Raw genomic sequence first — 56,082 nt, forward strand, 5'->3', positions numbered from 1 at the left:
CCAGGCCTATCCGCAGTCGGCTCTCTTCTATCCCGGGACCTGGCTGACCTTGCTGCTCTCCATGGCATCCGGAACCTCTCATGCCTCCCTCGATGGATTTCATCTGGAATCCCTGATCCATCTGTGGATCGCGGGGGCAATGGCCTATCTCCTGTTCACGCGCGAAACCGGAAGCCGGTGGGGCGGCCTGATGGGGGCGATCGCGTTCGCCTTCGGCGGCTACATGACCGGTTACCCGATCTTACAGGTCTCGATCGTCCAGACGTCCGCCTGGACCCCCCTGTTCCTGCTGGGGCTGCGGGAGCTGGCGGAGGGCCGAAGGATCGCCGGCGCCCTTGCGGCCGGTGGGGCTGGCCTTTTCATCCTGCTGATCGGCCATCCCCAGATGATGCTCTATAGCGTCCTGTTGGGCATCGCCTATTTCACCTTTTGCCTCTCATCCGCCGAGCGTTCCCCGCGCTGGAAGCCTGCTCTGCAGGCTGTCTGGATCGGGGCGCTGACGCTCGGCACCGCGGCGATCCAGCTTTTCCCCACCCTGGAATACTACCAGCACTCGAACCGGGTGCGCCTCCCTTTCCCGGAGTCAGGCAGCGGCTTTCCCATCCAGGATATCCTTCAGTTCTTCCAGCCCGGCATGGTGAGCCACTGGCAGCCCCTCTACGCGGGCCTGCTCCCTCTGACTTTGGTTCTTCCCGCCCTGGCGCGGGGTGGACGGCGCGCGCGCTTCTGGGCCGGGATCGCGCTGATCGGCCTTTTCCTCTCCTTCGGGGCGAACTTCCCCCTCTATGAGGCCTTCTTCCAGCTGGTGCCCTTCTACGCCACGACCCGCAGCCAGGAACGGCACGCCCTCTGGGTCTCTCTGGCCCTCGCCGCTCTGAGCGCCCATGGACTGGCGGCCCTGCTGCGAGGCCTTCCCCGCCGCCATCGCTGGATCCTCTCCATCGGGGTCCGCCTGAGCGGGGCGATGGCGCTGGCCTTCGCCCTCAGCCTGCCGGTGGTCACTTTCCTGGCCCGCCAGGGCATCGATCCCAGCGATCACCGGCGTCTGCCCCAGGAGGTGGGCCTGAGCCTCCTGTTCGCCCTGGGGACATGGGGGTGGTGGCAGGCCCGGGCCCGAGGCTGGCGGAGCCGGCATGGGCTGGCCCTGACCGCTCTAGGGCTGGTCAGCATGAACCTTGCTGCCTTCAACCGCTATCTGGATGCCGTGCCTCCGGCCCCAATCTATCCGGATCATCCGGCCGCCGTCTGGATGGCCCAGGATCCCCATCGTCCGTTTCGGTTCTTCGACGAATATCGGCTGCCAGACCACTACGGATGCTGGGTGGGGGAAGAGGATATCCGGGGGGCGACCTCCATCCATCCAGAACCGTATTTCAGTTTTCTGAAGCAAACCCCAGAACCGATGCAGTGGTGGCTCCTGGGCGTGCGGTATGTGATCACCTGGGGACGGGAGCTGCCAGACATGCGAGCCCTGGGGCGCACCGCCACATTGCTTCAGGAGATCCCTCAAGGGAACGAGGTCACCCGGATCTACCGGCTGGATCCCCCTCTTCCCTGGGGCTGGGTCGTGCGCTCGGTTCGTCCGGCGAAAACCGTGGAGGAGATGCTGGCCGTGCTCCGGGATCCCACGTTTCGTCCGGCGGAGGAAGCGGTGATCCTGGGCTCTATCGAGCCGCAGGGGAAGGCGGAGGCGGAAGAGGCGTCAGGGCCCGATGACATCCGTCTCCTGCAGCGCACCGCGACGGAGGTGCGCTATCAGGTGCGCCTGAGCCGCGCAGGGTGGTTGATCACCCGCGACCCCTGGTATCCGGGATGGACGGTGGTTGTCAATGGCCGCCCATCCCCGCTGCTCCGCGCGGACGGGGTGTTGATGGCCGTGCGCCTCCCCGCCGGCGAAAGCGAGGTGATCTTCCGATTCCGGCCGGTCTCTTTCTACATCGGGGCGGCGATCAGCAGCCTCACATTGCTCCTGCTGTGGCCGCTCACGTTGTGGTGGATCTCCCGCCAGGCCGGGTAAGCTGTCCCCGGCCAGTCGGAGAAGCCATCCATGCAGGGTTTCCCTTGGCGGATCGCCTGTGTCCTCCTCCTGATCGCCTGGGTCAACGTCCTGATCCTGTGGCGGCCTGCCCCGGCCCACAACGACGAGGCCTATGAGATCTGGGCTATCCGCACCCACGATCTCCCCGGGCTCATCGCGACCGGGCTCCGCCTGGATGGCCAGCCTCCGCTTTACCCCCTCCTCCTCTGGGGGATCCGCCAGCTCCCGCTCTTCCGCCCGGTCCCCATGCTCTACCTGGCCAGCCTTCTCGTTGCTTTCCCTGTCTATCCGTTGATGTTTCGGCTGACCCGATCGCTTGGGGGATATCGCGCAGGGGTGCTGGTCCTGGCCCTCCTGGCCTTCAATCCCCTCGTGGCCGGCATGATGATGTTCCTGCGCGCCTACTCCCTGACGCTGATGCTCAGCGCCCTCGCCCTCTGGCTGGCGTGGCGCACGGATCGCCATCCCACCTGGGCCCGCGGGCTGACCTGGGGGCTGGCCAGCCTCGCGCTGGTCTTCGCGTTCTACTATGGGATCTTCCTGATCGCCGCCGCCTTCCTCTGGCTCCTGCGACAACCCCGGGAAGGTCCCCGCTGGCGTGCCGCTTTGCTCGGTGCCGCGCTGCCCGGGCTGGGCGGGGCCCTGTGGGCGCGGATCGCCCTCGCCCCGGCCATCGCCATCGTGAGCCGCCATCAGGGGAACCCCGGCATCCATCCCCATCCGCTGGAGATGGCGGCGAATCTCTGGCTCACCCTCTGGAGCGGATGGGCGGCGGATGTCCGCCTCGCCCTTGGGGCAGGCATCGGGATGGGGCTCATCCTCACGATGTTCTGGATCCACGCGCTCCGCCGGCGGTTCCCCGCGCCGGGCTTCCCTCTCGTGACCGGGGCGTTCCCCCTCTTCGGCTTCCTGGTGGTCGGATGGCGTTACAATTTCTTCGCCGCGCGCTACGCGGTGGTCGCCCTGCCTCCCCTCCTCCTGGCCATCGCCATGATCATCGCCCGCGCGCCCCGCCGAGGTCAGGCTGTGGCCATCGGATGGGCCGGCCTGATCGGACTGATCGGCCTCTCGCGGATCGCCATCGCTTATCGCATGTTGCCGGAGAACAACCCCTGGTATGCGGAGATCGCCGTGGCGCTTCTGGAGCGCGTCGCTCCCGGCGACGTGGTGATCGCCCAGGCGCCGTGGCACTATCAAGCCCTGCTGATGGCTGCGCCCGACGCGCCCTGGCAGCTCTTCGATCTCCATGAGGAGGATCGCTGGCGGAAGGCCATGCAGGACCGCCCCGTCGTCTGGTTCCTGGGGGTTCCCGCTTATCGCGGAAACTGGGAGCCTCTCGAGCGCGCCATGAAGGGCTGGATCCGGGAGGAGGTTCGGGCATGGCCGCTCCCAGCCGACGCCATCCTGATCCGGTATGTGCCGCCGGTGGAGGCTCCCGGATGGCAGCCCCTAAGAGCGGTCTTCGAGGAAGGATTCATCTTGGACGCGGTGGCCCTGGATGCTGGAGGCCCCCCCGGGATCCTGCGGGTGGGCTTGCGGGTGCGGGCCTCGCGCCCGATCCTGCGCTCTTATACGTTCTTTGTCCATTTGCTGGATCCCGGGGGACGCTGGATAACAGGCAGCGACGCGGAGCCGCCTGTCCCCACGAACGCGATGGAGCCGGGCGTTCCGGTGGTGTTCTGGCGCGCGCTGCAGGTTCCGGCATGGCTGCCGGCCGGAACTTACACGGTGACCGCCGGCGCCTATCCTACTGGGTCCGGGGGATGGCCGCGCCTGCGCACCCGGGAAGGAGCGGATACCGTTCACATCGGGACCGCGCGGGTGCGATCTCGTCCTGCCCTTCTGGAAGGCCATCCGGCCGTGCGATGCGGATCTATGACGCTGAGCCGCTTTACGGTGATCCGTCTGACGGATTATCGACAGGAAGGGCCGGATATCTTCCCGGAGCCTGGTCATCCGGATCGCCTGTGGGTTCAGGGGAGCTGGCGCGCGGAGGCCGATCATAGCGCGCCGCCGGAGCTGATGATGGATACCGATGGGCGTGTTCAGATCCTGAGGCCCAGGGAGCCGCTGGCGCGGGAGGTTCGATACCCGGCGGGCCAAATGGCAACCGGCTTCTGGGAGGGGGAGGTGGCTCCTGAACAGCGCACCCTTCGTCTGATCGTTGCGTGCCCAGGCGGCCGGGTGGAGTTTCCTGCGCTGACGCTATCCCGGCAGCGCTGGCGCTGGAATTACAGCTGGATCTTCTGGAACCGGATGCCCTGATCTTCATCGGCGGGGAAGTCAGGTTGCGGATACCCGAGCTACATGCGATGAAAGATCGAATCGCCTTCGTTGTCCTGCTGGCCATCTGGCTGACCTTCTGGGTGACGCTGGCCGTGATGCCACGGGATCTAACGCGATTCGATGAGCAGCACGTGCTCTGGCAGGTCAGCTCCTACGGCTGGGTGGAGGTGGCCCGCAACCTGATGCGGGACAGCCACCCCCCGCTCTATTACTGGCTGGTCAAGGGCTGGCGGGAGCTCGGCGGTTTCGATCACCCCTGGGCGTATCGGTTCTTCTCGATCTGCCTGGGATTGCCGGCCCTCCCCCTTGCTTTCCAGGTCGGGTGCCAGTGGGGAGGGCGCCGGCTGGGCCTGGCGCTGGTGGCCGGGTTAATGCTGAACCCTTTCTATCTGTTCCTGCTGGTCCTGATCCGGATGTATGGGCTGGTGGTGGCTCTGGGCGGGCTGTCGATGTTCCTGTGGGCTCGCCTGTTGCGGCAGCCCACGACTTCCCGATGGCTCGCCTGGGCTTTGGTCCAGGGCGCTTTAATGTTCACTCACTACTATGGGCTGCTCCTCATCGGCACGCAGTGGCTGATCCTCCTGATCCGTCGCCCCTCCGGATGGCGCATGGGCGGGTTGGCCGCGCTTCCCTTCATGGTCGCCTTCGGCGTCTGGATCGCCCAGGCCTATGCGGGAAGCCTGGAAAACACAGTGCGAAACCTTTCCGCCATCCCGGTCCGCCCCATGCCGTGGGAGGTGCTGGGGCATCTCTGGGCCAATCTTCTCGTCGGCCCGCTCGCCGATGGGAGGCTGGCGAGAATCCTCGCTGTAGGGGCTGGCGTGTTCATCGGGCTTCTTCTCCCCACCCTTCGCTCATGGAGGCGGATCCGGCTGGAGCTGGCCATCGTGGCGCTGCTCCCGCTGGGGGCGGGCGCCCTGATGGCCATGCGCTGGCCTTTCTTCGCCGCCCGCTACTTCGCCATGTCGGTGATCCCGACGCTCACGCTGGTTCTCTCCATCGGGCTGGGCTCCCGATGGAAAGGGGCGCTTCTGATCCTGATCCTGCCCGGCATAATTGGGATCGCCAGCTTCCCGGTGCTGAATCTTCCTTTGGGCTTGGAGTCGGAGCTGGAGTTCTGGACCGCTCCGGAGCCGGTGCTGGCCCAGGCGCGCTGGCACCTCCTCTGGTCGGCGGATTCAGGTTTCCCAAGCTATGAGTGGCCGGATCCGGCGCAGCGCGCTCAGGTGGTGGGCCGCTCCCCCTCTTTCTGGTTCGTGGGGGTTGCCCTTTACCGGGCGGACTGGGAGGGGTGGCTGCAGGAGCTCCAGGCCACTCATCTGATCGACTTCCAGGCGGAGTTCCCCCACGAAATCCCCGAATATCGAGCTGCCATGTTCCATCTGGTCCGTAGGGCCCCGGCCGCTCGATGGATCCATCGGGATGCCCGGTGGGCCAACGGGATCCGGCTGCACGATATCGGCTGGACCCAGGAGGTGGTGGAGCCGGGTCGTTCGGTGCAATGGCACCTGCGCTTCTCTACGGACCAGCCGCTGGATCGCCGGTGGACGCTCTTCGTGCACCTGATAGATCCGACCGGACAGCTCTGGGCCAACTGGGACGCGGAGCCGGAGCTCCCAACGGATCAGTGGACACCGGGTCGGATCTACGATGTGGGGCGCAGCCTGCTGATCCCTCGCTGGGTGCCCGCTGGACGTTATGAAGTCCGCATCGGCTGGTATGAGACGGGGACGGCGGGGTTCCCACGGCTTCCCTTGCGGGAGGGCCAGGGGGATACGCTTTCCATGGGTGAAGTGGAGGTCCTGCCTCAGCGGGAGCCTCCGCGATTCGGCACGCGAACCAGCCCCCATGTGGAGCTGAATCCCCCTCAAATCTCCACCCGATCCGGGCCGGATGGATACCGGGTCCGGGTTCGAATCCCGTGGCGGAGCCGGGATCCAGCCTCCCTCGCCGCATGGCAGCTGGTCCTGGAGACGCCGGAAGGGCCGATCCCGTTGCGGCGTCCGTATCCGGTTCCCGAAGCGGTCGTCCATAGCCCGGGGTGGCTGGTGGAAACCTGGGTCAGCCCGCCGCTCCGGGGAGGCCGCCCCGCCTTACGCTGGCTGGAGGTCCGCTATGCATGGCAGCTCCTGGCCCGTCACCCGATCTGGCTCTTCCCCCCGGATGTCCGGTGGAGCTATGACTGGCTCTTCCTGAACCGGACGGGCCTTCCATAGAGCCCCTGGATCTCCACATGGGGTTGCCCAGCCCGGATCCCTCGGGCGATTGGGATCCCTATATTCACGGGATAGAGCGTTCGACTTTCGAGCCCGCCTGGCCCTCCATCGGGAAGGCGATCCCTCCCCCTGCCCGGCGGCGCGATCCATGGTCGATCAGAAGGTCCCTTTGAGTTCCTCCAGACGGTCCATGAAGGCGGGGGGGGCGAAAAGCCAGCGATGGTAATCCGGGTCATAGTAGCGTCCCCGGAAGGGATGGGGATTGCGCACGACCCTCGGATCCAGCCCCTTGGAGCAGACGATGAAACTCCACCAGTTGCACGGATACGTGGAATAGGGCATGGGAATGGTCTCCACATACCGGAAGAGCTGGCCGAGCGCCTTCCGCACCATCGGCGCTTCATAGCCCAGGTATCCTTCCCGGAACAGGGACTCGGAAAGGTGCAGGGCCAGCATCCCCTCATCGGTCAGGTGCTCAGCGCACAACCGGAAGAAGGCGGGGTCGAACAGGCTGCGGGCCAGCTCCGCCAGGGGGTCATTGGAGTCCAGCAGGATCACATCGTAGGCATCCGGGTGTTCCTCCAGGAAGGTGCGCCCGTTGCCGATGATCAGGCGGACCCGGGGATCATCGAAAGAGGAGGCGAACTCCGGCATGTGCCGCCGACACAGCTCCACCACCTGGCCGTCCACTTCCACCACGATCACTTCTTCCACCGTGGGATGCCGCAGGGCCTCCCGGGCTACCCCGCCGTCCCCCCCACCGATCACCAGCACCCGGCGCGGGTTCGGATGGGCCATCATCGCCGGGTGGACCAGGGACTCGTGGTAGAAGAACTCGTCCCGTTGGGTGAACTGAATCACGCCATCCAGGACCAGCGCCTTGCCCCAGTTTTCGAGTTCCAGGATAGCGATTTCCTGCAGGGCGCTCCGCTCATGGGCCAGCACCCGCCGGACCTGATACACGGCCGTGATCGTGCTTTCCTCGGCGAAGGTCAATCGCATCCCTTCGAAGGGATCTTCAGCCAGCGCTCCCTGGGCCATTCTCCATCCTCCCGATCGGTGTTGGGATGGGTCTTGCGCCCCCCGGGTCATTTCCAGGGGATAGCCGGATGCTTTTTCAGGCCGGCCCTTCAGGTCCCCAATGTGTCCATCCGATGGTGGAAAAGCAAAAAGCCTTCCGCGATGAGCCCATCGCAGAAGGCTTCCTCAGGTGAGGCGGGTGGGACTCGAACCCACAACCGTCGGCTTAAAAGGCCGCTGCTCTGCCGGTTGAGCTACCGCCCCATGCCGCAATTTAATTCTAATCGGCGTGGCGGGGGGTTGTCAAACGCCCCCCAGGAGGATGGAAATGCCATCTACAGCAATTGTGACGGTGGAGAAAATGCTGGAGTCTTTGCCTGAGGAAATGCAGGAGCGTGTGGTGGAACATCTGCGAGAGTATATCCTGGATTTGCAAGACGAGCTTCAATGGGATGCGCTGTTCAAGCGCACCCAGGGTGAACTCGTTGCGGCGGCTCGTCGTGCCAGGGAGGAAATTGCCGCTGGCCAAGCAGAGCCTATGGACTTTGAACGACTATGAAATGGGTATCAGACTGTAGCGGAGGACGCCGGCAGGTCTGGAAGGCGGATCCGGATGGAAGCGGCGTGGGCGTGTAGCCCCTCCACCTCCGCCAGCGTGGTGATCACCGGGGCCAGATGGCGCAGACCCTCCTCGGTCAGGGCTTCCACCTCGATCTTCTTCACGAAGGTGTCCACGGAAATGGAAGAGGCCGCGCGGGCCCAGCCGCCGGTCGGCAGGGTGTTGTTGGTGCCGGTAGCGTAATCCCCCGCCGCCACGGCGGACCAGGGGCCCAGGAACACGGATCCCGCATGGCGAATGGCTGGGAGGATCGCCCAGGGATCCCGGGTGTAGATGGCCAGATGCTCTGGCGCGTAGGCGTTGCAGACCTCGATGGCCGTCTCCATATCTGCGGTCACGATCAGCCCCCCATAGGTTTCCAGCGCCTGGCGGGCGATGGCCCATCGCGGGAGTCGTGAGCCCTGCCGCTCGATCTCGCGCCGCACGGCATGGGCCAGGGCTTCCACCGGCGTCACCAGAAGACAGGAGGTATGGGGATCGTGCTCGGCCTGGGCCAGCAGCTCCGCCGCCACCCAGTCCGGGCGCGCCGTCTCATCGGCCAGGACGATCACTTCGGTGGGGCCGGCCAGCATATCGATGGCCACTTCCCCCATCACCAGGGCTTTGGCCGCCAGCACATACAGGTTACCGGGCCCTACGATCTTATCCACCCTGGGGATCGTCTCCGTGCCGTAGGCCATGGCGGCAATGGCGGCCACCCCGCCCACCAGGAAGAAATCGGTCACTCCGGCGGCGTGGGCGGCGGCCAGCACCGCAGGGTGGCGCCCGGCTGGGGGGGTGCAGGCGACGATCCGGCGCACGCCCGCCACCGAGGCCGGAATCCCCAGGGCATGGACGATGGTGGGATAGACGGCCCGGCCGCCCGGGATGTAGAGCCCGGCCGAATCCAGCGGGCGAACGATCTGCCCGGCGATCACCCCTGGAGCCATCTCCATCAGCCAGATGGGCCGTTCCCGCTGGGCTTCATGGAACCGCCGGACGGCCTCCGCTTCCCGGTGCAGCGCCTCCCGGACCTCCGGGGCAAGCTCCTTCCAGGCGGCGGCCATCGCCTCCGGGCTCACCCGCCAGCGCTCCGGCGGCCAGTCGATCCCATCGAAGCGCCGCAGGTAATCGACGACCGCGGCATCCCCCCGCCGTCGCACGTCCTCCAGGATGGCCTTTACGTCTGGAAGGACCTGCTGAAGATCCGCCCGGGCGCGCATCAGCAGGCGCTGTCGTGTTCCCGCGTCCAGGGCTTCCCAGCGATAGATCTCGATAGGCATCCTTCCTCCTCTTCAATGTAGGGCAACTGCTTGCAGTTGCCCTACTTCGGCTCCTCAAGGGCGCTCCCCGAGGATCGCCCCCATTCCCCGTCGTTCGGATAGGACTTCCAGCACGGCGTCCCAGCTCAGCCCCCGCGCCACCAGCCCCACGGTCAGCATATATAAAAGATCCGCAGCCTCCTCCAGGGACCGCGGGTCGGATTGATGCCGCAAGGCCAGGACAACCTCTATGGCCTCTTCGCCGATTTTCTTCACGATCTCATCCAGCCCCGCGGTCAGGAGTTGGGCGGTGTAAGAGCCCTCCACCGGGTGCCGTTGCCGATCCCGCACGATCTCCTCCAGCCGGTGGAGGATGTGTCCGGATGGAGGAGGAAGCTCCCCTTCACGGAGTTCCCGATGAAAGCAGCTGGGCCGGCCGGTGTGGCATGTGGGCCCGGCGGGGATCGCCTGAATCAGCAGCGCATCCTCATCGCAATCGAGGCGGATCTCCACCACACGGAGGACGTTCCCGGAGGTCTCCCCCTTTCGCCATAGCCGCCTGCGGGATCGACTCCAGAAGTGCACCATCCCGGTCTCGCGGGTGCGCTGGAGGGCTTCATCGTTCATCCAGCCCAGCATCAGCACCCGACCGGTTCGCGCATCCTGGACAATCGCGGGGCGCGCTGCTGTAGGAGGGGCTTCTGCCTCGACCTCCGCCGGTTCAGACGCGGAGCTCCAGTCGGAAGGGATTGAAGTCGGTGTCATAGTCGTAATAGTCCTCCTGTTCCAGGCGTTTCAGGGTGCCCACGATCAGATACGTCACCGGCGTCATCACCGCTTCCACGCCAACCTTGAACAAATAGTTGGTCAACACCAGGGTGGCGAACAGATTCCATGGGAAGACGCCGGTCAATGAGGCGATCCCCACAAAGACGGCCGTGTCCACCAGCTCACCGACCAGCGTGCTGCCGATGGTCCGGGTCCACAGGTAGCGACCACGGGTGAGGATCTTCATTTTAGCCAGGGTGAAGGAGTTCGCGAACTCGCCGGACCAGTAGCCCAGGAGACTGGCCAGGACGATGCCGCCGGTGCTCATGCCGCCCAGAATGGCCTCATACGCCCGCTGTCCGGCGGTTCGTTCCCATTCGGGATCCCCCGGCAGGATGCGGACAATCCAGAGGATCAGCGCGCTCAGCGTTAGGCATGCGAACCCGGTCCAGATGACCCGGCGGGAGCGACGATAACCGTAGACCTCGGTCAGGATGTCCCCAAAGATATAGCTCACGGGGAAAAGGATCGTGCCCGCATCGAAGGCGAGCCGCACACCGAAGAGGCTCGCCCTCCAGTCTACGATCTTGGCGGATGAGGCGATGTTGCTGACGATGAGGACGGTGACGAAGAGAGCCATCACCATGTCGAAGAAGCGATAGGGGCGCTCTCCCATCCGTGTCCTCCGCATGTCGCGCGCCTGTATTGCGATGAGGTTTTGATTCAGGGAAGGCGCACCGGGATCCCGCGTTCCGCCAGGTAAGCCTTCACTTCTGAGATGCGCAGCTGCCGGAAATGGAAAACCGAAGCGGCCAGAGCGGCGTCCGCTTTCCCCACCGTGAACACCTCATAAAAGTGCTCGAGGGCGCCGGCCCCGCCCGAGGCGATCACCGGGACGCCCACAGCTTCCGCCACGGTCCGGGTGAGCTCCAGATCATAGCCCTCCTGGGTGCCATCGGCATCGATGCTGGTGAGCAGGATCTCCCCCGCCCCGCGCCGTTCCGCCTCCTGGGCCCATGCCACGGCATCCAGGCCCGTCGGCGTGCGCCCCCCGTGGATGTAAACCTCCCACCGGGACGGCCCGACCCGTTTGGCGTCGATGGCCACGACCACGCACTGGGAGCCGAAGCGCCGCGCCGCCTCGGTGATCAGCTCGGGCTGGCGGACCGCCGCCGTGTTGATGCTGACCTTATCCGCCCCCGCCCGCAACAGAGCCCGAAAGTCCTCGACGGTCCGAATCCCCCCGCCGACTGTGAACGGGATGGAGAGAACCTCCGCCACGCGTCGGACCACATCGAGCAGGATGGCGCGATCCTCATAGGATGCGGTGATGTCCAGGAAGACCAGCTCATCGGCCCCTTCCTCCTCATACACGCGGGCATGCTCGACGGGATCCCCCGCATCCCGCAGATCAACGAACCGCACCCCTTTCACCACCCGCCCGGCGTGGATGTCCAGACAGGGAATGATCCGCTTCGCCAGCATGGTTGGAGCTTTCCCTTTCCCGCGGTCCTCTGAGTTGCATGAAGGGTTTCTCAATCCGGGGTGGGCTTCCGCTGGAGCCACGCCAGCAGCCGGCGCACCATCTCCCTCAGCGCGCCGGCTTCCTCCCGGGCCATCCGATAACCCTGGGCAGGTGTGACCTCTCGATACTCATGAATCATCTGTGTAGGCCTCGAGCTTCTCCAGACGTTCCAGAATCTCAGCGCTCAGCCGGGCCACTCGCTCGGGATCGGGTTTCACGGCAGCAGCTCCCTGAGGAACTGGGAAACGTAGGGCTCCCAGTGCATCCACTCCCACCCGGTTCGTTCGATGAGATCGGTGAAGCGCTCCGGGTCCCGGAGGATCAGCGGGCGGCCGTTCAGGATCTGAACCTGCAGCCCCAGGGGCGCGCGCTCGAACACCACCACATCCACCGGGTAACCCAGGGCGACCGTCCACTCCGCTGCTCGGTCCAGCTCGTAACGCTCCGGGTCCACCCCAGGCGCCAGCCCAAGACCCACGTCGATATCCGCGAAGGGCAGGTCCATCTCCAGGAAGGATCCAAAGAGGGTGGCGAATTGGATATCCGCGTCCGCCTCCATCAGCGCCTGCAGCTGTTCGATCAGGCGCTCTCGCTCATCCGGCGGAAGGAAAAGGCGCGGCCGCATGGTTCTCTCCTTCCAGATCCCGCAAGCGGGCGATCGCCTCTCGCAGGGTGAAATACCCCTCATGGAGCGCCCGTCCGAGGATCAGCCCGGCCAGGCCCGGGAAAGCCCGCCGTCCGGCTTCCTCGATGTGGGAAAGAGCCCCGATCCCTCCGGAGACGAGAACCTGGACGCCCGCGGCCCGGGCGACCCGGGCGGCCCCTTCCAGATCCGGGCCGGCCAGGGTTCCATCCCGCATCACGTTGGTGTAAAGGGCCCAGCGCACACCCCGGGCGGCCCATTCCCGAGCGAAGGCGATCGGGTCTCCGGCCTTTTCCCGCCAGCCGGCCACGGTGAGCTGTCCCTCCCGAACCTCCACCGCCAGGACCAGCCGGTCTGGCCCGAAGCGGGCCAGCGCCGCCTCCAGCGCGGCCGGATTCCGCACGGCCATCGTCCCGACCACAGCGCGCTGAACGCCCAGCTCGAAGGCGCGCTCCAGGTCTTCCAGCGTGCGCAGCCCGCCTCCCAGCTGCACCATGAGCGGCGTTTCGCGGACCAGCCGGGCGATCCATGTCATGCGGGTTCCCTCCGTTCCGAAGGCGCCATCCAGGTGGACCACGTGGAGCCAGCGGGCCCCTTCCTCCGCCCATCGGAGAGCCTGCTCGACCGGATCCGTGGCATACACGATGCGGCGCCGGGGATCGCCCTGGATCAGCCGGACGACCTGGCCCTGGAGGAGATCAATGGAAGGGATCAGCTCGATCTTCATAAGCTCGGATACGTCCAAAAGTGGGAACAGGGATTACGCCGCTGGCTCTGGATCTGGGGGCTGGGCGGGCCGTCGGAAGCGACCGACCCAGCCTGAGGGCGATTTTCTCCCAGGCCAAGGTGAGTTGGCCCCTCAAAGCCTCAGGAAGTTCCGCAGGATCTGTTCGCCTGCGCGATGGCTTTTCTCCGGGTGGAACTGCACCCCCATCACGGGCCCCCGGGCGACCATCGAGGCGTAGCGGATCCCATAAACGGTCGTGGCGATCACATCCGCCGGATCCTCCGGCTCGCAGTAATAGCCGTGAACGAAATACACGTAAGCGCCGTGAGGCACACGGTGGAGCAGGGGATGGCTCCCCGCGTGCTCCAGGCGGTTCCAGCCGATCTGGGGCACTTTGCCGGCCTCCGGGGGAAAACGGCGCACCCGGCCGCGCAGCAATCCCAGACCCCTGTGGTAGCCCATCTCCTCGCTTTCCTCAAAGAGCAGCTGCATCCCCAGGCAGATGCCCAGCAAGGGGATCCCGCTGGCGACTGCTTGCTTCAGCGGCTCGACCCACCCGCGCGCCGTCAGCCCGGCCATTCCATCCCCGAAGGCGCCCACTCCGGGCAGCACGATCTTCTCCGCCCAGTCCAGGTCCTCCGGGCGCTCGCTGAGGCGCACCTCCGCCCCCAGCCGCCGGAACGCCCGGACCACGTTTCCCAGGTTCCCGATCCCATAATCGATCACCAGCACCCGTGGCATGCGCGCTCCAGCCGGATCGTTTCCCCCTATTTTAGCGCAACCGATTGTTCACTCCCCATTGTGGGTGCATGACGAAGCATAAGTCGGGGGGCGACAGAGCCCTTCTCCTGGATCTTCAAGCCATGGGTGGGGAATTACGGTTTGGGAATCAGGCGAGAGATGGGTGAGAGAGCCCATCCCTTGCTGGGAGGAGGATTATATTCGTGCCCTCATTTGTAGCTGCCCCTGCTGCTTGGATCAGACCTCCGATGGGCCAGACCTTATCTCACCGGCTCTCCGACGCCCGTTCGACGACCTGCCGCGCTGCCTGCAGGTTGACCTCTGGCGCGTGGATCGGAACGACGCAGCCGGTGCCCAGGATGAACCGCCGCCCGCCGGTCCGGGCGATGGCCTCCCGGGCTTCCGCCTCCACGTCCTGAGGGGTCCCCAGCACCAGGGTCTGGATCCGGGAGAGCCCTCCCAGCACAGCCCCCCGCACTTTCTCCTTTCCCTCCTCCAGCGCGGGCGGCGTCTCCCGATCGTGCCAGTTCCAGACGGCAACCGGGTAATCCACGAAAAGATCGAACATCACCGCCTCCCCATGGAGGTGGAGGATGTTCAGCCAGGCGTCGATCGCCACCTCCAGGATCGCCAGATCATAGGGGCGACCGAAGGCCCGATATTCCTCCGGGGAAAGCAGGAGGTAAGAGGCATGCTGGACCGCGTAGAAGATCCCGTCCACCCCGAGTTCCAGGGCCGCGCGGATGAAACGGCGGGTGCTTTCCGTGATGGTCCGGAGACCCATCTCGAGCGCTTCGGGGTGACGTCTCAGATGCAGCAGCAGTCGCTCGGGACCTGCCAGGTTCTTCGCCTGGGCCAGGGGGCTGAACACGGTCACCACAACAGGAACCTCCGGGAGCGCCTGACGGATCCGCGCCACCGCTTCGAGATGTTCCCGCAGGGCTCCCCGCGTGGGATCAAGGACCGGCAGGGCGGCCCAATCCCGGGGTTCCTGCACCGGATGCCGGATGTAGCGCCGGGTCCCTTCGGTATCGCCCTCCCAGCGGTCCTCGACCCCCCAATCCCGGACGCAATAACTGGAGGCCGGGGTGATCTTCACGAAATCGAAGTCGAAGCGGCGCTGGAATCCGATCACCGCCTCGGCGAAGGCGCTCGGATCCTGATCCGCGACCGGGAAGTGCCGCCACAGGGCCACCGGCGGGCGATCCACCGCATCGCCCTGAATGGCGGCTTGAAGCCGCTCACGCTTCTCCATCGGAGCCTCGCAGGGTTTCCAGATGAGCCTGGGCAAGCCGGGAGAGGATTTGAGCTTTGGCCCGATCGTCCAGGGTGGGGGCCAGTTCGATCACCTTCTCGAAAGCCTGGATGGCCTGCTCCTTTTCTCCCTTCGCTTTGCAGGAGAGGCCAAGCCCGTAATAAGCGTCTACCGCATCCTCATCCATTTCAATGGCCTTGCGAAACTGCTCGATTGCCTGATCGTATTGCTTCTTCGCGTGGAACTCCCATCCGAGGTCGATATAAGTCCCCACATGCTCCGGCATGGGCGCTTCCCCCTTTTTGCATCTCGTTTTCCAGGCGAAGGGTGCATCGGCCGGAGGATCGGGAGCCGACGCCTGCATCCTTTCTGGGATCCAAACGTCTGGAGGGAGTCTCCTTGAGATTATATCGCATGTGGGGGGTATTCTGTTGAACCTCAGATTCAAGGCCGGGATTTTCCCTCCTTCGAGGATGCCATGCGTTCCAGTTTCATCGTTGGGTCCTGTCCAGATCCTGTCCGGTGATGCAAAATTAAAAAGGAGGAGGAAGAGATGGGGCAGAAAGGCCCGCTGCGCTGGCGGGGCGGTCATGGGTGGCTGGTGCTGTGTGGAGGAGAGGAAGCCGAAGAGGTGCACCGGATGGCGATGGCCCGGAGCGCCCCTGAAGGCCTGGTGGTGGTGGTCATGGCCGCCGCCGAGGATCCGGGGCGCGCTCAGCGATATGAACGGCAGTATCGAGAATGGGGGAGCCCTCCATGCCGGGTGCTCACCCTTCGCTCTCGAGAGGAAGCCTTCCAGACCGCCCATGCCCGCCTGCTCCTGGATGCCCGTCTGATCCTGATCGCCGATGGGGATGTGCGACGCCTGCTGGAAACTTTCTTCGACACGCCCGCCCTTCAGGCGATGATCACCGCCTATCATTCCGGCGCGGTGGTGCTGGGGATCGGGGCGGGGGCCGAGGCCATGGGAACCTGGGTGCTGCGCTCCGGATGGCAGGAAACGCTGGGCGCCTGGGGATGGTTGCCAGGCGCTTTCATCGTGAGCCACTACACGCCGGAGGCCGCGCGGGCTCTTCAGGCGGCCCTTCACCGGCGACCCTTCGCTTACGGGATCGGACTGGCGGAGGGAGCGGCCCTCGCCCTCGGCCCGGGCGATCGGATCGAGCGCTGGGGGGAGGGAGAGATCACCGTGATCTTCGGAGCCCGCTGGCTGGATCGCGAGGAGGCTCGATGAGGTCCGAAATCAAGGCCCCTCTCTGGGATCTGGGAGGCCGCCCGTTTCGACCGGAACGCCCCCCACGCCGGATTGTCTCCCTGGTGCCCAGTTTGACGGAGACCCTGTTCGATCTGGGGCTGGGGGATCGGGTGGTGGGGCGGACGGACTACTGTATCCATCCGGCGGAGGCGCGATCGGTTCCCTCAGTGGGGGGGACGAAGAACCCGGATCTCGACCGGATCCTTGCGCTGCGACCGGACGTGGTGTTCGTCAATGTGGAAGAGAACCGGGAGGCGGACGCGCGGGCCCTGGCGGCCCGGGGAATCCCGGTGGCGGTGTCTTTCCCCCGTTCCGTGGTGGAAGCCCTCGACCTCGTCCGGCATCTAACGGCGCTCTTCGGGATCCACCGTCCCCCGGTGCTCGAGGAGCTGGAGACCTTGTGGGTGGCCTGCCAGCGGATGAACCCCGAGCGGCGCCCGCGGGTGTTCTGCCCCATCTGGAAGGATCCCTGGATGACCTTCAACGCCGAGACATACGCCCACGACGTGCTGACCCGGTGCGGGGGCGATAACGTCTTCGCGAGCCGCCGTCGGCGGTATCCGCTGGCTGCGGATCTGAACCCCGGGATACCCGCTCGACCGGCTGCGCGGGATGACCGATACCCGCGCCTTTCGGAAGAGGAAATCCGGCGCGCAGCTCCCGAGCTGATCCTGCTCCCCAGCGAGCCGTATCCCTTCCGGCCGGAGGATGCGGAAACGGTCCGGGCATGCTTCGCGGATACGCCAGCAGGGCGGACCGGCCGCGTGCGCTGGATCGACGGGAGCCTGCTGTTCTGGCATGGAACCCGCCTGCGGCACGCCCTGCGGATCCTGCCTCCGATCCTTCAGGGTGCCTTCGCCTCCGAGGACCGCTCATCGCTCTGGTAGGGAACGCGTCTCCGTGGAGACCGGGCTCTTTGCCTAACTCCTGCATTGAGCCATTAAGGTGTGAATGAAATGAAACGACGTCTCATCGTGGGGATCAGTGGGGCCAGCGGAGTCATTTACGGGATCCGGCTGCTGGAAGTCCTGCGCCCGAACCCGGAGATCGAGACCCACCTGATCCTCAGCCCGGCGGCCCGCATGACCATTGTCCAGGAGACCGATTACACGGTCCGCCAGGTGATCGAGCTGGCGGATGTCGTTCACGCCTTTCACGACATCGGGGCGGCCATCGCCTCCGGATCCTTCCGGACGATGGGGATGGTGATCATCCCATGCTCGATCAAGACGCTGGGGGCGATCGTTAGTGGCTACACTTCGGATCTGATGAGCCGGGCGGCGGATGTGACCTTAAAAGAGGGGCGGCCGCTGGTGCTGGTGGTGCGGGAAACCCCTCTCCATATCGGCCATCTGGATCTGATGCGGAGGGCGGCGCGGATGGGAGCGATCATCATGCCGCCGGTTCCGGCTTTCTATGGCCGCCCCCGCACGATCCAGGACCTCATCGATCAAACGGTGGGGCGGGTGCTCCTGCGCCTGGGGATTGAGAACGATCTTTACGCGCGATGGAAGGAGGATTGAGAAGCGATGACGAGAACCATGGTGGTGGTTCCCACTTACAACGAAGCCGACAATCTGCCCCGCCTGGTGGAGGCGTTGCTCGGGCTGAACCTGCCGGATTTGCAGATCATGGTGGTGGATGATCGGTCCCCCGATGGGACGGGCGAGGTCGCGGAGGCCCTGGCCCGGGCCCACCCGGGCCGCCTGATGGTGGTGCACCGCGAGGGCCCGCGGGGCCTGGGCCCCGCCTATCTGGAGGGTTTCCGGCGCGCCTTGCAGATCGGCGCGGAAGCGATCGTCCAGATGGATGCGGATCTTTCCCATCCTCCCTCGGCGATCCCCCGGATGCTGGAGCGGATGGCCGATTATCATGTGGTGGTGGGGTCCCGTTATGCGCCGGGAGGACGGGTGGATCCCCGCTGGGGGCCTGGGCGCTACTGGCTGAGCCGCTGGGGAAACTTCTACGCGCGTGCCATCCTGGGGCTTCAGGTCCGGGATGCAACGGCCGGTTTCAAATGCTGGCGCTGGGATGCCCTGGCGCGTATGCCCCTGGATCGGGTGCGATCCACTGGCTATATCTTCCAGGTGGAGATGGCCTACATCGCGCAGCGGCTGGGCTATCGGGTGTGCGAGATCCCGATTTTCTTCGAGGATCGACGGGTGGGGCGTTCGAAGATGAACTGGCGGATTAAAATCGAGGCGGCCCTGCGGGTCTGGGAGCTCCGCTGGCGTTATCGGGACCTGAAGCCGATCTCCCTGGGTTGAAACCCGCACAGCGGGTGTCGCTGGCCTCCCTGTGACGGCTTCTGGAAATCGGGCGGGATGCCCTTGGGTGTTGCCCATTCCCTGAAACCCGCTGCGCGTCGCCGCTGGCGTTCCCCTTGATCGATCTCTGAAACCTAGAAAGGCCATGAGCGCAGATCCGGTTCGCTTCGCCCGAGCCCTGGCGGATGATCACCGTCAGCAGATCTTGCGGCTGTTGTGGGGCCGCGAGCTCTGCGTGCGGGATCTGGTCCAGGCCCTGGGTCTTTCCCAGCCTGCCGTCTCGCATCATCTCCGCGTCTTGCAGCAGGCGGGGCTCCTTCGCGCTCGAGAGGCAGGACGCCAGACGTTTTACACCCTGGATCCAGAGGCCCTGGAGCGCGGCTTGCGAGCGTTGCGGCTGGCCCTCCGCCCGATCCGTCGGAAGGGGCGACGGTGATGGGGGCTGCCAGCAGGACTGTGCTGTTCTCCCGAGCGCTTATGAGCTGGATCCCCTGCTGGATTGCGGGTCCTCCGCGGGCCAGATCACGACGTCCTCCGCCGGAACGGTGATGGAAAGCGGTTCTCCCGGGCGGGCCTCGATGGTGTTCGCCGGGAAAAGCCAGCGAAGGCGCTCTGTCCCGATCCGCATCCATATTTCCACATAAAGCCCCCGGAAGGAACGGGCAACCACTTCGCCGGCGAGGACATTGGCATGGTCCGACGGGTTCGATCGAGGGGTGTGGCGGATCAGGATCAGGGCCCGGGCATGCGGGGAAAGGGGTCCCCTGGGCCGGCCCCGCAGGATCCCGAGGGGTGTCCAGACCTGAGCGATTTCCCCGGGAGCGAGCACATGGCCCTCCAGGAAGGTGCCCAGATCCAGAAAACGCGCCACGAAGGGTGTGGCCGGATCCTGATATAACGCCTCCGGCGGGCCGATCTGCTCGATCCTTCCCTGGTGGAGGATCAGCACCCGATCGGCCACGGCCATCGCCTCGCTCTGATCGTGGGTGACATAGAGGGCGGTCATCCGTTCGGCCTTCAAGAGCTCCCGGATCTCCCTCATCAGCTGCTCCCGCAGTGCCCGATCCAGGGATCCCAGGGGTTCATCCAGTAGCAGGACCGCGGGCCGCGGGGCCAGACTGCGGGCCAGGGCGACCCGCTGCTTCTCCCCCCCGGAGAGGGTGTGGACCTCGCGCAGCTCATAGCCGGGTAGCCCGACCTGATTCAACAGGGCTCGCACGCGTTCCCGGATCTCCGGCTCTGGAAGCCGCTGCATGCGCAATCCGAAAGCGATGTTCTCAAAAACATTCAAATGGGGAAAGAGCGCGTATTCCTGGAACATCAGGCCGATTCGACGACGGTGTGGAGGGATACCCGCGAGGTCCTGGCCATCCAGGAGGATCTGCCCTTCATCAGGGGGCTCCAGGCCCGCGATCAGGCGCAGGAGCGTGCTCTTCCCGCTCCCGCTGGGGCCCAGGATCACCATGATCTCCTCATCGGGGACCTCGAAGGTGACATGATCGAGGGCCACCTGAGGACCGTAGCGACGGGTCAATCCGATGATCTTCAGGTGAGGCATCGACTCTTCGGAGTCTTCTCTTGTATGATCATCATCCGGCGGGCGACCGCCCGATTTCCCCTCCCCCAGCCCCTCCCCGTTTCGGGGAGGGGGGATTTTTAGGCTCCCCCTTCCCTACGAGGGAAGGGGGCCGGGGGGTTAGATCCGAGACCTCCCTCATCCCCCGGTTTTTAGGGACGCCGCGCGGTCCATCCACCTGGGGCCGATCGCCCTATCCGTTCCAGCAACGCGGTGACGTTGTCGCGCCATGCGGCCCGATCCTCCCGGCCCCTGCTCAGATCCTCGAGGATCCGGGCGAGGGCGTCGTGGACCGGTGTGGGAACCCCGGCTCGAGCCCCATGGCGCACCACCGCGCCGCAGTAAGCCTCGATCTCCAGCCGGGCCCCTCGTTGCAGATCCTGGTGCAGGGAGGGAGGTTTCTCTCCTCGCCCCCGCGCCCCCATGAAGGCCAGAAGCGTTCGGACGACGGAGGCAGGTCCCCAGCGCATCGCCCATGCCAGCAGCGGGATCGGATATCCGGGAAGCGAAACGGGCCGCAGGCCCAGCGCGCGCATGACCGCGAGGGCTTCCCGAAACGCCGCCCGCTCCACCGCGAAGGTCCGGGGATCCCGGAGCACCCGCTCCGCGGGCCAGTCCAGGATCGCACAGGTGGCGTTGGCGATGAGGTTGAGCAACAGCTTGGACCACTTCATGGCCTGGGGATCCGGGTAGAGACGGGTGGAGAAGCCCGTTAGCTGCAGGATCGCCTGCCATTCCCGCAGATCCTGAATCGGAGCCATGGGAGCCAGACCCAATCCACCGCGGGTCCGTTCCAGCCGGACGACCCCTGGCGCGACGGTGGAGACGGGCTGGGTGAGGGTCCCCGCCACGACCCGGTCGGCCCCGAACGCGGCGGCCAGCCGGCCTTCCCCGTCGACGCCGTTCTGCCAGCAGAACAGCATCGCGGAACGCCATCCCTGGCGCTGGATCGCGGCGATGGCCGCTTCCGTATCGTAAGCCTTCACCGTGAGAAAGATGGCGTCCACCTCCGAAGGGACGGCATCCAGATCCGGGATGGCGTGGGGCCGGGTAGTGAGCTGCAGTCCATCGGGACGTAGGAGGATCAGCCCATGGCGCCGGATGGCCTCGACCACAGCGGGGCGGCCGAGGAGGATCACCTCATGGCCGAAGGCGCTCAGCATCGCCCCCAGATATCCTCCGACCGCTCCTGCGCCGAAGACCAGGATCCGTCGAGCGGGAAGGGGTTTCACCGGCATGACGAGCTCAGGCCTTCACCCGGGCCGTCTCATGGATGATCCTTAGGAACGTCTCCGCTTTCAGGCTCGCTCCGCCCACCAGCGCTCCGTCGATGGTGGAGCGACCGACGAACTCCGCGATGTTCTCGGGGGTCACGCTCCCTCCATAAAGGACGCGCACCTGTTGCGCGACTTCCAACCCGAAGAGCTCTTCCAGGGTTCCCCGAACCCAACGCCGGATCACCTCCTCCGCATCCACTCCGGTGGCCGCCCGGCCGGTCCCGATGGCCCAGACGGGCTCATAGGCGATGACGAGGCTGGCGGCCTGCCCTGGCGAGAGCCCTTCCAGCGCGCGTCGGGTCTGGGTGGCCACCACGGTTCCGGTCTCCCCGGCTTCGCGCTGAGCCAGCGTCTCCCCCACACAGAGAATAGGGGTCAGGCCGTGGCGCAGGGCGGCGAGGACTTTGCGGCGGATCATCTCATCATCTTCATGGAAATACTGTCGGCGTTCCGAGTGGCCGATGATCACATACCGGCACCACTCCTTCAGCATCACCGGGGAGATCTCCCCGGTGAAGGCTCCGGCGTCCTCCCAGTGAACGTTCTGGGCTCCCACGAGGATCGAGGAGCCCTGCAACACGGCGTGGACGGCGGGGATCGCCGTGAAGGGGGGGCAGAGCACCACTTCCACCGTTTGGGTCTGGAGGCCTTCCCGGATCGCCCGGGCCAGCGCCTGCCCCTCTGCGGCCGTCTTGTTCATCTTCCAGTTCCCAGCGATCAGTGGTTGTCGCATCGTTCACCTCGCCCGAGGAGACAGCGAATGAAGAAGGCTCCTGTTTTCTTGCCCTGTCGCTGGAAGGCGGGTTTTGAAGGCTGCTCCCCTTTGCTGCCTCTATTTTATCGGGTCCTGGGTTTTTCCATCGCTCGGCATGGTTTCCAGGCCGGGCATGATGCCCTCGGCGCCCTGCACCGCGCGAATGCTCCCCCAGGAAGCTTATATCCGAGGGGGAACCACCCGCAGCGTGCCATCCCAGTGAAGGAAGCGAAGCCCCCCGCGATCATTGACGCGCTCCCGTTTCGGTGCTAATTTAGCGATGGGAAGGTGTTTTCATTACCTCACATCTTTTCGCACCTCAAAGGGCCGCAGCCAGGGAACGATCCGGTTTTCCGGATTCAAGATTCCGGTGAAGTTGTGAGGGGCGCAGGATGAAGCTGGAAGAGATGAAATGCGTTCCGTGTCGAGGCGATGAGCCGCCCCTGACCGAAGGGGAGATCCTGGCCTTGCTCCCCAGCGTCCCGGAATGGCAGGTGGTCGTCCGGGATGGGATCCCCCAGCTGGAAAGGACCTTCCGTTTTTCGAATTTCCGGGAGGCGCTGGAGTTCACGCGGGAGGTGGGGGAGCTGGCGGAGAGCGAGGGACACCATCCGGTGCTGGTGACCCGCTGGGGCCGGGTGACCGTGACCTGGTGGACGCATAAGATCCGCGGGTTGCATCGGAATGATTTCATCATGGCCGCGAAAACCGATGCCCTCTACCGGAAGAGGAGTCTTTCAGAACCAACATAAGCGATAAGCGGTTCTTCCCTGCCGTCCGGAGTCCAGGTTCTATGGGTGCCCCGTGAAAGCGTTGTGAGACGAGTCTCACCAATAGGGTGTTTATCGAATGGCGGAAACGATCCTGGTCGTCGATGATGATCTGCAGGCGGTGAAGCTGATCGGCCTGATCCTCCAGCGCAAGGGGTATCGGGTCACCCCGGCGACCAGCGGCGCGCAGGCGCTGGCCAGGGCGGAGACCGAGCAGCCCGATCTGATCATCCTGGATGTGATGATGCCGGATATGGATGGGCTGGAGGTTTGCCGGCGCCTGCGGGCGAACCCGAAAACCTCCGGGATCCCGATCCTGATGTTCACGGCGAAGACCGCCGTGGCGGATAAGATCGCCGGCTTCCAGGCAGGCGCGGACGATTACCTGACCAAGCCAGTGCATCCGGCGGAATTGATCTCCCGGGTGGAAGCCCTGTTGCAGCGCGCGGCCCGCCTGAAGGCCGAGGCCACCGCCAGGGTCCAGGCGGCCACGATCGGTTTCCTGGGCGTGAAGGGGGGAGTGGGAACTTCCACCGTGGCGCTGAACACAGCGGTCGTCCTCGCTCAGGGAGCTGGCCACCTCCCTCCAGCGGTCCGAACGCCCCCTCCGGATTTCCGCTATCCTCGAGTGGTCCTGGCCGATCTGGCCCCGCATGGGGGGTTGGCCTGCCTGCTTCGACTCTCCCAGGCCCTGGGGCTGCCGAATGTCCTGGCCTATCCGCCCCAGGAGCTGGATCCCCCCACGATCGAGAAATATCTCACGCGCCATGTCAGCGGGCTGCGGATGTTGCTCGCCCCCTATACGCCACGGCCGGTAGTGCTCTCCGCCGCCCACATTCGCACCCTGGCCCGCCATCTGGCGTCGCTGGGCGATTATGTGCTCTTTGAGATGGGACATACGCTGGATGATGGGGCCCGGGCGTTGCTGGGGGAACTGCGTTATCTCGTGCTGGTCATGGAGCCGACCTCTCTGGCTTTAGTCCATGCTCGTGAGCTCATCTCCGTGTTATCCCAACTCGGGTGGGTTGCCCAGCAACTCGGTCTGGTGGTGGTGAACCGCGCGGTCTCCGGGATCGCCCCGACCCGACGGCAGATCGAGGAGGCGCTTTCCATTGAGCCGATCGGCTTCATCTCCCCAGCTCCCGAGCTGGCCCATCAGGCCGCCGACCAAGGGGTCCCCATCGTCATGCTGCAGCCGGATGGCCTGCTGGCGGAACAGTTCCGCGAGCTGGCCCGACGTCTGGTAGCGCTCACGAGGTGAAGATGCCGATCCAGGCTCGCCATCGCCATCCATGGGATGTCTCGCCGGAAGAGGCGATCGCGATCCAGCAACAGCTTCGCGCTCTGGTGATCCGGGATGGTCCCATGCCGGAACCCGGCGCAATTATTGTTGGGGTGGATGTCGGCTTTCGGGGCGATCTCGCCCGTGCCGCCGCTGTGGCCGTGCGGTTCCCGGATCTCACGCCCCTCGCTCAGGCGGTCGCGGAGGTCCCGGTGACGTTCCCCTACATCCCGGGCCTGCTGGCTTTCCGGGAGGCCCCCGCGATCCTCAAGGCTCTGGACCGTTTAATGCTGGAACCTCATCTGCTGATGGTCGATGGCCATGGGATCTCCCATCCCCGCCGGATGGGGATCGCAACCCATCTCGGGGTTTATCTGGATCTTCCGTCCATTGGATGTGCGAAGTCAAAGCTGTGGGGGCGCTGCGAGATGCCGCCGGATGAGCCAGGGGCCTGGACGCCGCTCTGGGATGGGGAGGAGATCATCGGGGCCGTCCTGCGCACGCAGGTGGGGACCAATCCGCTGTTTGTCTCCATCGGCCATCGCATCTCTCTGGAGAACGCGATCGCCACGGTGATGGCCTGCGTTCGGGGCCACCGGCTTCCAGAGCCCACCCGCCTGGCCCACCTGGCGGCGGGAGGGGCCGATGTGGTTTCCTCCGCCCGGCAGCCCCGTTTGCTGTAGAAAGGGCCAGGGATACGTCACACCGCGCAGGAGGCATTCCCATGGCGAGGCTGCTGGTGGTGGACGATGATCCCGACGCGCGCCGGCTGATCGGGCTGGTGCTCCGACGGGCCGGCCACGATATCCTCTACGCAGAGGACGGCTTCCAGGCTTTGGAAGTGATGAGCCGGGAGCATCCGGATCTCATCATTCTGGACCTGATGATGCCAGGGATGGATGGTTTTGAGGTTCTGGAAGCCATGCACCGGCGGATGGATCTGCGAGGCCTGCCCGTGATTGTATTGACCGCGAAAGCTCAGGTGGCCCCAGCGGCGGAGCAGAAGCTCCTGGGCGTGCAGGCCTACCTGACCAAGCCGGTCTCCGCCGAAACCCTGCTACAAACGGTTCAGGAAACGCTGAAAGCCGCCCGTCCCCTCCTTCCTTCGGGGAACCAGGCGCTGGAGATCGCCTGTGGGGAGAGCTGGCCGGGCAGTGCAGGGGAGTTCCTGGCTTCGGCCCTGGCAGTCGCTCTGGCCGCCCATGCCCCGACCTTCCTGATCGATGTGGAGGGGCTGGGGCGAGGAGCCCTGATCTTCGATCTGGAGCCTCCTCTCACGGTGGAGGACCTGGAGGTGGGCCGGGATCCGGCCCAGGGTCTGATCCCGGTTCGGGAGCAGCTCCATGTCTGGTCCGTCTATGGACGACCCAGCCCGGCCGCTGTCCAGCGGGTGGCGGAGCGGCTGGCCCCCCAGGCCGGATTTCTGGTCTGGATGGTTGGGGATCCCATCGGACCGGTGGCGGCCTCCATCTTCCCCCGCTGTCTGCGGATCTTCTTCGCCTTTGAGAGCCATGGACCCGGGATGCGGCGGGCGCGGCTCGTGCTCCGTCAACTGGAAGACCTGGGCCTGCGATCGCCGCGAGTCTGGCCCATCTGGGTGCGGCGCTGGGTGGTTCCCGAGCCATGGACGGAGATGGAGATCCAGAACCGCCTGGGTGGGGTTCCCATCCGGGTCTGGCCGGTGGATCCGGTAACGGCCCATCGGGCGCTGCAGGATGGTCAGCCTATCCAGGAGATCGAGCCGGAAAGTCCCGCTGCGCATCGCATCCGGGAATGGGCGGGGGAGATCCTGGAGCTTGCGAAGGAAAGGAGGGCGCCTTGAACCCGCAGGAGCTGCCGATCCCCCCGGAGCATTATGCCCGGCTTCGGGCCTGGCTGATCCAGCAGCTGCGGAAAGGTTCGGAGCCGCCGCCGATGGGAATGACCCCGGAGAGCTGGCGCTGGGTCCGGGATCGGGTCAGCCAGTTGCTGGCCTCCGCGCGGGTCTCCCTGCCCCCAGAGGCGCTGGAGCGGCTGGTGGATGAGGTCGGAGACGAGGTCGTGGGCTACGGCCCCATCGGGCCGCTGGTGCGCGATCCCTCCATCACCGAGATCATGGTCAATGGCCCCCATCAGGTCTATGTGGAGCGGGCCGGTAAGATCGTTGAGGTCGATGCGCGGTTCCGGGACGAGTCGCATGTGATGGAGGTCATTGAGCGCATCCTCCGACCCCTGGGGCGCAAGGTGGATCGGGCGTGGCCCATGGCCGACGCCCGGCTGCCTGATGGCTCGCGGGTGAATGTGATCATCCCACCCTGCGCTCTGAACGGGCCCACGATCACGATCCGGAAATTCCCGGCCCGCCGGCTGACCGTGGAGGATCTCATCCGCTTCGGAACGATGACGCCGGAGATGGCGGAGTTCCTGCGGGCATGCGTGTTCGCCCGGCTGAATATTGTGGTCTCCGGCGGGACCGGCTCGGGGAAGACCACTCTGCTGAATGTGCTTTCCGCGTTCATCCCGGAGGACGAACGCATTGTCACCATCGAGGATGCGGCGGAGCTCCAGCTGCAACAGCGCCATGTCGTGCGCCTGGAGGCAGCGCCTGCCCTGCCGGATGGAACGGGGCGGGTGACCATTCGGGATCTGGTGATCAATGCCCTGCGGATGCGGCCCGATCGGATCATCGTGGGGGAATGCCGGGGGCCCGAGGCCCTGGACATGCTTCAGGCGATGAACACAGGCCATGAAGGCTCGATGACCACCATCCACGCGAACAGCCCCCGCGATGCCCTCTCCCGTCTGGAAACGATGGTGCTGATGGCCGGCATGGATCTCCCCCTGCGGGTGGTTCGCACTCAGATCGCCTCCGCTATCGATCTCATCGTGCAGCAGGAACGGTTGCGGGATGGCTCGCGGAAGATCACCCGGGTCACAGAGATCCAGGGGATGGAAGGGGATACGGTGGTGCTGCAGGATCTCTTCGTCTTCCAGGCGAAAGCGATCGGGGAGGAACAGGGGAAGGTGGAAGGGGTCCATCGGCCGACCGGGATCCGCCCGCATTTCATGTCCCGTCTGGAGGCGGCGGGGATCCGCCTGTCCCCCCAGATTTTCGGGGTGGGAACGATCACCGCCAGCCGGGGGCGATGAAGGGAGGGGCGGGTGGGGCGCCCGCCCCTCCGGGCGTTATGAGGGCAGCCGGGCCGCCAGCGCCTGGCGGATCTCCTCCACCTCTGCGTGGCGCCCCAGCTGTTTCTTTGAAAACACCAGCTCTCCGTTCACCCGGACCTCGAAGACGCCCCCGCTGGAGGGGATGAGCGTCCAGGAGGCCACGTGGCCTTCGAATTCCTTGAGCAGCTCCTCGGTCAACCTGACCGCTCGAGGGAGATACCCTCAGACCGCGCAGTATTCGATTTCAACCCGCAGCATTTGAACCTCCTCCTGAATCAGGGTTCTGTCCGCGCGCTGGGTTCGTGGTGAACGGGTCTTGCGTATGGCCTTTCGGGGTGTGAGGGCGTCTGAAGCCCCTGCCCGGATTTCCCGTCTTACGGCACATCGTTATACGTCCAGAGACGGTTCGCCAGGAAATTCCAGAACAGGGCGATCCCCACAGCGATCACCTGGGAGACGTTCACGCCCCACTTCATCCCCAGGCGGGGAATGAGGAACCCCGAGACCGTCCCGAACACCGCGAGGTTGATCCCCAATCCGGCAGTGTTCACCATGAAAAACTGGGAGATCTGCTGCCAGATCGGCTTCGATCGGGATTCCGGATAGGTCCAGTGGCGGTTCCACAGGAAATTGTTGATCACCGCGGCGGTGAACGAAACCGCCTTGGCCATAACCGGGATCCATCCGCCCAGGAAGATCAGGCTGTTCAGAATCCCGGTATCCACCACAAAGCCCACCGTCCCGACCACACAGAACTTCAGGAAACGCACGATCTCCTTGCGATACATTCGGTAAAGATCTCCCCGAGCGGGCCGAAGGGAAAGCCGCCTCTCCACGGGATGTCCTCCATCTCGGGCTCTGGGTCGAAGGTCGTCAGTCCGCATTCAGAAGTTCCACCCACGCTCCATAGAGGGCGATGAACAGAGGCAGGTTGGCCACGTAAAGATTATCGAAGAGCTGATGAATGTGCAAATGCATCCACGCGGCCATGATCCCCGCCGCCAGCCCCCTTCGCCATCCTTTGCTCCGTCGCCAGGCTCGCCCGGTCTGGAGCCCGATCACAATCCAGAGCAACAGGTAAAGCAGCAAGCCGATCAGGCCGGTTTCCGCGGCCATGTTCAGATAGATGTTATGGGCGTGGCCCAGCGGGTTCGGCCAGCGGATCAGGGCGTAGGCCGGATAAGCAGCGGCGTAGTTCCCGAACCCTATCCCAAGCCACGGATGAGCCCGGATCATCTCCACGGCGGCCTGCCAGTGGGCCAGCCGCTCGATGATGGCGAAGTTCGCATCATTCACCTCCACCCCGCGCACATCGATGACCTGGATCTCCTCCATCGCCCCCCTCAGGCGATCCCGAATGGGTGCCGGGATCCACCCTGCGGTCCACAGAAAGATCCCGGTCAGGATCAGGGCCGTCAGAGCGGCCAGACCCCATCGGCCTCGAGCGGGCAGCATCCCGATCAGTGTTCCCATCGCCACGGCGGCTCCCAGCCATGCGCCCCGGGACCAGGAAACGAGGAGCGCCAGGAGCGCCATGCCTCCGATGCCCAGCGCTCCCAGCCCCAATGCCCTCTCCGGAAGGGGTCGTTGAGGATGGAAGAGCAGCCCGAAGGCGAGGCCCAGCGCGACCGGCGCGATCAGCCCCATCATCCCGGCGAAGGGATTGGGTTGCTGGAACGTTCCATAGGCCCGATAGAACGGAAGGCCGGGAAGCTGAAAATGCTCCGGCCCGGTCCCTCGCAGGAAGGCCTGCCAGATCCCGATGCCCGCCTGGAGGGCGCCGGAAGCCAGCGCGATCCCCAGAAGGATCCGTTGCATGCGCGGCGAGGCGGTCCGGATTATGATCACCACCATCCCGATTTGCGCCCATTTGATCCATTCTGGGAGCCCCTCTTCCCATGATGGAGCCCAGGAAAGGGAGAGCAGCGCATAGCCCAGGAACAGCCCGTAGGCCCAGCTCCAGCCCCATCGCGGCAGGGAAAACGTGCGGTGGGCCAGCCCCCGCCAGATCCAGCCCAGGAGCGCCAGGCCCAAGAAGATCTGGGCGCTGGGGAGGGGAGGATGCCAGCGTTCGCTCTCCAGCGGTGCCAGAGGTCCGGTCAGCAACGCCGCCCCCAGGCCGGCTTCAGGGACCCGCAGGAGGGCGAGCAGACCAGCGAAGGCCATACTGATCCCGATCAGGAGCTCCGGCCTCCATGCCAGCAGCAAACCCAAGACGAGGGCCAGAACCCCCCACTCGCGCTTCTGGTCAAATAAGCGTAGCCTTAGCTGGAGTCCATGAGAAGAGCGATCCATGCCTGCCATGTCGCGAACCCGGATCCGGGGTGATGGATGAGCCGCCTCGCTCCTCCTCGCTACCTGGGCGGGTCTCGGGGAGAGGCTTATCGCATCTTCAGCCGTTCCTCAAACCACCGAATCGTCCGTCGCAGCCCCTCCTCCAGGGGGATCCGCGGGCTCCACCCGAGGCGCTGGCGGGCTTTCGTGATGTCCGGGCAGCGGCGCTGGGGATCCCCCGGGATCCGTCGATCCGGCAGGATACGGATCCCGGCGGGGTTCCCGGTCAGACGGTTGATGAGCTCCGCAAAGATGAGGATGCTGACCTCCTCCGGGTTTCCCAGGTTCACCGGCTCGTGTTCTTCAACCTCGAGGAGCCGCACAATCCCCTCCACCAGGTCATCGATATAACAGAAGCTGCGCGTTTGCGAGCCGTCCCCGTAGACCGTCAGCGGCTCCCTTCGCAGGGCCTGGCCGATGAAATTCGGCACCACCCGCCCATCGTCCAGCCGCATGCGGGGACCGTAGGTATTGAAAATGCGAACGATGCGGGTATCCACGCCGTGAACCCGATGATAAGCCATCACCATGGCCTCGGCGAACCGTTTGGCCTCATCATAGACTCCTCGCGGCCCGATCGGGTTCACATAGCCCCAGTAGGTTTCCGGCTGAGGATGAACCTGGGGATCCCCATAGACCTCACTGGTGGAAGCCAGCATATAGCGGGCCCCCTTGACCCGCGCAAGGCCCAGGGTGTTATGAGTCCCCAGCGCGCCGACTTTCAGGGTCTGGATGGGGTATTTCAGATAGTCCACCGGGCTGGCCGGCGATGCAAAGTGCAGCACCGCATCGAGCGGTCCTTCGACATAGAGGAAGTGGGTCACGTCATGGCGAATGAAGCGAAAGCGTGGGTGCCCGATCAGATGGGCGATGTTATCGGCCGTCCCGGTCAGGAAATTATCCACGCCGATCACTTCGTGGCCATCCGCGAGGAAGCGATCGCAGAGATGGGAGCCGATAAATCCGGCGGCACCGGTGATCAGGATGCGCATGGAGCGGTTCACCTAAAGCTTGGGAATTTGAGAGCCTGCGGTCCGGGCTCAACGGCGTAAATCCTGCTGGCTAACGGAGGGAAAGCCTCCAGCGCGTTAGGAGGATCAGCGCGATGGCTTCCAGCAAAGTGAGCCCGCCGATCCCCACAGCGGCGTCAAACCAGAATTTCTCCGGATACAGGCGGATCAGCGTATCCGTGGGCAGGAAAAGCCATGTGTCTCCTTCGAAAAACACCCGGTGGAACAGCGTGAAGGCGGCATCGAAGCTCAGCAGGAAGCCCAGCAGGATCCCCAGGACCAGCCCCAGGGTGAGGAGCCCTCCCCAATTCAGGCTCTGCCAGGCCAGCGGGCGGGTTGCGGGGGAGAACCAGAGATACGCCCAGGCCCCGATGAGCGCCAGGGCCAGGATCAGGCCCACCCGGAAGGCGGCCCCCTGGAGAACATACACATCCTGCATGTGCCGGATCTCCCGCTCGTTGAAGGCTGGCCGCCCATCGGCGAATCGGATCTCCCGCAGGATGCTGGCCCCGGGCGGCTGGGTCACCGAGCGAAGCCCGGTCAGGGCGAGTTCCAGCCGCTCCTCCGGGCTCATCCCGTAGAGATCCGGCGGGAAATCCGGCCGCGCATATTCCATGCGAATGAACCAGTCACTCATCAGCAGCCGGACGTTCAGCAGGAGCAACACAGCCGGTAGCGAAAAGATGATCAAAGCGGAGAGCACGCGAGATAACATCGATGCGCTCCTTATCGGGATGGGTTTGCGCTTATTCTTGAATCATAACCCCCAGCCCATCAAAGCCGATCCATGCCGCCAGGGAAGGGCCGTAAGGGCGGACGATGAGCTCGCGAGCCTGCATCGCTTCCTGCAAGCGCTGAGCGAAGGCATGGGCCTCCTGGGGGGACCGAGCCGGCCCGTAAAGGACTCCCACCCGTTCCGCCCGGGAGAACTCGGCCGCGAATTCAATCAGCTTTTCCAGCGCCTTCTCGGTGGAGCGGGCTTTCTCCAGCGGGAGCAGGGCACCATCCTCCATCATCAGGAACGGCCGGATCCCCAGCATCGTTCCCAGGATGCGCTGGGTTTTGCTTAACAAACGGTTGCGCTCCAGGGCTTCTAGGCTCTCCGTCACGAAAACGGCGTAGAGGCGTGAGAGCATCCCTCGTAGCAGCCGAACGATCTCGTGAACCGGCTGGCCCTGAGCGGCCAGGCGAAGGGCCGTTTCCGCGATCCAGCCCTGGGCGATCCCCATCGTTTGGGTATCGATGACATGGACCGGGCACCGCCCCAGCACGACGGAAGCCGCAGCCCGTGCCCGGGCGACCAGCGGAGAGAGCCGGCCGGAATGCAGAACAGCCACGATGGCCGAGGTGCTGGGGGCCAGCCGGGCGTAAAGCGCCCGGAGCTCCTCTTCCGTCGGCGGCTCGATGGTGAACGCCTTCGTTCGATCCGCAGGCGGCCAGAGGTCGGGAGGGATCTCATCGATCCCCTCCCGGAAGGTTTGATGATCCACCCGAATGGTCAGCGGGATCCAGACCAGCATGTCATCCGGCAGGTCTGTTGCGCTCAGCACGGCAGCGCTATCCACAAGCACCCGGATGGGCATGGATGAAGTTCCCTCCGCTGGCAATGATGAACGCGGAAAATGCCCCGCTCCACCTTCAGAGCCTCCCCCAGCCTGGGGCAGGCAAATGCTCTAACCGTCCCTCTCCCCCCACACCATCCATGATCCCGGCGGGCTCCTACTCCGCGCTCAGGATGTAAGAATAGTAGGGCTGTCCAGCCTCCACCATCTCGATCTGCAGCTGGGGATAGCGAGAACGGAGTTTCTCAACCAGCTGGACCGTTTGGGAGAGATCTGCTTCTGCCCCCACATACAGAGTGAGCAATTCGGCCGAGGAAGCATCCATCGCCTCCAGGGTCCTCTGGATGACTTCCTCCAGATCATCCCCTGCGGCCACCAGATGATCCTCCACCAGCCCGATCCATTGTCCCTGACGGGCAGACACGCCTTCCAGCTCCACATCCCGCGTGGCCCGGGTGATCTGCCCGCTCCGCACCAGCCGCAGCGCCTCCTTCATCGCCTGCAGATTGCTTTCCAGATCTGCCTCGGCGCGATAGGCTACCATGGCGGCCACGCCCTGAGGTAGAGTGCGGGTCGGGAGGATCTCCACGCGTTTATCCGGAACCAGCTCGGCGGCCTGGCGGGCCGTCAACATCACATTGGGATGGTTAGGCAGCACGACGATCTGATCCGCGGGCAGCGTTTGCATGAGCTCCACGAATTGCTGAGCGCTGGGGTTCATGGTCTGCCCGCCGCGAAGGGTCGCGCTGACCCCCAGGCTGGTGAAGATCCGGGCCCATCCCTCGCTGGGGACCACTGCGATCGTAGCCACTTGGCCGGGTTGCAGGGGAGAGGAGGAACTCTCTGTCCCTCGGGCCCGCTCCTGGATAAATTGTTGATACTGAGCCTGCATATTTTCTACCACTACGTCCCGCAAACTGCCCCAGCGGATGGCGTAGCTCAGCGGCCGCCCGGGATCATGAACATGCAGATGCACCTTCACTGTGTTCGCATCGCCCACGACCAGGACGCTATCGCCCATCGCCTCCAGGTCGCGACGGATCTGGTCCACATCCAGATGGTGGCCCACCAGGATGAACTGGACATCGTAGCCATAGCCCTCGGATCCGGGCTCCAGGGCCTCGGTCGCCCGGGCGCCGGCGAGGGAGGGAGCGATCATCGGAGCCTCCTCGATGGGCTCCCCCTTCAGACAGCGAAGCATCCCTTCCAGGATCAAATACAGGCCCTGTCCGCCCGAATCCACCACCCCGGCTGCTTTGAGGATGGGGAGCAGGTCGGGCGTGCGTTGCACCGCCTCGTGGGCCCGGCGCACCGCCTGTTCCATCACGTCGAGCAGATCCCCGCCGCGCTGGACGGCATGGGTGGCCGCCTCACTGGCCTCCCGGATCACGGTCAGGATCGTTCCCTCAACAGGTTTCATCACCCCGCGGTAAGCCGTGCGGGTGGCCTCCTGAAGGGCGAGGGCGAGATCTTCTGCGGTGATCATCGGGCGACGGTCGATCACCTGGGCCATCCCCCGCCAGATCTGAGAGAGGATCACACCGGAGTTCCCCCGAGCGCCCATCAATGCCCCCCGGGCTACCCGCTGGAGCAGCACACCCACCTCAGAGTCTGTCATAGGGGCGATCTCCTGCCAGGCCGCCTCCATCGTCAGCAGCATATTGGTCCCGGTGTCGCCATCCGGGACCGGGAACACGTTCAGGGCGTTCACCAGCTCATAATGGCGGCGAAGCCAAAGCAATCCAGCCCGGATCATCGCTTTAAACGTGGGCCCATCGATGGCTTGAAGGGCTGGTCGCGAGGAAGAAGACCCTTCCGGTTGCACGGCCTCCTCCTGAGAAGCGAAGGATGTTCCTCTTTCCATAAGAACTCTCCGTCACTGGGGTTGCAGGCCCTGAATATGAACGTTCACCTCCGCCACCGGCAGGCCTGTGGTTTTCTCCACCTGATATTTAATGGTATGTTGCACGCTGCGGGCGACGGCGACCAATCGAACCCCATAGGCCAGGATCAAATAGACGTCAATCACCAGGCCGTCCGGCCGCTCCCGGATCTCGATGCTTCGTCGGGCGTCTGGCGCAAAGAAGTTCGCGACCACATCGGTCATGCGGTGCGAAGCCAGGCCGACCACCCCATAGCATTGGGCCAGGGCCTGCGCGATCAGGGTGGCGATCGCCGCAGGCAGCACCTCGATCCGCCCCAGTTCGTTCTGTTCTTTCATGCCTTCCAGCTCCTTAAAAATCTGGCTGATGCGGGCTTGTTCGGCTACAAACCCGGTGACGATTCATCGCTCGCTTCCATAGCCCCTGGTCTTCCGGGGCAGGTGCATGGAGGGGATTCAGGGGAACCCCTGAGCCAGGTGGACCTGGCGGGCCCCACGGCTGTCCAACAGGGTTCTCCTACTATCTTAACCGATGGGGATGTTCCCCTGAGAGGCCTGGGGAGCTGGGCGGGTCGCCTTCGGCGACCCGCCCAGCTCCCAAACGTTTTATTCCTCGCGAATCGGGCAGCGAGTTGCATTAAAATATGGATAGATACAGAATGCAGTCTGCGGCGGGCGAGAGCGGGTGAGCGCGAAGGATAGCCGGTGGGATGACCTGATGCTCCGCCGGCAGGCATTTTTCTTTCTCTGGAGGGAGGTCCACGATGACGGGAGAGGCTCGACGCGTCTATGGGACCGTAACGGTGAAGCGGGGGCTCGCCCAGATGCTGAAGGGCGGCGTGATCATGGATGTCACCAATGCGGAGCAGGCCCAGATCGCTGAGGAAGCAGGCGCAGTGGCCGTGATGGCCCTCGAACGGGTTCCCGCAGATATCCGGGCGCATGGCGGGGTGGCCCGGATGGCGGACCCCGAGAAGATCCTGGAGATCATGGAGGCAGTGACGATCCCGGTGATGGCCAAGTGCCGGATCGGCCACTATATGGAGGCGAAGATCCTGGAAGCCCTCGGTGTGGATTTCATCGATGAGTCGGAGGTTCTGACCCCTGCGGATGAGCAATATCACATCAACAAATGGGAATTCAAGGTTCCTTTCGTCTGCGGGGCGCGGGATCTCGGGGAGGCCCTGCGCCGGATCGCCGAAGGGGCGGCGATGATCCGCTCGAAAGGGGAGGCCGGAACCGGGAATGTGGTCGAAGCCGTTCGCCATGCGCGGGCGATCATGGGCGCCATCCGGCGGATCCAGGGGATGGGAGAGGAAGAACTTGTGGCCTACGCCAAAGAGATCGGCGCTCCCTATGAGCTGGTCCTGGAAACCCGGCGCCTCGGGCGCCTGCCGGTGGTCCTCTTCGCCGCAGGGGGAATCGCCACCCCGGCGGATGCGGCGCTGATGATGTGGCTGGGGATGGATGGGGTGTTCGTGGGAAGCGGGATCTTCAAGAGCGAGAATCCGTATAAGCGGGCCCGGGCGATCGTGGAGGCCGTAACCTACTGGCAGGAGCCGGAGATCCTGGCGATGGTCAGCCGCAGCCTGGGCGAGCCCATGTATGGCATCGACGTCCGGCAGCTGACCGAGGTGCAGCGCCTCGCGCTGCGCGGGTGGTGAAATCCTCGGGGATTTCGCGGGATCTCGGAGAACGAAACCCGATGGTTTGTTGCGATCAACTCCCTGAGGGAGGTATACGGTGAGGATCGGGGTGCTGGGATTGCAGGGGGATTACCTGGAGCATCATCAGGTGCTCCGTCGTCTGGGCGTGGAGACGGTGGATGTCCGCCTCCCTCAGCATCTGGAGGGAGTGGATGGCCTGATCATCCCCGGAGGGGAAAGCACCACCATCGGCGCCCTCGCGGAGCGCTATGGGCTGATGGAACCGCTCCGCCGCATGGCGGAGGCCGGCATGCCGATCTGGGGCACCTGCGCCGGCATGATTTTCCTGGCCCGGGATGTGGGCCGCCCCCAGCCCACCCTGGGTCTGATGGATGTCCGGGTGCGGCGGAATGCCTTCGGCCGCCAGATCGATAGCTTCGAGGTCGATCTGGAGATCCCCGCCCTGGCCCGGGTGGGGGATCCCCGGCCTTTCCATGCGATCTTCATTCGGGCTCCGCTGATCGAAGCCGTAGGACCCGGGGTGGAGGTCCTGGCCCGGCTGGGGGATGGAACGGTTGTGGCGGCTCAGCAGGGACATCTGCTGGCCACCGCTTTCCACCCCGAGCTGACGGACGACACCCGGTTCCATCAGTATTTCCTGGAAATCGTGCGACAGGTTTCCCGCTGATGATCCGATCCTTGCGGATAAGGGATGGCCCGCGTTTCCTGGCGGCCGCCCACGCCGGTTTATATCTGGACGAGCGGGCGGTCCGGGTGGATCGCTTCCATCCGATTGAGGCCGCCACCCTTTCCCTGTTCTTCCCGGATCTGGCGCCGGTGCTGACGCTTTCAGATCCCTCGGGATCGTATTTCCTCCAGTTGAGCTGTCGGCGCGGCGGGGAGGAAGGACGCCTGCTGTTTATGGCCCCTGCGCCGGCGACCCTGGATCTGGAGTCCACAGCCGAATGGGAGATTGTCCTTCAGGCTATCGTTGAATGGGCCGCTGCACATGGGATCCGGCGTCTGGTGGCGGAGGTGGCGCTGGACGAATTGCGGCCGGCCCTTCTGCAGCGCCTGGGCTTCGAGCGAGCCCGCCGTTACACGGTGTGGGCCGGACCGGCTCGGGTGGTGGAGCAGGCCTTCCAGACGCTGGTCGGCCGTGAGCCTCCATTCCATGCTTCGTCGTGGGCGCTTTATCGAGGGGCGAAGGGAGCCTGGGTGGAGGAAATCCGGAGCGTGTCGGAAGATCCGCTCCTGGGGCTGGCGCAAACGCTCGCGGATCTGGGCACCCGCTGGCGGCATCCGGTTTATGCCCAGGTCCGCCGGGAGACCCCGAAGGTGACGGAAGCATTACGGGCGCTGGGGTTCTACCCCGCGTTCACCCTATGGCGAATGGTGCGCTGGGTCGCGGTTCCCCTTCGGCTGCCATCTGCGAAGGAGCAGGAAACGATTGCCTCCGCCTCCTTGGCGTTCTATTTCCTCCATCAGATGGCGCGCTCGCCGATTCAGGAGCGGGCCGCGGGCTCCGGATGAGAAAAGGCGATGGAAGACACGCTTTCATCGCTTTTCGCCCAGCCCTCCGAATCCATAGAGGCATTGTCTCCAGCCCCCGCCCACCCCTCTTACCCATTGGTTGCTGGGGAGAAGCTGGGCCAGCCGTTTCCTTGGGAATCGAGTGGTCGATTTCCCCCGCGCGGCTTTTGGAACCGTTAGATTGCCGAAGGCGACCCGGTTGGAGATTTCGTCCATCCGAAGCCGACTTCCTTCTGCCATATCCGCATTTGCGTTATATATAATGAAGGCGAGTGCGCGGGCGAGGCGATCGGATCCTGATTTATCCAGAAAAGGGGATTCCCATGACCCAACCCGGAATTCGAACGGGAACCATTACGGTCGATTTCCTGACTCCTACACATCGAATCTCCGCCCAGATGGTGTTGAGAGGCCGGGTTCTGGGGGATGTTCTAAACGATGTGCGCACCTCTTTCATTCCTCTGGAGGCCGTGTTCCTCTCCTGCCTGGACGAACCAGCCCGTATTCTCAAAAGCTTCGGGACGGCGATCCTGAGCAAAAACCATATTGCGATGGCGATTGTGAATGTGGGGATTGAGATGGCCCTGAAGGCCGTTTCCCCTGCATACGGCTCTCGCAAAACGTATGGCGTGTTCGCCACCATACCCGGGTTTGAGATCGAGGGAACCATCGAATTCGCGGGCCGGCCGGATCTCCATGCGCTTCTGGTGACCAATGTGGAGCGCTTCATTCCGATCATGAACGCAAGAGCGATGAGGAGCGATCGGCCCGGAATGGATTTCGCCGGCGAGCTGATTTTTGTGAATCGGGATTTCATTGGATTGCTTTCGCTCAGCGGAGAGGTGGCTCAGGGATGACCCGCATCCTGGTGATTGATGATGATATCGAGCTCCTGCAGATGGTCCGCCGGATGCTGGAACGGGCGGGGTTCGAGGTGTTCACCAGCGCCGATGGCGGGGATGGGATCGAAAAAACCCGCCAGCTCCGGCCGGATCTGGTGATCCTGGATTTGATGATGCCGGAGATCGATGGCTTCCAGGTCCTCCAGGCCATCCGGAACGATCCGCTGGTCAGCGACACGCCGGTCCTGGTCCTCACCGCCCGGGCGCAGCCGGTGGATCGGGAGGCGGCCCTCGCCGCCCGGGCGGATGATTACTTGGCCAAGCCGGTCTCTCAAAAGGAGCTCCTGGATCGGATCCAGGAGGTGCTGAACCGACGCCGGCGAGGGAGCGGCCAGGGTTCGGTGGTGCTCTTCCTGGGGCTCCGCGGAGGAACCGGGACCACCACGCTGGCGGTGAACACGGCGCTGGCCCTGATCCGCAGCGGTCCCGTGGTGCTGTGGGATGCCAGCCTGAGCTCCGGCCATGCCGGGCTCCATCTCCGGATCGCTCCCCGGATCTCCTGGCTGGATTGGTGGCGGGATGGATGCTCGAAAGGGGATCTGGAAGCGCATTTGATGTCCCATCCCACAGGGCTCAGCCTGTTCCCCGCTCCTCTGATGCCGGTCACGGAGGCGCTGGAAGAATCCTGGGTGGGCTTGACCCTGGATTTCCTGCGTGAGCGGTTTCGCTTTGTGGTCATTGATGGGCCTTCCACACTGGCACCTCTGGGCCTGGCCCTCTGTCAGCAAGCGGATCCGATATTCCTGGTGATGAGCCCCGAGGTGGGCGCTCTGCAAACCACGGTGATGACTTTGCGAGCCCTGCAAGCGGCGGGGATACCGATGGAGCGGATCCATATCGTGGTGAACCATGCCGCGGGGCCGGGCACATTGAGCGCCCCAACAATTGAGCGGGCGCTGGGCCGGGCACCCATGCTCACGGTGCCCTTCGATCCCAATCAGGCCGTGGCCCTGGTCCAGGGCACCCCCCTCGTCCTCAGCCATCCGAATGGCCCCCTGGCCACGGCCGCACACCGGCTGGCCGGACAGGTGCAATCCACCATGCGTACACCTGGGGGTTAATGCCTGTTGATCCTTCTCTAAACATCGATTCGAAATCCTTCTCAGAACTAAATATATCCTGAATAACGTCAAAAATAGAACTTTTGTTTGAGAAAATCGGGCCCATGATTTAGCGGACGGATTCGGAGCGCGCCGGTCCCTCCGCTGGACCTGTCCTGTGTTGAATAAATTCCAACTTTTCGCTTGACGGCGAGATCCCCCCCGTGCTATAATTACCCCAGTAGGTTTTTCCGAACCGCCCCAACTCTGGATCAGGCCATGGGATCCAGCGGCCTATCCTGGAGGGCTCCATGATGATGTTGCGCTATCGGGTGGGCGCGCTGGTGGGCGCGCCGATTGGGAGCCGGATGGTGCTATCCCTGGAGGAAGGACCGGGAGATTTGGGCTACGGGGTGGAAGTGGATTATCTCCGGGGGGAGATTGAGCTGGTCCGTTCCGATCGCCGGCTCCTGGCCTCTGGGACGATCTCCACGCAGATCCACGCTTCGTGCGCCCGTTGTCTGGAACCGGTCGCCTTCCCCATGACCTTTGAGTTTGAGGAGGCCTTTTTTCTATCCCCGGTGGATATCCCCGGGGAGACATTTTATGCGGTAACGGATGATGGGTATCTCTTCCTGACTGCGCCGTTGCGGGAGCATATCCTGCTGAACACGCCGTTGCGGGTTCTCTGCCGTCCGGATTGCCGCGGGCTGTGCCCGGAGTGCGGCCAGAATCTGAATGAGGGGGATTGCGGCTGCGTCCGCGAGCCAGATCCCCGATGGGCCGCCCTGCAGGTGTTTCGTCTATCCGAATGACCGGGCGGTGGATTGCGGAAAGTGGCCCTGGTGGTCGCCCCGATGGCCGGGGGCCGGGGATCGAAGATCCTCTGCAATCCAGGATCCATTGGGGGAAAGCAACCATCCGGCTGCTGTCCATGAGGAGGCAAATGAAAGCCCGAAGCGAAAGCTTGAGATCCGGGGATCCCGGGAAGGCGGCTGGACCTTTTTATCTGTGATCGGAGAGGAGCGACGATGGCGAGCTTCGATGAGGTCATAGGAGAGCTTCTTTCTCTGGCGGAGCGGCAGGGTTACCTGACGGTTACAGATATCCTGGAGGTCTATCCGGAGGCGGAGGAGTCCCCCGAGGAACTGGATGAGATCTGCCTGTGGTTGCAGGAGGCAGGCATCGAGCTCTACGACGACACCCGGATCAACATCGAGGAAGAGGAGCGGTTCCTTCGCGAGATCGAGGAGGAGGAAGAAGAGGAGGCGGAGGAACATTTCGAGACCAGCGATGTGGTCCTGGGGGAGGATGACGACCTGGCCGACATCGACGTGGATGACACGGTAGGGCTCTATCTAAAGGAGATGGCCCGTGTTCCCCTGCTGACCAGTGAGGAGGAGGTGCGGCTGGCCCGGCAGGTGTTCCGGGGCCAGCAGGCCGCCCGACGGCTCCGGGAAGCCCGTCGCCTCTCCCCTCAACAGCGGTCCCGGCTGGAGCGGCTGGTGGAGGAAGGCCGCAAGGCCCGGGAACATCTTATTAAAGCCAACACCCGTCTGGTGGTCAGCATCGCCAAGAAATACATGGGCCGCGGGGTTCCCTTCCTGGACCTGATCCAGGAGGGGAACCTGGGGCTGATGAAGGCGGTGGAGAAGTTCGATTACCGGCGGGGTTACCGCTTCAGCACGTATGCCACATGGTGGATCCGACAGACCATCACCCGGGCGATCGCGGATCAGAGCCGCACGATCCGGGTTCCGGTTCACATGAGCGATCGGATCCGCAAGCTGTATCGGGTGGCCCATGAGCTGGAGCAGAGCCTGGGCCGCAAGCCGACCGCGGAGGAGATCGCGGCCGAGCTGGGGGTGGATCCCCGAAAGGTGGAGTGGATGTTCCGGGTTTCTTGGCAGCCTTTGAGCCTGGAAAACCCGGTGGGGGAGGATGAGGAGGACGAGCTGGGCTACTTCATTGAGGACGAATCCTCTCCCTCTCCGAACCAGATCACTTATCAGAACCTGCTCCGGGAGAAGATTGAGGAGATCCTCTCGACCCTCAGCCCTCGCGAGGCCCGGATCCTTCGGCTGCGGTTTGGCCTGGTGAACGGGCGGTGCTACACTCTGGAGGAGGTGGGGAAGAAGTTCGGGCTGACGCGGGAGCGTATCCGGCAGATCGAAGGGCGGGCTCTACGCCGGCTGCGTCACCCCCGTCGGAGCCGCCAATTGCGGGAGTTCCTGACCTGAAAAGGCTTCCCCGAGATGGATTTCAGAAACCGGACCGGCCGCGCAGGGTGGCCGGTCCGGTTTTTATCTGGACCTTGCGGTCAGGCTCTCCATCGTAATGAAGAGGCCGCTTCCAGAGGGGAAGCGGCCTCTCCCGGCGGGCCGTCGCCGATCAGCGTTCACCGGAGGTGATGCGACGGCCCGCCTCTTTCAAGTCTGTCCGACGTTTTTCGTCCATGTCGCATCACCTCCTTTCTGTGGGATGGCGCATCCGATGGGCGCAGGCGGCGTGGAAGGGAAGTTCGATGGGCGCGCGCCCCAGATGGCTTGATCATGCACAGGATGAGCTCAAATGTCAACGGCAAGGCGATCGCCCTCCAGGCTTTTCATCCGCCTCGGAGTCGGCCGTAGAGCCACCAGAAGCGATCGCGTGGGAAAACCTCTTGCAGAGCCTCCTCCCATAGAAACGGACCCGGCTCCCAGTTCCGTCGCAGCGTCTGGTCCAGCGCCCGCACGCGGTTTCGGATGTTCTCCACATCCAATCCGAGGCGCTCTCCCTCTTCCAGCAGGAGCTCGATCTTCAAGCGAATATGCGCCTGCGCTGGATAGCTCGGAGCGACCTCTTCTGGATGTCTCTCATAATCCTCCAGATACCATGTCCAGGCGTCCAGGCGGCTGCTGAGCTCCCGCTCCAGCTTCTGCCGGTAGCGGGCCTGATGGACCTCTCGCACCCGCTCCAGGTGGGTTTTCAGAGCCTCCAGCTCCGCGCGGGCCTGCGCCGGAAGACGGCTCTGGAGCGCCTCCAACCGCCGCAGGCTCTCCAGCAGGCCGCCGATGCTGAGCGATGGAAAGATGGCGGAGAAGGGGCGAAGGGGCCCGTAAACCATGTCCGAGGCCAGATAATCCTCCAGGGCTGCCACCCCTTCCCGCACGAACGTCAGTTCATCCTCCAGTTTCATCACCCCTCCCGTTGGGATCGAATCGAACGGGAAACCTCCTCCCGTTATGGATGATGGGTCCCCGCACCCGGGCAGGCCGCCTGATGGATGGTCCTCACCAGTTGCGGGAGCAGGGCGTCCAGATCCTGGGAGGTATCCACCTCGAGATAGGGCCGACCGATGGGCTCCATATGGCGTCGCATCCGTTCGTAAACCGGCCAGGTGGCCTCGCTGGCGTCTTCCGGATGACGCTGACGGACGCGCCCCTCCAGGCGATCTCGCACCACTTCGGGAGGGGCAGTGACAAAGAGGATCACAAGGGGAACCCGGAGGCGGTCTGCGATCTGATAGATCAGGGCGCGGTGGGCCTCGATCAGGTTGGTGGCGTCGAAGATCACCGAGGAGCCCTGACGCAGGAGCTGCTCCATGAGCACCCGGCACACCTGATGAACGCGCCGGCTTTCGTTCAGGGTATGCCGGGGCCACTTGAACAGGATCCGCCGCACCCGGTCGGACTCCACGATGGGGGCCGGAAGCAGGGCGGCCAGCCGGCGGGCCAGGGTGGATTTCCCGGTCCCGGGCAGACCGACCATCAAGATCAGCCGGGGATGAGGGGTAGGGATGGGGCGGATCTCCAGCGCATGGGCTGCTCGCTGAGCCATCGCCTCGGCTTCCCCCCGGGGAAGGGGATATGGGGAAGGAAACCCTATGTTTCCGTCCCGCCGCAGCGTGCGATCCATGCCCTCTTCATCCATCTTGCCTGTCTTCGAAATCCCCCGCTCTTCCATCCCCATGGAACTCCGTTCCTGGTTGCGCTCCCTTCGGGCTGATGATGATCTGGAGATGAAGAAGAGATCCCGGCGCGCTGCTCCGGCGATTTGTCAAAAGCGTTCAATCGAATTATACCGAAATCAGACCTCATGCGCAGACTCAGGAAGCTCCCACCGGAGGCAGACAACGTGCACAATCCGGAAAAACCTCCCGTCCCTCCTTACCTGGTTCTCTTCGTCGGCCTTCTGGCCGTTTCGATGTCTTCGATTTTCATTCGTTTCGCCCAGCGGGAAGCCTCTTCCCTGGTCATCGCCGCCTATCGTCTGAGCCTGGCCACCTTGCTGATCCTCCCGGTGGCCTTCCTGCGGTATCGCCATGAGCTGGCGCAGATGACCCGCCGGGATCTCCTCTGGATGATGCTGTCCGGGATCTTCCTGGCCCTGCATTTCGTGACCTGGATCACCTCCCTGGAATACACCACAGTGGCCAGCTCGGTGGTGCTGGTTTCCCTCTCGCCGGTTTTCGTTGCCATCGCGGCGCCGGTTTTCCTGCGCGAAACCATCCCTTCCCGGGTCATCCTGGGGATTCTCATCGCCCTAACGGGGAGCGCGGTGGTGGGCTTCAGCGACGCGTGTTCGTGGCCGCCGCTGCGCTGCACGCTGGAGGGAGGCGGCCGCCTCCCCATGGTCGGCAACCTCCTGGCCCTCATCGGGGCGATCATGGTGGCGGGCTATTTTATGATCGGCCGTCGGGTGCGCAGCCGGTTCTCCCTCCCGGTGTATATCGGCTTCGTCTACGGGTTCGCCGCGGTGGTCTGCCTGCTGATCGTAGCCGGGTTGAAGCTCCCTGTCCTGGGTTATTCGCCTCAGACCTACCTCTGGATGACCCTGGTGGCGGTCTTCCCCCAGCTGATCGGCCATTCCTCCTTCAACTGGGCCCTGCGTTATCTGCCGACCGCGGTGGTTACGGTGACCACCCTGGGGGAGCCCATCGGTTCAACGATCCTGGCCTATGTGATCCTGCGGGAAGCGCCGACGTGGGTGAAAATCCTGGGGGGCGGATTGATCCTCACCGGGATCGCCATTGTGTCCCAGGAGAGGGAGCGCTGAGCGTCCGGCGAGGAACCCCTGAACCTATCTGGAGGAGCTTTCCATGCCGATCCATCCGCCGGAACCCTTTCGGATCAAGGTGGTGGAGCCGTTGCGGCCGCTCTCCCGAGAGGAGCGGCGGCGACGCCTTCAGGAGGCAGGCTATAACCTCTTCCGCCTGCGGGCGGAGGATGTGTTCATCGACCTGCTGACGGATTCGGGGACGGGGGCGATGAGCGACCGCCAATGGGGGGCGATGATGCAGGGGGATGAATCCTACGCGGGGGCCCGGAGTTTCTACCGGTTCCAGGAGGCGGTTCAGGAGATCACGGGCTATCCTTATGTCGTGCCTGTGCATCAGGGCCGTGCGGCGGAGCATATCTTCTTCGCCGTGACGGTGCGGCCCGGCCAGCGGGTCCCCAGCAACAATCACTTCGATACCACCCGGGCGAACCTCCTGGCCCGCTCCGCCGACCCGGTCGATCTGGTCATCGATGAGGCCTATGATCCCACGCTGGAGCATCCCTTCAAAGGGAACATGGATCCGGCCAGGCTGGAAGCGTTCTTCGAACAGGTCGGGCCGGAAAACATCCCCTTTGTGATGCTAACGCTGACCAACAACACGGTGGGCGGACAGCCGGTCTCCATGGAGAACGTCCGCACGGTGGCGGCCATCGCCCACCGGTATGGGAAGCCGCTCTACCTGGATGCGGCCCGGTATGCGGAAAACGTCTATCTCATCAAGCTGCGCGAGCCGGGCTACTCCGACCGGCCGGTGCAGGAGATCGCCCGGGAGCTTTTTGGATACGCGGATGGCTGTCTGATGAGCGCCAAGAAGGATGGGCTGGCCAACATTGGTGGGTTCATCGCGTTGAAGGACCCCGAGCTCTACGAAGCGTTGTGCGCCCAGCTGGTGCTCCGGGAAGGGTTCCCCACCTACGGCGGGCTGGCCGGGCGGGATCTGGAGGCCATCGCGGTGGGTTTGAGGGAGGCGCTGGATGAGGATTACCTGGCCTACCGCATTGCTCAGGTGCGCTATCTGGCGGAATCCCTCCAGCAGGCCGGGATCCCCATTGTGGTGCCCCCGGGAGGACACGCCGTGTATCTGGATGCCGGCCGCTTTCTCCCCCACATCCCTCCCTCGGAATACCCGGGCCACGCCCTTGCCGTGCATCTTTACCTGGAAGGCGGGATCCGGGGCGTGGAGATCGGCAGCGTGATGCTGGCGCAGGAAGACCCTCAGACGGGGCGGGTGCTTTCGCCTCGCCTGGAGCTGGTGCGGCTGGCGATCCCCCGACGGGTTTACACCCAGAGCCATCTGGATTACGTGGTGGAGGTGTGCGTCCGGGTCTACGCGCAGCGGGAGCGAATCCGGGGGTTCCGCATCCTTCGGGCGCCGAAGCTCCTGCGTCACTTCACCGCCTGGTTCGAGCCGCTGGGAGAGCTGGATGGAACCTGATTCGGTCCATGGGGCCCGGGCAGGGAGGGAGGCCACCGGGTGAAACCCGGAAGGGGAAGGCCTGTGCCATCCCTGCGCATCCTATTCCCATCGCCAGACCTCTACGGAATCCCCTGCTTGCAGGCCGTTGAGATCCAGGGGAACCATCACCAGGCCGTCGGAACGGGCCAGGGTGAAGATCATGTTGCTTTTCCCGAACAACGGCTCGGCCCACCATGTGCCCTCGCGATGGATGAGCCGGACCGGAACCCAGTCGATGCGTCCTGGCGCGGAGGGGATGTTGTGGGTCAGGCGAGCGGGTTGAAGGGAAGGGGCCGGCGGCTCCAGGCCCCGGAGGAAGTAAAGCAGGGGGACGAGGAGCATGCGGGCGACCACGAAGGCGGAGACCGGGTTGCCCGGCAGCCCCAGAACCGGCTTCCCGCGGCAGAAGGCGACCAGGGTGGGTTTCCCAGGGCGGATCGCCAGCCCGTGGGCCAGGATCCCGGGGGGACCCAGGCGCTCGATTACGGCGGCCGTGAGATCCCGGGTGCTGACGGAGCTGCCCGCGGTGAACACCAGCACATCCGCCGCTTCGAAGGCTTCCCGAGCCATCTCTTCCAGGATCTCGAGGCGATCCGGCGCGATCCCCCGGGGGAGCGGCTCTCCGCCGTGCTGACGGATCAGGCCGATCAGGGAGAAGGTGTTGACATCGCGAACCTGCCCGGGCTGAGGCGTTTGCGCTGGGGGAACGATCTCATCCCCGCTGCCGAGGATGGCCACCTGGGGCACCCGCGCCACGGAGACCTCCATGACACCCAGGGCGGCCAGGGCCCCCAGATCCTGAGGGCGAAGGCGATGGTGGGCTGGGAAGGCGAGCGCTCCGGCGGGGATGTCCTCGCCGATCCCGATTACGTTCTCCCCCGGGGCGACCGGCCGCAGCACCTCGATGGTCTCCGCATCCAGCCGCTGGGTTCGCTCCAGCATCACCACCGCATCGGCCCCCTCCGGGAGCATCCCGCCGGTGTGGATCAGGGCGGCCTCGCCCGGGCCGATGGACAGTCCGGGAGACCGGCCCATGGGGACTTCGCCGACAAGACGAAGGTAAGCCGGGAGGCTTTCCGTGGCGCCGAAGGTATCCGCCGCCCGCACGGCATACCCATCCACCGTGCTGCGGGGGAACGCGGGAAGGGGCTCCGGGGCGAAGATCGGTTGCGCCAGGACCCGCCCCAGGGCCTGGGTCAGCGGCACCGTCTCCGGGGGGAGGGGAGAAAGATACGCCCGCAGCTGCTCCAGCGCCTTCTCCGGCGGCAGCACGGTGAAGAATTCCGGCATCGGATTCCACCTCCCATTGACGGGCTTCCCCCTCTTTTTTATAATGCCCCTCGGACTGGAAGTCCATGCGGTCATGGGAAGGGTCAAGGCTTTTCCAGGCCCGCCGGACATCCACAAACCCCGTGATGTTCGGGAGGACGGACCGATGATCGATGTGAACGATCTGCGAAAGGGAACCACGTTTATCCTGGACGGGCAGATCTACGAGGTCCTGGAATATCAGCATCATAAACCCGGCCGGGGAAACGCCTTCATCCGGACCAAACTGCGCAACCTGCGCACGGGAGCCATCATCGATAAGACGTTCCTCTCCGGGGATCGGGTGCAGGATATCCGGGTGGAGAACCGGGAGGTCCAGTTCCTATATCGGGACGGCGATCTCTACTACATGATGGATACCCGAACCTATGAGCAGATCCCGGTCCCGGCCGAGCGACTGGGGGAGGCGGTGAACTTCCTGAAAGAGGGGATCACGCTGATCCTGCGGGAATACGAAGGCGAGCCCCTGGGGGTGGAGCTGCCGGTGACGGTGGACCTGCGGGTAGTGGAGGCGGAGCCGGGGGTGAAGGGCGATACGGCCTCCGGAGCGGATAAGTGGGTGGTGGTGGAAACCGGTTACCGGCTCCGGGTTCCCCTCTTCGTCAACGAGGGGGACATCATCCGGGTGGACACACGGACCGGGGAGTATGTGACCCGTGTCGGTTGAGGGGATGCACGCAGGACTTTCCAGGCGGGAGGTTTCGATGCAGCCACGTCGGGTTGTGATCACCGGGATGGGGGCCATTACCCCGCTGGGCCTGGATGTGCCGACCAGTTGGGCCAGCGCCATTGCCGGCCGCTCCGGCGTGGGTCCGATCACCCTTTTCGATGCTTCCTCCTTAAATGTGCGCATCGCCGCCGAGGTGAAGGGGTTCGATCCCCTGAACTATATGGATGCCCGGGAGGCGCGACGACGGGATCGCTTTGAGCAGTTTGCGGTGGCTGCCACGCGGGAGGCCGTGCGCCAGGCGAACCTGCGGATCACGGACTCCATCGCCGACGAGGTGGGGGTGATCATCGGCTCCGCCATCGGCGGAGCTCAGAGCTTCGCCGATGGGGTGGAGACGGCGCTTCACAAGAGCCCCCGTCTGCTTCATCCCTTCGTGATCCCCATGGTGATCACAGATGGGGCATCTGCCCAGATCGCGATTGAGCTGGGCGCGCGGGGCCCGAACTTCGCCACTGTCTCCGCATGCGCGGCGGGGGCCGACGCCATCGGCATCGCCTACGAGTTGATCCGCAGCGGGGATTGCCGGGTGTGCATCGCCGGGGGTGCCGAGGCCAGCATCACCTATATCGGCATCGCGGCCTTCGATCGCATCGGCGCCATGTCCCGCCGCAACGACGACCCCGCGGGGGCCTGCCGGCCGTTCGATAAAGATCGGGATGGGACGGTGATGGGGGAGGGAGCGGGGATCCTGGTGCTGGAGGATCTGGAGTTCGCTCTATCCCGTGGCGCGGAGCCGCTGGCGGAGATCATCGGCTACGGGGCGACCTCGGATGCCTATCATCCCATCGCTCCGGACGAGAACGGGGCCGGGGCGGCGCGGGCGATGGCCAAGGCCCTCCGCAAAGCCGGGATCCGTCCGGAGGAGGTGGATTACATCAACGCCCACGGAACCGGAACCCCGCTCAATGACAAGACGGAGACGATGGCCATCAAGACCGTATTCGGCGAGCGGGCCTATGAGATCCCGGTCAGCGCCACCAAGTCCATGACAGGCCATATGATCGGGGCCACCGGTGCCCTGGAGGCGATCTTCTGTGTGATGGCCATCCGCGAGGGGATCATCCCGCCCACGATCAACCTGCGAAACCCGGATCCGGAGTGTGACCTGGACTACGTGCCCAACGTCGCCCGGCGGAAGGAGGTTCGCATCGCGATGACCAACGCCTTTGGCTTCGGCGGGCACAACAGCGTGCTGGTGATCCGGCGCTGGGAGGGGACATGATCAATATGGCGGTGGGGCGCTGAGGGCGCGCCCCACCGCACCGAACGGCCCAAGAAGTCTACGTGCCCTCCATCGTTCGGGCGGGTCAGCTCAGAGCCGAACGGGCCATCTGGAGGGAGAACGTTTCGGCGGGAACAAAGCGTCCCCATCCTGGAGTTCCCCGAAAGACGCCGTCCTCCACCACGATCTGGCCGCGGACCATCACCGTGCGCACGCGCCCCCGAACCCGCCAGCCCTCATAGGGCGTGTAACCCGCGATGTAATGCAGATGGGCGGCGGTGAGGATCTCCTCGGGCTCTGGATCGTAAAGGACCAGGTCCGCATCCGATCCGGGTTGCAGCGCTCCCTTGCGGGGATACAGGCCAAAGAGCTTCGCCGGATTCGTCGCGCACAGGCGCACCAGGTCCGGCCATCCGATTCGGCCTTCCAGGATGCCGAAGGTATACAGAAGCGGCAGCATGGTCTCCAGCCCGGGCAACCCCCCGGGGGTGGTGAGAAAGGACCCCGTGGCGGTCTTCTGGCGGAGCGTATAATCGCAGTGGTCGGTCCCGATGGCGGCGATCCATCCCCGGTGGAGCCGCTCCCACAGCCCGGCCCGCTCAGCGGCCGGTCGCAGGGGAGGCTGGAGGATATACCACTCGGGATGCGGCCCTCCGTAAGCGGTTTCATCCAGGAGGAGATACTGAGGGCAGGTTTCGGCGAAAGCCGGCTGGCCCTGCCGAGCGGCCTCATGGACCAGGTCGACCGCGCGGGCGGTGGAGCAGTGGACAATGTAGACGGGGGCGTGGGCCTCGGCAGCCAGGAAGAGAACCCGGTGCACCGCCTCGACCTCCGCGAAGGGCGGCCGGGAGCGACCGTGTTCCCGCAGGCTGGTCTGACCCTCGGCCTTCAGGCGCTCGATGGCTTCCGTCACCATCGCATCGTTCTCGCAGTGGACCATCGTGATGAGCCCCAGGGCGCCGGCGGCCCGCATCAGGCGTAGAAGGGTCGCATCATCCGCGTAGTAGTTCGGGCGATACGTGGTGTAAAGCTTGATGCCGGCCACGCCCTGAGCGACCAGCTTCCCCAGTTCCCCCTCCTTCCCCGGGGGGAGATCGGTCACCATCATATGGAGCGCGTAATCCACCACCGCTTTCCCGCGAGCCTCTTCCAGGCGGGACGCCAGGGCTTCTTCGAAGGTTTGCCCGCGGAATTGGGTGGCGAAATCCACCACCGTGGTCACCCCCCCGAAGGCCGCCGCCCGGGTTCCGATGAACCAGTCGTCGTCGGTGCGATAGATCCCGGTGTCCAGGGCGATATGGACGTGGGGATCCACGAGGCCCGGAAGGACCATGCATCCCGCGGCATCCACCACGGGCTCTCCGGGATAAGGGAGAAGATCCCCGATGGCGGCGATCCGCTCCCCTTCCACACGCAGGTCCGCTCGCAGCATCCCATCGGCAACCACCAGCGTTCCGTTCCGGATAAGCATAGGTCCCCCCTCCTGGATGGAAAGCATCCCGCCCGATCGTTCTCAGAAATCCCCACGCTCTGGAATCTGGTTCCTCCCTCCAGAAGCCCCCGATGAGATCCACCTTATGGAGTCAGAGGGATTCCCAGCCGGGTCAGGAGCGCGTTCACCGTGGGGGTCAGCGCGACGAGGAGCGGGGCGATCAGCAGCCCGGGCAGAAAGCTGGCCACGCGGATGCGCTGGATGTCCAGCAACAGCAGCCCGATCCCCAGGATCATCGCCCCGCCGACGGCGGTCATCTCGGTGATCATCGTCTCGGTAAGGAGCGCCTTCACCAGCCCCGCCCCCAGGGTGAGGGATCCCTGATAGATCAGCACCGTCAGAGCGGCGAACATCACTCCCATGCCCAGGGAGGCGCTGAAGGCCAGGGAGGCGAAGCCATCCAGGGTGGCCTTGATCGCCAGGAGGGTGTAATTGCCGGTCAGGCCGTCCTGGATGGAGCCGAGGATGGTCATGGGGCCGACGCAGAAGACCAGGCTGGCGGTGACGAAGCCCTTCACGAAGGCGCTGCCCTCCCCGCTGTTCCCGGAGACCCGGAGCTCCAGCCAGCGCCCCAGGGCCTGGAGGCGTTCCTCCAAACGCAGTCCCTCTCCGATGATTCCACCGAGGAGTAACGCCGCCAGCATCCGGAGCGGATTCTGGGTTTGAAGGGCCATGCTCATCCCGATAACCAGGGTCATCAGGCCCAGGCCATGCAACACGGTCTGACGGACGCGCTCGGGAAGGCGGCTGCCTACCAGCATCCCGGCGCCGCTGCCCACCACCACGGTCGCGACGTTGATGAGCGTTCCCACCATCGGCGGGTTCCCTCCCGTTCAGAAGGAATAATGGGGGTGTGAACAACGAATACATTCAGGATACCGGCGGGTGCGAATTCTGAGAAGGGCGGATTCCTTTCTCTATCCCTCCCCCGCGGCCCGAAGGCCTATCGAACTTCGATGATCCCGATTTCCCATGCCTCCCCGATCCGCTGACCGTGGCGAAACACCGGTAGGCGCTGTCCATCCGGCATGTAGAAACCGATGAGCACCGGATAGCGTCCAGGGGCCAGCGTCGGCGGCAACCACACGCCGTAACGATCCTCCAGGACCTCGCCTGGGCGCCAGGTAGTGGTCGGGCGACGCCATCCCAGAGGCTCCCGATCCGTCTGGGCCACCGGACGGCCATCTGGGCCCTGCACATGCACGAAGACTTTATAGGCTGTGGAAAGGGGAGCCCGGACTCGCCATCGGATCATCACCCGCAGCACATCCCCGGGGTGCAGGGGGGAAGGGGTTATCCCATACCCATCCACCTGAATGGCTTCTCCAAACTGAACCCCGGGCGCGGGATGGGGGTCCGGTTCCCCCAAACCGTAAACCGCGAAGCGGATGCGGCCGACCCAACGCTCCTCCGCCCGGAAGGCGTGGGTGTCCAGCCACGTTTCGACCCGGCCTTCCGGATCCGCCTCCCGTTCCCCATACCAGAGCACGAAAAGCCGGTTCCGCCCGCGCAGCGCCGGGGCCAGGGTTTCCTGGATCTCCTCCGGCGGGGGTGGACGCCGCAACGGGGCAGGGAGCAAGGGGGCTTGCGGCCAGTAGTAAGTGAACACATCGACCTGTCCGGGGGCATACAGCAGGATCCCATCCCCGGGTCGGATCCCGACGGCCAGCATCCGGGCCAGTCCCCGGTAATCATCCCGGGAGAAGCGGGGATCGAAATAGAGCGCCCACATGCTGATCCCCAGCGGGCCGAGCATCAGGCCCAGCGCGAGGGCGAGGCCGAGCCGCCCCCCCCACCGGCCTCCGCGCTTCCGGAGAAGCCACTGGATCCGCTCGAGGCCGGCCGCCCACAGGGCGATGAAAGCCGGAAGGGCGGCCATGAAAAACTTGAGATTCGCCTCCCGATAGGCTCCCCGCCCCAGCACCAGCCCGATCGGGCCCGCCATCAGCATGAGCGCGATCCAGGATCCCCTCGGCTTGGACTCCGGAAAGGCCGCGCGGTCCACGATACCCCGTATGAGTCCCAGGCTGACCCCGATCAGGGGCAACGCGACGATCCCCGAAGGGACTTCCGGGGGAAGGGTAATCCCGGCGCTCAGGGCGCGCAGGATGGCTCGGAGGGCCTCGGCGGGCGGGACCGGCGCGGGGGCCGGCCATTGTCGTAGCTGGGTGAGGGCGACCGGAGCCCACGGCAGGACGGCCAATCCGATCCACGCCTGAAGGCCCATCCAGCGGAGGAGCCGTCGGGAACTGCCATGCCCGCTGTCGATCAGCATGCTTAGAAGATGAGCCGCGGGGATCGCCGGGAACACGTAGTGGGTATACCATCCCGCGGCCCCGGTCAGAAGAAGCCCCAGGGCGCGGCCCGGCCGGGGCCGCCGCCGCCAGGTCAGCCAGAAGATGGAATGCAACGCCGCCCACAGCCCCAGGAGGGTATACATCCGGACCTCCTGGGCGTAGTAAATGGCCAGAGGGTGGATGGCGATCAGGAGCATGGCGAGCCTGCCGGCCTCCCGGTTGAAGAGCCGGGCGGTTAAGTTCCCGACGGCCGCGATGAGGAGCACGCCCGTCAGGGCGGAGAAGGCCCGAAGGGAGAACTCCGAACGGCCGGCGAGGTCGGCCCATCCGTGCAACAGCACGTAATACAACGGAGGATGAATATCCTGGGCCGCGCTTTCCAGGATGTGCCGGAGAGGACCTTCGCTCAGGCGGGCGGATGTTCCTTCGTCATACCACAGGCTCTGAGCCTCCAGGCGATAGAATCGCAGACCCATCCCCAGCCACAGCGCGGCCAGCCCGATCCATCCCAGGCCCTTCCGTCGGCGGGCCTGGCCTCCCTGTCCCATGCTCGCCTCCCTCACTCATTGAACAGCTGGCCGACGGAGCGGCCCTCATGAATGCGACGGATCACCTCGGCGAGCATCGGTCCGATGGAGAGAACGGTCATGTTCGGGAGGCGCTTGTGGGGCGGGATCGGAATGGTGTTCGTGCAGATGATCTCCTTCAGCGGCAGCGCGCGCAGGCGATCCACCGCGGGGCCGGAGAGGACCGCATGGGTGAAGCAGAGGTAGATTTCCTCCGCCCCATGCTCCTTCAGGACGCGCACCGCGCCGCTCACTGATCCCGCCGTGTCCACTTCATCGTCCACCAGGATCACCTTCTTCCCCCCTACGTCTCCGATCACCGTCAGGGCCTCCGTCTGGGTCCCGGTCCGACGCTTCTCCACGAAAGCGATGGGCAGGTTAAGCTTGGCGGCGTAGTTGCGCGCCTTCTTGGCGAACCCCAGGTCGGCGGCCACCACCACAGCTTCCTCAGGAGAGAAGTTTTTCTCCAGCAGGTAATCGCTGAGGAGGTGGAAAGCCGTCAGCTCATCGCCCGGGATGCTGAAGAAGCCCTGGATCTGGCTGGCGTGCAGGTCGATGGTCACCCAGCGATCCGCCCCGGCCACGGCGATGAAGTCCGCCACCAGGCGCGCGGTGATGGGCACGCGGGGCTGATCTTTCTTGTCGCTCCGGGCGTAGGCCAGATAGGGGATGACCGCAGTGATGCGGCCCGCATTCGCCCGCTTGATGGTGTCCAGCAGGATGAAGAGCTCCATCAGGTTATAGTTCACCGGCGAGGCCGTGCTCTGGATCACGAAAACATCCTGCCCGCGGACGCTGGCGAGCAGGCGGACGAAGATGTTTTCGTTCGGGAAAACGATGATCTCGCGGGGGAGCAACGGGACCCCCAGGCACTCCGCGATTTCCTCGGCCAGTTGCGGATGGCCGGAACCCGCCACCAGAATCAGGTCCCCATAACGCCATGACGGTCCGGGCATTCGCGGGCGACCTCCCCATCGAACTGGATGCCAGCCTATTCATCATAACCGGAATCCTGGAGATCTAAAAGAACCCGTGGGGGATGAAGGGGCTTCGTTCGGCTGGGGGATTTCATCGGGCGGCGCTTTCGCGGGGCGCGGGCCGCTGAGGGTAGCCCGCGCCCCGCGGAAAAGGGGTCCACAGCGCCTCCCTATGGGGAGCACTTCGGGTTACCGGCCTTCTCGTGATTGTAGAGCGCAGCGACCTCCGCCGGGCTTAACACCCGGCTCCAGAGCTCCCATTCGTCCAGCCGTAGCCGGTTCCCGAAGAATGGACCCACCGGCTCCCCCGGAGCCCCCGCGCATGTGCTGGAAGGGAGGGGACCTTGATATCCCCCCAGCCACAGGTCCGCCGGGCTGGCCACATTCGTGGCGTTGACGCCGGAGATCGTCCCGGTCTGGACCTGGCTCCCGTTCACATACAGCCGCACCGGCGCTGTATTCCCGGGCTGCCAGGCCACTGTGGCTGCGACAAAGGTCGGCTGGTTCGGAAGAACCGCGCCGGTCGCCGTCACCCGGGAGGAGCCCGGGCTTCCCACGCCGTTGCCGAGACGGAAGATCAGGTCATAGGCATTCGCCCCGGCGTTCCATTCCAGGAAGAGGGCATACCCCTGGAGGATTTGACATCCCGGGCTCACGCTGTAGGTCTTGTCCAGGATGGGTTGCAGGGACGGCGTAGCGGAGGATGGGGGAGGGGTATACAGCCAGCCTGCCACACTCATCCCATTTGAGCCGATGTTCAATGCCGGGTGGTGAGGGATCCGGCCATAGGATCGATCGAAAAAGAGCGCGTTCCCCACCTGGCCGCTGACCGATCCCACCCAGGGGGGAGCGCCTGTGCCGGCGCCGATGGGAAGGGGGTTCCCGCTGCTGTCCTGTGGGGTTCCCGGATGGGCGCCCATCCCCTCGCTGAGGGTGGTGCTGCCCGCCGGGTCGTTCATCCGCCACCAGGCGGTCAGGCCCGTTGAGGAGATCACGCAGGCGAGGGCGGGCGAAGCCGTCGGCGTGGGCGGAGGCCCGGCAGGGGAGACCCCGATGCAGGAGGTGTTGTTCCCACTGTTCGCATCCGAAATCCCCTGCAGGCTCACGCAGTTCTTGAAGGATCCGCTGTATCCCGAGGGGCCGAAGTAGACGCCGAAGAACATCGTGGCGCTCTGGCCCGGACCCAGCGTCACAGAGGGCTGCTGACAGGTCACCATCCCTCCTGAAGCGGAGGAATACGAGCATGGGGGACCGGATCCCAGGCTCCCGCCTCCGGCGAACAACGTGGACCATGCCGGGCTGGTGGTGTCAACCAGGGTGAGGGGTCCACTGTAAACCCCCGGCCCCAGGTTCGTCACCGTGAGGGTGAAGCCGCAGGTGTAGATCCCGCTGCAGGAGGCGGATTTGCTCACCGTGAGATCGAACGCTCCAGACACGGGTGTGGAGGTCGGGGAAGAAACAGCCGTCGCCGTCCCGGAAGGCGAAGGCGTCGAGGTCTTCGTCGCTGTGGGCGTCGGTGTGGGGATCAGCTTACATTTGCCCGCTGGACCGGCGTTATAGATGGACTGGATCTCACCCTGCGTGAGCGCCCGGTTGAAGATCTCCACCTCGTCGATGACGCCGTTGAACGTGCGCGGATAACCGACGGCGCGAA

At 64.8% G+C, this 56,082-nt stretch carries 55 protein-coding genes and 1 tRNA gene (1 of these 56 cut by a window edge); 25 read left to right on the forward strand and 31 right to left on the reverse strand.

The genetic code is table 11. From position 1 onward, the window contains the following. The 3 genes in view from VAE54_RS03770 to VAE54_RS03780 are tightly spaced (at most 47 nt apart) and all read left to right on the forward strand, a layout consistent with a single transcriptional unit that may run on beyond the window. Positions 1–2,017 carry the 3' portion of a YfhO family protein gene (locus VAE54_RS03770; protein ID WP_322800601.1) on the forward strand. 275 nt of this gene lie to the left of the window's left edge, so the window shows 2,017 of its 2,292 coding nt (coding positions 276–2,292); the start codon falls outside the window, past its left edge; the stop codon is at positions 2,015–2,017. A 30-nt stretch (positions 2,018–2,047) separates the two neighbouring features. Further along, a complete protein-coding gene (locus tag VAE54_RS03775) occupies positions 2,048–4,303 on the forward strand; it encodes a hypothetical protein (protein ID WP_322800602.1) in 2,256 nt (751 codons plus the stop codon). A gap of 47 nt (positions 4,304–4,350) precedes the next feature. Further along, complete coding sequence (locus VAE54_RS03780) at positions 4,351–6,540, forward strand: glycosyltransferase family 39 protein (protein WP_322800603.1); 2,190 nt, start codon at positions 4,351–4,353, stop codon at positions 6,538–6,540. Between the two features lie 156 nt (positions 6,541–6,696). Here VAE54_RS03780 and speE read toward each other — a convergent pair whose 3' ends face one another. After that, a complete protein-coding gene (gene speE, locus VAE54_RS03785) occupies positions 6,697–7,581 on the reverse strand; it encodes a polyamine aminopropyltransferase (RefSeq protein ID WP_322800604.1) in 885 nt (294 codons plus the stop codon). Between the two features lie 170 nt (positions 7,582–7,751). Continuing rightward, positions 7,752–7,824, reverse strand: a tRNA-Lys gene (locus tag VAE54_RS03790). 64 nt (positions 7,825–7,888) lie between these two features. Between VAE54_RS03790 and VAE54_RS03795 the strand changes: the two genes are divergently transcribed. After that, positions 7,889–8,119, forward strand: coding sequence for a hypothetical protein (locus VAE54_RS03795; protein WP_322800605.1), 231 nt, complete (start codon positions 7,889–7,891; stop codon positions 8,117–8,119). A gap of 8 nt (positions 8,120–8,127) precedes the next feature. Here the strand turns inward: VAE54_RS03795 and hisD are convergent, their stop codons facing one another. From hisD to VAE54_RS03845, 10 genes are all read right to left on the reverse strand, one after another. Then, positions 8,128–9,441 (reverse strand): histidinol dehydrogenase, encoded by a 1,314-nt coding sequence (gene hisD / locus VAE54_RS03800; protein ID WP_322800606.1) that lies wholly within the window; start codon positions 9,439–9,441, stop codon positions 8,128–8,130. A 54-nt stretch (positions 9,442–9,495) separates the two neighbouring features. Continuing rightward, positions 9,496–10,185, reverse strand: a complete 690-nt coding sequence (hisIE, locus tag VAE54_RS03805) for a bifunctional phosphoribosyl-AMP cyclohydrolase/phosphoribosyl-ATP diphosphatase HisIE (RefSeq protein ID WP_322800607.1) — start codon at positions 10,183–10,185, stop codon at positions 9,496–9,498. Next, entirely contained in the window at positions 10,142–10,864 is a 723-nt protein-coding gene (locus VAE54_RS03810) for a queuosine precursor transporter (protein ID WP_322800608.1), read from the reverse strand. The genes hisIE and VAE54_RS03810 overlap by 44 nt, the downstream gene beginning before the upstream one ends. A 47-nt stretch (positions 10,865–10,911) precedes the next feature. Next, positions 10,912–11,673 (reverse strand): imidazole glycerol phosphate synthase subunit HisF, encoded by a 762-nt coding sequence (gene hisF, locus VAE54_RS03815; RefSeq protein ID WP_322800609.1) that lies wholly within the window; start codon positions 11,671–11,673, stop codon positions 10,912–10,914. 50 nt (positions 11,674–11,723) lie between these two features. Next, on the reverse strand, positions 11,724–11,852 hold the full coding sequence (locus VAE54_RS03820; RefSeq protein WP_322800610.1) for a hypothetical protein: 129 nt from the start codon (positions 11,850–11,852) through the stop codon (positions 11,724–11,726). 75 nt (positions 11,853–11,927) lie between these two features. Further along, a complete protein-coding gene (locus VAE54_RS03825) occupies positions 11,928–12,338 on the reverse strand; it encodes a nucleotidyltransferase domain-containing protein (RefSeq protein ID WP_322800611.1) in 411 nt (136 codons plus the stop codon). Further along, complete coding sequence (locus VAE54_RS03830) at positions 12,307–13,083, reverse strand: 1-(5-phosphoribosyl)-5-[(5-phosphoribosylamino)methylideneamino] imidazole-4-carboxamide isomerase (protein ID WP_322800612.1); 777 nt, start codon at positions 13,081–13,083, stop codon at positions 12,307–12,309. The genes VAE54_RS03825 and VAE54_RS03830 overlap by 32 nt, the downstream gene beginning before the upstream one ends. A gap of 132 nt (positions 13,084–13,215) precedes the next feature. After that, the gene (gene hisH / locus VAE54_RS03835; RefSeq protein WP_322800613.1) at positions 13,216–13,824 is read right to left on the reverse strand and encodes an imidazole glycerol phosphate synthase subunit HisH; all 609 of its coding nucleotides are present in this window, start codon (positions 13,822–13,824) and stop codon (positions 13,216–13,218) included. A 265-nt stretch (positions 13,825–14,089) separates the two neighbouring features. Next, positions 14,090–15,079 (reverse strand): uroporphyrinogen decarboxylase family protein, encoded by a 990-nt coding sequence (locus VAE54_RS03840; protein ID WP_322800614.1) that lies wholly within the window; start codon positions 15,077–15,079, stop codon positions 14,090–14,092. Then, on the reverse strand, positions 15,066–15,365 hold the full coding sequence (locus tag VAE54_RS03845) for a tetratricopeptide repeat protein (protein WP_322800615.1): 300 nt from the start codon (positions 15,363–15,365) through the stop codon (positions 15,066–15,068). The genes VAE54_RS03840 and VAE54_RS03845 overlap by 14 nt, the downstream gene beginning before the upstream one ends. A 267-nt stretch (positions 15,366–15,632) precedes the next feature. Between VAE54_RS03845 and VAE54_RS03850 the strand changes: the two genes are divergently transcribed. The 5 genes from VAE54_RS03850 (at position 15,633) to VAE54_RS03870 (ending at position 19,037) form a co-directional block, all read left to right on the forward strand. After that, the gene (locus VAE54_RS03850) at positions 15,633–16,313 is read left to right on the forward strand and encodes a Type 1 glutamine amidotransferase-like domain-containing protein (RefSeq protein WP_322800616.1); all 681 of its coding nucleotides are present in this window, start codon (positions 15,633–15,635) and stop codon (positions 16,311–16,313) included. Next, positions 16,310–17,221 (forward strand): helical backbone metal receptor, encoded by a 912-nt coding sequence (locus VAE54_RS03855; RefSeq protein WP_322800617.1) that lies wholly within the window; start codon positions 16,310–16,312, stop codon positions 17,219–17,221. The genes VAE54_RS03850 and VAE54_RS03855 overlap by 4 nt, the downstream gene beginning before the upstream one ends. Positions 17,222–17,290: 69 nt before the next feature. Next, positions 17,291–17,857 carry a UbiX family flavin prenyltransferase gene (locus VAE54_RS03860; protein ID WP_322800618.1) on the forward strand — a complete coding sequence of 189 codons (567 nt, stop codon included), beginning with the start codon at positions 17,291–17,293 and terminating at the stop codon, positions 17,855–17,857. A 6-nt stretch (positions 17,858–17,863) separates the two neighbouring features. Further along, positions 17,864–18,601, forward strand: a complete 738-nt coding sequence (locus VAE54_RS03865) for a polyprenol monophosphomannose synthase (RefSeq protein ID WP_322800619.1) — start codon at positions 17,864–17,866, stop codon at positions 18,599–18,601. Positions 18,602–18,746: 145 nt separating this feature from the next. Next, positions 18,747–19,037, forward strand: a complete 291-nt coding sequence (locus VAE54_RS03870; protein WP_322800620.1) for a metalloregulator ArsR/SmtB family transcription factor — start codon at positions 18,747–18,749, stop codon at positions 19,035–19,037. Positions 19,038–19,076: 39 nt separating this feature from the next. Here VAE54_RS03870 and VAE54_RS03875 read toward each other — a convergent pair whose 3' ends face one another. The 3 genes from VAE54_RS03875 to tpiA all read right to left on the reverse strand — a co-directional run bounded on the left by VAE54_RS03875 (position 19,077) and on the right by tpiA (position 22,187). Next, positions 19,077–20,159, reverse strand: a complete 1,083-nt coding sequence (locus VAE54_RS03875; protein WP_322800621.1) for an ABC transporter ATP-binding protein — start codon at positions 20,157–20,159, stop codon at positions 19,077–19,079. A 170-nt stretch (positions 20,160–20,329) separates the two neighbouring features. Then, positions 20,330–21,415 (reverse strand): ketopantoate reductase family protein, encoded by a 1,086-nt coding sequence (locus VAE54_RS03880; RefSeq protein WP_322800622.1) that lies wholly within the window; start codon positions 21,413–21,415, stop codon positions 20,330–20,332. Between the two features lie 7 nt (positions 21,416–21,422). Next, positions 21,423–22,187, reverse strand: coding sequence for a triose-phosphate isomerase (gene tpiA, locus VAE54_RS03885; RefSeq protein ID WP_322800623.1), 765 nt, complete (start codon positions 22,185–22,187; stop codon positions 21,423–21,425). Between the two features lie 413 nt (positions 22,188–22,600). On the opposite strand from tpiA, the gene VAE54_RS03890 reads away from it, so the two are divergent. The 5 genes from VAE54_RS03890 (at position 22,601) to VAE54_RS03910 (ending at position 27,389) form a co-directional block, all read left to right on the forward strand. Further along, a complete protein-coding gene (locus VAE54_RS03890) occupies positions 22,601–22,960 on the forward strand; it encodes a 4a-hydroxytetrahydrobiopterin dehydratase (protein ID WP_322800624.1) in 360 nt (119 codons plus the stop codon). A gap of 97 nt (positions 22,961–23,057) precedes the next feature. Continuing rightward, complete coding sequence (locus VAE54_RS03895; RefSeq protein WP_322800625.1) at positions 23,058–24,239, forward strand: response regulator; 1,182 nt, start codon at positions 23,058–23,060, stop codon at positions 24,237–24,239. Between the two features lie 2 nt (positions 24,240–24,241). Continuing rightward, positions 24,242–24,943, forward strand: coding sequence for a deoxyribonuclease V (gene nfi / locus VAE54_RS03900; protein ID WP_322800626.1), 702 nt, complete (start codon positions 24,242–24,244; stop codon positions 24,941–24,943). 41 nt (positions 24,944–24,984) lie between these two features. Then, complete coding sequence (locus tag VAE54_RS03905; protein WP_322800627.1) at positions 24,985–26,082, forward strand: response regulator; 1,098 nt, start codon at positions 24,985–24,987, stop codon at positions 26,080–26,082. Beyond that, a complete protein-coding gene (locus VAE54_RS03910) occupies positions 26,034–27,389 on the forward strand; it encodes a CpaF family protein (protein WP_416223766.1) in 1,356 nt (451 codons plus the stop codon). Before VAE54_RS03905 ends, VAE54_RS03910 begins: the two co-directional genes overlap by 49 nt. Positions 27,390–27,425: 36 nt before the next feature. Here the strand turns inward: VAE54_RS03910 and VAE54_RS03915 are convergent, their stop codons facing one another. From VAE54_RS03915 to VAE54_RS03950, 8 genes are all read right to left on the reverse strand, one after another. After that, positions 27,426–27,668: a SelT/SelW/SelH family (seleno)protein gene (locus tag VAE54_RS03915; RefSeq protein ID WP_322800629.1), complete on the reverse strand. Its 243-nt coding sequence runs from the start codon at positions 27,666–27,668 to the stop codon at positions 27,426–27,428. Between the two features lie 116 nt (positions 27,669–27,784). Beyond that, positions 27,785–28,198: a GtrA family protein gene (locus VAE54_RS03920; RefSeq protein WP_322800630.1), complete on the reverse strand. Its 414-nt coding sequence runs from the start codon at positions 28,196–28,198 to the stop codon at positions 27,785–27,787. An 85-nt stretch (positions 28,199–28,283) separates the two neighbouring features. Further along, a complete protein-coding gene (locus VAE54_RS03925) occupies positions 28,284–29,705 on the reverse strand; it encodes an O-antigen ligase family protein (RefSeq protein WP_322800631.1) in 1,422 nt (473 codons plus the stop codon). A gap of 86 nt (positions 29,706–29,791) precedes the next feature. Beyond that, positions 29,792–30,736 carry a UDP-glucuronic acid decarboxylase family protein gene (locus VAE54_RS03930; RefSeq protein ID WP_322800632.1) on the reverse strand — a complete coding sequence of 315 codons (945 nt, stop codon included), beginning with the start codon at positions 30,734–30,736 and terminating at the stop codon, positions 29,792–29,794. A gap of 70 nt (positions 30,737–30,806) precedes the next feature. Further along, on the reverse strand, positions 30,807–31,469 hold the full coding sequence (locus tag VAE54_RS03935; protein WP_322800633.1) for a TIGR01906 family membrane protein: 663 nt from the start codon (positions 31,467–31,469) through the stop codon (positions 30,807–30,809). A gap of 31 nt (positions 31,470–31,500) precedes the next feature. Then, a complete protein-coding gene (locus VAE54_RS03940; protein ID WP_322800634.1) occupies positions 31,501–32,337 on the reverse strand; it encodes a DegV family protein in 837 nt (278 codons plus the stop codon). Positions 32,338–32,473: 136 nt separating this feature from the next. Next, complete coding sequence (locus VAE54_RS03945; protein ID WP_322800635.1) at positions 32,474–34,180, reverse strand: DAK2 domain-containing protein; 1,707 nt, start codon at positions 34,178–34,180, stop codon at positions 32,474–32,476. Between the two features lie 12 nt (positions 34,181–34,192). Next, positions 34,193–34,537 carry an Asp23/Gls24 family envelope stress response protein gene (locus tag VAE54_RS03950; protein WP_322800636.1) on the reverse strand — a complete coding sequence of 115 codons (345 nt, stop codon included), beginning with the start codon at positions 34,535–34,537 and terminating at the stop codon, positions 34,193–34,195. A gap of 425 nt (positions 34,538–34,962) precedes the next feature. Here VAE54_RS03950 and pdxS point away from each other — a divergent pair, with 425 nt between their 5' ends. The 7 genes from pdxS to VAE54_RS03985 all read left to right on the forward strand — a co-directional run bounded on the left by pdxS (position 34,963) and on the right by VAE54_RS03985 (position 41,559). Continuing rightward, entirely contained in the window at positions 34,963–35,862 is a 900-nt protein-coding gene (gene pdxS / locus VAE54_RS03955; RefSeq protein ID WP_322800637.1) for a pyridoxal 5'-phosphate synthase lyase subunit PdxS, read from the forward strand. A 79-nt stretch (positions 35,863–35,941) separates the two neighbouring features. Further along, the gene (pdxT, locus tag VAE54_RS03960) at positions 35,942–36,532 is read left to right on the forward strand and encodes a pyridoxal 5'-phosphate synthase glutaminase subunit PdxT (RefSeq protein WP_322800638.1); all 591 of its coding nucleotides are present in this window, start codon (positions 35,942–35,944) and stop codon (positions 36,530–36,532) included. After that, positions 36,532–37,377: a hypothetical protein gene (locus tag VAE54_RS03965; protein WP_322800639.1), complete on the forward strand. Its 846-nt coding sequence runs from the start codon at positions 36,532–36,534 to the stop codon at positions 37,375–37,377. The genes pdxT and VAE54_RS03965 overlap by 1 nt, the downstream gene beginning before the upstream one ends. Before the next feature lie 323 nt (positions 37,378–37,700). Then, positions 37,701–38,234, forward strand: coding sequence for a hypothetical protein (locus VAE54_RS03970; RefSeq protein ID WP_322800640.1), 534 nt, complete (start codon positions 37,701–37,703; stop codon positions 38,232–38,234). Beyond that, positions 38,231–39,340 (forward strand): response regulator, encoded by a 1,110-nt coding sequence (locus VAE54_RS03975; protein ID WP_322800641.1) that lies wholly within the window; start codon positions 38,231–38,233, stop codon positions 39,338–39,340. The genes VAE54_RS03970 and VAE54_RS03975 overlap by 4 nt, the downstream gene beginning before the upstream one ends. A gap of 290 nt (positions 39,341–39,630) precedes the next feature. Next, entirely contained in the window at positions 39,631–40,134 is a 504-nt protein-coding gene (locus VAE54_RS03980) for a DUF177 domain-containing protein (protein ID WP_322800642.1), read from the forward strand. Between the two features lie 216 nt (positions 40,135–40,350). Beyond that, entirely contained in the window at positions 40,351–41,559 is a 1,209-nt protein-coding gene (locus tag VAE54_RS03985) for a sigma-70 family RNA polymerase sigma factor (protein WP_322800643.1), read from the forward strand. Between the two features lie 365 nt (positions 41,560–41,924). Here VAE54_RS03985 and VAE54_RS03990 read toward each other — a convergent pair whose 3' ends face one another. Both VAE54_RS03990 and VAE54_RS03995 read right to left on the reverse strand, forming a co-directional pair. Then, complete coding sequence (locus tag VAE54_RS03990) at positions 41,925–42,497, reverse strand: hypothetical protein (RefSeq protein ID WP_322800644.1); 573 nt, start codon at positions 42,495–42,497, stop codon at positions 41,925–41,927. Between the two features lie 44 nt (positions 42,498–42,541). Continuing rightward, complete coding sequence (locus VAE54_RS03995) at positions 42,542–43,138, reverse strand: ATP-binding protein (protein WP_322800645.1); 597 nt, start codon at positions 43,136–43,138, stop codon at positions 42,542–42,544. A 297-nt stretch (positions 43,139–43,435) separates the two neighbouring features. Here VAE54_RS03995 and VAE54_RS04000 point away from each other — a divergent pair, with 297 nt between their 5' ends. Further along, positions 43,436–44,356 carry a DMT family transporter gene (locus VAE54_RS04000; RefSeq protein ID WP_322800646.1) on the forward strand — a complete coding sequence of 307 codons (921 nt, stop codon included), beginning with the start codon at positions 43,436–43,438 and terminating at the stop codon, positions 44,354–44,356. A gap of 43 nt (positions 44,357–44,399) precedes the next feature. After that, positions 44,400–45,794, forward strand: a complete 1,395-nt coding sequence (locus tag VAE54_RS04005) for a tryptophanase (RefSeq protein ID WP_322800647.1) — start codon at positions 44,400–44,402, stop codon at positions 45,792–45,794. An 81-nt stretch (positions 45,795–45,875) separates the two neighbouring features. Here the strand turns inward: VAE54_RS04005 and glp are convergent, their stop codons facing one another. Further along, positions 45,876–47,105, reverse strand: coding sequence for a gephyrin-like molybdotransferase Glp (glp, locus tag VAE54_RS04010; protein ID WP_322800648.1), 1,230 nt, complete (start codon positions 47,103–47,105; stop codon positions 45,876–45,878). A 145-nt stretch (positions 47,106–47,250) separates the two neighbouring features. Here glp and efp point away from each other — a divergent pair, with 145 nt between their 5' ends. Then, on the forward strand, positions 47,251–47,811 hold the full coding sequence (efp, locus tag VAE54_RS04015) for an elongation factor P (protein ID WP_322800649.1): 561 nt from the start codon (positions 47,251–47,253) through the stop codon (positions 47,809–47,811). 37 nt (positions 47,812–47,848) lie between these two features. Next, positions 47,849–49,096, forward strand: coding sequence for a beta-ketoacyl-ACP synthase II (gene fabF / locus VAE54_RS04020; protein WP_322800650.1), 1,248 nt, complete (start codon positions 47,849–47,851; stop codon positions 49,094–49,096). 85 nt (positions 49,097–49,181) lie between these two features. Here the strand turns inward: fabF and hydA are convergent, their stop codons facing one another. The 5 genes from hydA to VAE54_RS04045 form a co-directional block, all read right to left on the reverse strand. After that, positions 49,182–50,567 carry a dihydropyrimidinase gene (hydA, locus tag VAE54_RS04025; protein WP_322800651.1) on the reverse strand — a complete coding sequence of 462 codons (1,386 nt, stop codon included), beginning with the start codon at positions 50,565–50,567 and terminating at the stop codon, positions 49,182–49,184. Positions 50,568–50,671: 104 nt separating this feature from the next. Beyond that, on the reverse strand, positions 50,672–51,403 hold the full coding sequence (locus VAE54_RS04030; RefSeq protein WP_322800652.1) for a DUF554 domain-containing protein: 732 nt from the start codon (positions 51,401–51,403) through the stop codon (positions 50,672–50,674). Between the two features lie 128 nt (positions 51,404–51,531). Continuing rightward, positions 51,532–53,433, reverse strand: a complete 1,902-nt coding sequence (locus VAE54_RS04035) for a glycosyltransferase family 39 protein (protein WP_322800653.1) — start codon at positions 53,431–53,433, stop codon at positions 51,532–51,534. Positions 53,434–53,444: 11 nt separating this feature from the next. Further along, the gene (locus tag VAE54_RS04040; protein ID WP_322800654.1) at positions 53,445–54,407 is read right to left on the reverse strand and encodes a ribose-phosphate pyrophosphokinase; all 963 of its coding nucleotides are present in this window, start codon (positions 54,405–54,407) and stop codon (positions 53,445–53,447) included. Between the two features lie 191 nt (positions 54,408–54,598). Further along, positions 54,599–56,082, reverse strand: a 1,484-nt coding sequence (locus VAE54_RS04045) for a LamG-like jellyroll fold domain-containing protein (protein WP_322800655.1), incomplete at its 5' end; no start/stop codon positions are given.

Source organism: Thermoflexus sp. (assembly GCF_034432235.1).
In the GTDB taxonomy this organism is placed as follows: domain Bacteria; phylum Chloroflexota; class Anaerolineae; order Thermoflexales; family Thermoflexaceae; genus Thermoflexus.

Coding starts and splice junctions, on each gene's coding strand:
- VAE54_RS03855 (WP_322800617.1), top strand. CDS start 16,310: ATGAGGTCCGAAATCAAGGCCCCTCTCTGGGATCTGGGAGGCCGCCCG.
- fabF (WP_322800650.1), top strand. CDS start 47,849: ATGCAGCCACGTCGGGTTGTGATCACCGGGATGGGGGCCATTACCCCG.
- VAE54_RS03980 (WP_322800642.1), top strand. CDS start 39,631: ATGATGATGTTGCGCTATCGGGTGGGCGCGCTGGTGGGCGCGCCGATT.
- VAE54_RS03860 (WP_322800618.1), top strand. CDS start 17,291: ATGAAACGACGTCTCATCGTGGGGATCAGTGGGGCCAGCGGAGTCATT.
- VAE54_RS04005 (WP_322800647.1), top strand. CDS start 44,400: ATGCCGATCCATCCGCCGGAACCCTTTCGGATCAAGGTGGTGGAGCCG.
- VAE54_RS03810 (WP_322800608.1), bottom strand. CDS start 10,864: ATGGGAGAGCGCCCCTATCGCTTCTTCGACATGGTGATGGCTCTCTTC.
- speE (WP_322800604.1), bottom strand. CDS start 7,581: ATGGCCCAGGGAGCGCTGGCTGAAGATCCCTTCGAAGGGATGCGATTG.
- VAE54_RS04040 (WP_322800654.1), bottom strand. CDS start 54,407: ATGCCCGGACCGTCATGGCGTTATGGGGACCTGATTCTGGTGGCGGGT.
- VAE54_RS03965 (WP_322800639.1), top strand. CDS start 36,532: ATGATCCGATCCTTGCGGATAAGGGATGGCCCGCGTTTCCTGGCGGCC.
- VAE54_RS03910 (WP_416223766.1), top strand. CDS start 26,034: ATGGGCGGGGGAGATCCTGGAGCTTGCGAAGGAAAGGAGGGCGCCTTG.
- VAE54_RS03985 (WP_322800643.1), top strand. CDS start 40,351: ATGGCGAGCTTCGATGAGGTCATAGGAGAGCTTCTTTCTCTGGCGGAG.
- VAE54_RS03990 (WP_322800644.1), bottom strand. CDS start 42,497: ATGAAACTGGAGGATGAACTGACGTTCGTGCGGGAAGGGGTGGCAGCC.
- hisH (WP_322800613.1), bottom strand. CDS start 13,824: ATGCCACGGGTGCTGGTGATCGATTATGGGATCGGGAACCTGGGAAAC.
- VAE54_RS03825 (WP_322800611.1), bottom strand. CDS start 12,338: ATGCGGCCGCGCCTTTTCCTTCCGCCGGATGAGCGAGAGCGCCTGATC.
- tpiA (WP_322800623.1), bottom strand. CDS start 22,187: ATGCGACAACCACTGATCGCTGGGAACTGGAAGATGAACAAGACGGCC.
- glp (WP_322800648.1), bottom strand. CDS start 47,105: ATGCCGGAATTCTTCACCGTGCTGCCGCCGGAGAAGGCGCTGGAGCAG.
- VAE54_RS03970 (WP_322800640.1), top strand. CDS start 37,701: ATGACCCAACCCGGAATTCGAACGGGAACCATTACGGTCGATTTCCTG.
- VAE54_RS03930 (WP_322800632.1), bottom strand. CDS start 30,736: ATGCGCATCCTGATCACCGGTGCCGCCGGATTTATCGGCTCCCATCTC.
- VAE54_RS03830 (WP_322800612.1), bottom strand. CDS start 13,083: ATGAAGATCGAGCTGATCCCTTCCATTGATCTCCTCCAGGGCCAGGTC.
- VAE54_RS03935 (WP_322800633.1), bottom strand. CDS start 31,469: ATGTTATCTCGCGTGCTCTCCGCTTTGATCATCTTTTCGCTACCGGCT.
- hisIE (WP_322800607.1), bottom strand. CDS start 10,185: ATGACACCGACTTCAATCCCTTCCGACTGGAGCTCCGCGTCTGAACCG.
- nfi (WP_322800626.1), top strand. CDS start 24,242: ATGCCGATCCAGGCTCGCCATCGCCATCCATGGGATGTCTCGCCGGAA.
- VAE54_RS03940 (WP_322800634.1), bottom strand. CDS start 32,337: ATGCCCATCCGGGTGCTTGTGGATAGCGCTGCCGTGCTGAGCGCAACA.
- VAE54_RS03840 (WP_322800614.1), bottom strand. CDS start 15,079: ATGGAGAAGCGTGAGCGGCTTCAAGCCGCCATTCAGGGCGATGCGGTG.
- VAE54_RS03870 (WP_322800620.1), top strand. CDS start 18,747: ATGAGCGCAGATCCGGTTCGCTTCGCCCGAGCCCTGGCGGATGATCAC.
- VAE54_RS03795 (WP_322800605.1), top strand. CDS start 7,889: ATGCCATCTACAGCAATTGTGACGGTGGAGAAAATGCTGGAGTCTTTG.
- VAE54_RS03995 (WP_322800645.1), bottom strand. CDS start 43,138: ATGGCTCAGCGAGCAGCCCATGCGCTGGAGATCCGCCCCATCCCTACC.
- VAE54_RS03775 (WP_322800602.1), top strand. CDS start 2,048: ATGCAGGGTTTCCCTTGGCGGATCGCCTGTGTCCTCCTCCTGATCGCC.
- hisF (WP_322800609.1), bottom strand. CDS start 11,673: ATGCTGGCGAAGCGGATCATTCCCTGTCTGGACATCCACGCCGGGCGG.
- hisD (WP_322800606.1), bottom strand. CDS start 9,441: ATGCCTATCGAGATCTATCGCTGGGAAGCCCTGGACGCGGGAACACGA.
- VAE54_RS03880 (WP_322800622.1), bottom strand. CDS start 21,415: ATGCCGGTGAAACCCCTTCCCGCTCGACGGATCCTGGTCTTCGGCGCA.
- hydA (WP_322800651.1), bottom strand. CDS start 50,567: ATGCTTATCCGGAACGGAACGCTGGTGGTTGCCGATGGGATGCTGCGA.
- VAE54_RS03920 (WP_322800630.1), bottom strand. CDS start 28,198: ATGTATCGCAAGGAGATCGTGCGTTTCCTGAAGTTCTGTGTGGTCGGG.
- VAE54_RS03875 (WP_322800621.1), bottom strand. CDS start 20,159: ATGCCTCACCTGAAGATCATCGGATTGACCCGTCGCTACGGTCCTCAG.
- VAE54_RS03850 (WP_322800616.1), top strand. CDS start 15,633: ATGGGGCAGAAAGGCCCGCTGCGCTGGCGGGGCGGTCATGGGTGGCTG.
- VAE54_RS03975 (WP_322800641.1), top strand. CDS start 38,231: ATGACCCGCATCCTGGTGATTGATGATGATATCGAGCTCCTGCAGATG.
- efp (WP_322800649.1), top strand. CDS start 47,251: ATGATCGATGTGAACGATCTGCGAAAGGGAACCACGTTTATCCTGGAC.
- VAE54_RS03780 (WP_322800603.1), top strand. CDS start 4,351: ATGAAAGATCGAATCGCCTTCGTTGTCCTGCTGGCCATCTGGCTGACC.
- VAE54_RS03905 (WP_322800627.1), top strand. CDS start 24,985: ATGGCGAGGCTGCTGGTGGTGGACGATGATCCCGACGCGCGCCGGCTG.
- pdxS (WP_322800637.1), top strand. CDS start 34,963: ATGACGGGAGAGGCTCGACGCGTCTATGGGACCGTAACGGTGAAGCGG.
- VAE54_RS03820 (WP_322800610.1), bottom strand. CDS start 11,852: ATGATTCATGAGTATCGAGAGGTCACACCTGCCCAGGGTTATCGGATG.
- VAE54_RS04035 (WP_322800653.1), bottom strand. CDS start 53,433: ATGGGACAGGGAGGCCAGGCCCGCCGACGGAAGGGCCTGGGATGGATC.
- VAE54_RS03950 (WP_322800636.1), bottom strand. CDS start 34,537: ATGAAAGAACAGAACGAACTGGGGCGGATCGAGGTGCTGCCTGCGGCG.
- VAE54_RS03895 (WP_322800625.1), top strand. CDS start 23,058: ATGGCGGAAACGATCCTGGTCGTCGATGATGATCTGCAGGCGGTGAAG.
- VAE54_RS03845 (WP_322800615.1), bottom strand. CDS start 15,365: ATGCCGGAGCATGTGGGGACTTATATCGACCTCGGATGGGAGTTCCAC.
- VAE54_RS04030 (WP_322800652.1), bottom strand. CDS start 51,403: ATGGTGGGAACGCTCATCAACGTCGCGACCGTGGTGGTGGGCAGCGGC.
- VAE54_RS03865 (WP_322800619.1), top strand. CDS start 17,864: ATGACGAGAACCATGGTGGTGGTTCCCACTTACAACGAAGCCGACAAT.
- VAE54_RS03890 (WP_322800624.1), top strand. CDS start 22,601: ATGAAGCTGGAAGAGATGAAATGCGTTCCGTGTCGAGGCGATGAGCCG.
- VAE54_RS03945 (WP_322800635.1), bottom strand. CDS start 34,180: ATGGAAAGAGGAACATCCTTCGCTTCTCAGGAGGAGGCCGTGCAACCG.
- VAE54_RS03925 (WP_322800631.1), bottom strand. CDS start 29,705: ATGGATCGCTCTTCTCATGGACTCCAGCTAAGGCTACGCTTATTTGAC.